The sequence below is a fragment of the Lactiplantibacillus mudanjiangensis genome, assembly GCF_005405385.1.
GTDB classification, from domain to species: domain Bacteria; phylum Bacillota; class Bacilli; order Lactobacillales; family Lactobacillaceae; genus Lactiplantibacillus; species Lactiplantibacillus mudanjiangensis.
The window spans coordinates 1-56,742 of record NZ_BJDY01000007.1 but is presented as its reverse complement, the minus strand read 5'-3'; the positions used below and the strand labels follow the sequence as shown (position 1 = coordinate 56,742).

58 protein-coding genes, 2 riboswitches and 1 other annotated feature (1 of these 61 only partly in view) are annotated in these 56,742 nt (G+C 43.8%); of the genes, 40 read left to right on the top strand and 18 right to left on the bottom strand.

The annotated features are described in order from the left end of the window. Positions 1 to 175, top strand: partial view of a carboxymuconolactone decarboxylase family protein gene (locus FFM84_RS13675; RefSeq protein ID WP_130845838.1) — the 3' portion only. It extends 152 nt beyond the left edge of the window; only the last 175 of its 327 coding nucleotides appear in the window; its start codon lies beyond the left edge, outside the window; it ends in the stop codon at positions 173 to 175. Positions 176 to 190: 15 nt separating this feature from the next. Next, positions 191 to 934, top strand: a complete 744-nt coding sequence (locus tag FFM84_RS13670) for an SDR family oxidoreductase (protein ID WP_130845837.1) — start codon at positions 191 to 193, stop codon at positions 932 to 934. A gap of 412 nt (positions 935 to 1,346) precedes the next feature. Here the strand turns inward: FFM84_RS13670 and FFM84_RS13665 are convergent, their stop codons facing one another. From FFM84_RS13665 to FFM84_RS13655, 3 genes are all read right to left on the bottom strand, one after another. Continuing rightward, positions 1,347 to 2,567, bottom strand: a complete 1,221-nt coding sequence (locus FFM84_RS13665) for an ABC transporter permease (RefSeq protein ID WP_130845836.1) — start codon at positions 2,565 to 2,567, stop codon at positions 1,347 to 1,349. Then, positions 2,560 to 3,459, bottom strand: a complete 900-nt coding sequence (locus FFM84_RS13660) for an ABC transporter ATP-binding protein (protein ID WP_130845835.1) — start codon at positions 3,457 to 3,459, stop codon at positions 2,560 to 2,562. Before FFM84_RS13660 ends, FFM84_RS13665 begins: the two co-directional genes overlap by 8 nt. 64 nt (positions 3,460 to 3,523) lie before the next feature. Then, positions 3,524 to 4,015, bottom strand: coding sequence for a methylated-DNA--[protein]-cysteine S-methyltransferase (locus FFM84_RS13655; RefSeq protein ID WP_130845834.1), 492 nt, complete (start codon positions 4,013 to 4,015; stop codon positions 3,524 to 3,526). Positions 4,016 to 4,162: 147 nt separating this feature from the next. Between FFM84_RS13655 and FFM84_RS13650 the strand changes: the two genes are divergently transcribed. The 3 genes from FFM84_RS13650 (at position 4,163) to FFM84_RS16185 (ending at position 6,266) form a co-directional block, all read left to right on the top strand. Next, positions 4,163 to 4,708 (top strand): Ada metal-binding domain-containing protein, encoded by a 546-nt coding sequence (locus tag FFM84_RS13650; protein WP_130845972.1) that lies wholly within the window; start codon positions 4,163 to 4,165, stop codon positions 4,706 to 4,708. 88 nt (positions 4,709 to 4,796) lie between these two features. Beyond that, a complete protein-coding gene (locus tag FFM84_RS13645) occupies positions 4,797 to 6,089 on the top strand; it encodes a hypothetical protein (RefSeq protein ID WP_130845833.1) in 1,293 nt (430 codons plus the stop codon). Positions 6,090 to 6,107: 18 nt separating this feature from the next. Further along, the gene (locus FFM84_RS16185) at positions 6,108 to 6,266 is read left to right on the top strand and encodes a hypothetical protein (protein ID WP_165444399.1); all 159 of its coding nucleotides are present in this window, start codon (positions 6,108 to 6,110) and stop codon (positions 6,264 to 6,266) included. Positions 6,267 to 6,329: 63 nt separating this feature from the next. Here FFM84_RS16185 and apf read toward each other — a convergent pair whose 3' ends face one another. After that, positions 6,330 to 6,965 (bottom strand): aggregation-promoting factor, encoded by a 636-nt coding sequence (gene apf, locus FFM84_RS13640; RefSeq protein WP_130845832.1) that lies wholly within the window; start codon positions 6,963 to 6,965, stop codon positions 6,330 to 6,332. 391 nt (positions 6,966 to 7,356) lie between these two features. Here apf and FFM84_RS13635 point away from each other — a divergent pair, with 391 nt between their 5' ends. The 3 genes from FFM84_RS13635 (at position 7,357) to FFM84_RS13625 (ending at position 11,222) form a co-directional block, all read left to right on the top strand. Continuing rightward, positions 7,357 to 8,886 (top strand): glycosyltransferase, encoded by a 1,530-nt coding sequence (locus FFM84_RS13635; protein WP_130845831.1) that lies wholly within the window; start codon positions 7,357 to 7,359, stop codon positions 8,884 to 8,886. Positions 8,887 to 8,890: 4 nt separating this feature from the next. Then, positions 8,891 to 10,396 carry an accessory Sec system glycosyltransferase Asp1 gene (gene asp1, locus FFM84_RS13630; RefSeq protein WP_130845830.1) on the top strand — a complete coding sequence of 502 codons (1,506 nt, stop codon included), beginning with the start codon at positions 8,891 to 8,893 and terminating at the stop codon, positions 10,394 to 10,396. A gap of 268 nt (positions 10,397 to 10,664) precedes the next feature. Beyond that, complete coding sequence (locus FFM84_RS13625) at positions 10,665 to 11,222, top strand: aggregation-promoting factor C-terminal-like domain-containing protein (RefSeq protein ID WP_130845829.1); 558 nt, start codon at positions 10,665 to 10,667, stop codon at positions 11,220 to 11,222. 128 nt (positions 11,223 to 11,350) lie between these two features. On the opposite strand, the gene FFM84_RS13620 is transcribed toward FFM84_RS13625, so the two are convergent. Then, positions 11,351 to 12,175 (bottom strand): LysR family transcriptional regulator, encoded by an 825-nt coding sequence (locus FFM84_RS13620; protein ID WP_130845828.1) that lies wholly within the window; start codon positions 12,173 to 12,175, stop codon positions 11,351 to 11,353. A 114-nt stretch (positions 12,176 to 12,289) separates the two neighbouring features. Here FFM84_RS13620 and FFM84_RS13615 point away from each other — a divergent pair, with 114 nt between their 5' ends. Beyond that, on the top strand, positions 12,290 to 13,306 hold the full coding sequence (locus FFM84_RS13615) for a YeiH family protein (protein WP_165444397.1): 1,017 nt from the start codon (positions 12,290 to 12,292) through the stop codon (positions 13,304 to 13,306). Between the two features lie 376 nt (positions 13,307 to 13,682). Next, positions 13,683 to 15,029 carry a hypothetical protein gene (locus tag FFM84_RS13610; RefSeq protein WP_130845827.1) on the top strand — a complete coding sequence of 449 codons (1,347 nt, stop codon included), beginning with the start codon at positions 13,683 to 13,685 and terminating at the stop codon, positions 15,027 to 15,029. 277 nt (positions 15,030 to 15,306) lie between these two features. Here the strand turns inward: FFM84_RS13610 and FFM84_RS13605 are convergent, their stop codons facing one another. Together FFM84_RS13605 and FFM84_RS13600 are read right to left on the bottom strand one after the other, a co-directional pair. Continuing rightward, positions 15,307 to 15,816 carry a DUF4811 domain-containing protein gene (locus FFM84_RS13605; RefSeq protein ID WP_130845826.1) on the bottom strand — a complete coding sequence of 170 codons (510 nt, stop codon included), beginning with the start codon at positions 15,814 to 15,816 and terminating at the stop codon, positions 15,307 to 15,309. After that, a complete protein-coding gene (locus FFM84_RS13600; protein ID WP_130845825.1) occupies positions 15,813 to 17,294 on the bottom strand; it encodes an MDR family MFS transporter in 1,482 nt (493 codons plus the stop codon). The genes FFM84_RS13605 and FFM84_RS13600 overlap by 4 nt, the downstream gene beginning before the upstream one ends. 155 nt (positions 17,295 to 17,449) lie before the next feature. Between FFM84_RS13600 and FFM84_RS13595 the strand changes: the two genes are divergently transcribed. From FFM84_RS13595 to FFM84_RS13580, 4 genes are all read left to right on the top strand, one after another. Continuing rightward, positions 17,450 to 18,109 (top strand): HAD family hydrolase, encoded by a 660-nt coding sequence (locus tag FFM84_RS13595; protein ID WP_130845824.1) that lies wholly within the window; start codon positions 17,450 to 17,452, stop codon positions 18,107 to 18,109. 94 nt (positions 18,110 to 18,203) lie between these two features. Then, a complete protein-coding gene (locus FFM84_RS13590) occupies positions 18,204 to 19,400 on the top strand; it encodes an MFS transporter (RefSeq protein WP_130845970.1) in 1,197 nt (398 codons plus the stop codon). An 80-nt stretch (positions 19,401 to 19,480) separates the two neighbouring features. Next, positions 19,481 to 19,717: a hypothetical protein gene (locus FFM84_RS13585; protein ID WP_130845823.1), complete on the top strand. Its 237-nt coding sequence runs from the start codon at positions 19,481 to 19,483 to the stop codon at positions 19,715 to 19,717. Between the two features lie 86 nt (positions 19,718 to 19,803). Next, positions 19,804 to 20,010 (top strand): hypothetical protein, encoded by a 207-nt coding sequence (locus tag FFM84_RS13580; RefSeq protein ID WP_130845822.1) that lies wholly within the window; start codon positions 19,804 to 19,806, stop codon positions 20,008 to 20,010. Between the two features lie 64 nt (positions 20,011 to 20,074). Here FFM84_RS13580 and FFM84_RS13575 read toward each other — a convergent pair whose 3' ends face one another. Together FFM84_RS13575 and FFM84_RS13570 are read right to left on the bottom strand one after the other, a co-directional pair. Then, positions 20,075 to 21,001 carry an AEC family transporter gene (locus FFM84_RS13575; protein WP_130845821.1) on the bottom strand — a complete coding sequence of 309 codons (927 nt, stop codon included), beginning with the start codon at positions 20,999 to 21,001 and terminating at the stop codon, positions 20,075 to 20,077. A gap of 29 nt (positions 21,002 to 21,030) precedes the next feature. Next, a complete protein-coding gene (locus tag FFM84_RS13570) occupies positions 21,031 to 21,708 on the bottom strand; it encodes a YczE/YyaS/YitT family protein (RefSeq protein ID WP_130845820.1) in 678 nt (225 codons plus the stop codon). 199 nt (positions 21,709 to 21,907) lie between these two features. On the opposite strand from FFM84_RS13570, the gene FFM84_RS13565 reads away from it, so the two are divergent. Next, positions 21,908 to 23,080: a cation:proton antiporter gene (locus tag FFM84_RS13565; protein ID WP_130845819.1), complete on the top strand. Its 1,173-nt coding sequence runs from the start codon at positions 21,908 to 21,910 to the stop codon at positions 23,078 to 23,080. Positions 23,081 to 23,140: 60 nt separating this feature from the next. Here FFM84_RS13565 and FFM84_RS13560 read toward each other — a convergent pair whose 3' ends face one another. The 4 genes from FFM84_RS13560 to FFM84_RS13545 all read right to left on the bottom strand — a co-directional run bounded on the left by FFM84_RS13560 (position 23,141) and on the right by FFM84_RS13545 (position 29,646). Continuing rightward, complete coding sequence (locus FFM84_RS13560; RefSeq protein ID WP_130845818.1) at positions 23,141 to 23,668, bottom strand: dihydrofolate reductase family protein; 528 nt, start codon at positions 23,666 to 23,668, stop codon at positions 23,141 to 23,143. A gap of 226 nt (positions 23,669 to 23,894) precedes the next feature. After that, a complete protein-coding gene (locus FFM84_RS13555; protein ID WP_225425320.1) occupies positions 23,895 to 26,663 on the bottom strand; it encodes a cation-translocating P-type ATPase in 2,769 nt (922 codons plus the stop codon). Between the two features lie 512 nt (positions 26,664 to 27,175). Then, positions 27,176 to 28,975: an oleate hydratase gene (locus FFM84_RS13550; RefSeq protein ID WP_130845816.1), complete on the bottom strand. Its 1,800-nt coding sequence runs from the start codon at positions 28,973 to 28,975 to the stop codon at positions 27,176 to 27,178. 122 nt (positions 28,976 to 29,097) lie between these two features. Beyond that, positions 29,098 to 29,646 (bottom strand): TetR/AcrR family transcriptional regulator, encoded by a 549-nt coding sequence (locus FFM84_RS13545; protein WP_130845815.1) that lies wholly within the window; start codon positions 29,644 to 29,646, stop codon positions 29,098 to 29,100. A 145-nt stretch (positions 29,647 to 29,791) separates the two neighbouring features. Next, positions 29,792 to 29,836, top strand: a riboswitch (PreQ1 riboswitch). A gap of 23 nt (positions 29,837 to 29,859) precedes the next feature. Here FFM84_RS13545 and FFM84_RS13540 point away from each other — a divergent pair. The 11 genes from FFM84_RS13540 (at position 29,860) to FFM84_RS13495 (ending at position 39,061) form a co-directional block, all read left to right on the top strand. Continuing rightward, entirely contained in the window at positions 29,860 to 30,849 is a 990-nt protein-coding gene (locus tag FFM84_RS13540; RefSeq protein WP_130845814.1) for a nucleoside hydrolase, read from the top strand. Next, positions 30,846 to 31,397, top strand: coding sequence for an ECF transporter S component (locus FFM84_RS13535; protein WP_130845813.1), 552 nt, complete (start codon positions 30,846 to 30,848; stop codon positions 31,395 to 31,397). Before FFM84_RS13540 ends, FFM84_RS13535 begins: the two co-directional genes overlap by 4 nt. Before the next feature lie 107 nt (positions 31,398 to 31,504). After that, the gene (locus FFM84_RS13530; RefSeq protein WP_130845812.1) at positions 31,505 to 32,266 is read left to right on the top strand and encodes a MerR family transcriptional regulator; all 762 of its coding nucleotides are present in this window, start codon (positions 31,505 to 31,507) and stop codon (positions 32,264 to 32,266) included. A gap of 128 nt (positions 32,267 to 32,394) precedes the next feature. After that, positions 32,395 to 32,532, top strand: a riboswitch (FMN riboswitch). 144 nt (positions 32,533 to 32,676) lie between these two features. Next, entirely contained in the window at positions 32,677 to 33,363 is a 687-nt protein-coding gene (gene ribD, locus FFM84_RS13525; protein WP_225425319.1) for a bifunctional diaminohydroxyphosphoribosylaminopyrimidine deaminase/5-amino-6-(5-phosphoribosylamino)uracil reductase RibD, read from the top strand. A 20-nt stretch (positions 33,364 to 33,383) separates the two neighbouring features. Beyond that, positions 33,384 to 33,668: a RibD family protein gene (locus FFM84_RS16345; protein WP_225425318.1), complete on the top strand. Its 285-nt coding sequence runs from the start codon at positions 33,384 to 33,386 to the stop codon at positions 33,666 to 33,668. Continuing rightward, positions 33,669 to 34,271 carry a riboflavin synthase gene (locus FFM84_RS13520; protein WP_130845811.1) on the top strand — a complete coding sequence of 201 codons (603 nt, stop codon included), beginning with the start codon at positions 33,669 to 33,671 and terminating at the stop codon, positions 34,269 to 34,271. Between the two features lies 1 nt (position 34,272). Further along, on the top strand, positions 34,273 to 35,481 hold the full coding sequence (ribA, locus tag FFM84_RS13515) for a GTP cyclohydrolase II (protein ID WP_130845810.1): 1,209 nt from the start codon (positions 34,273 to 34,275) through the stop codon (positions 35,479 to 35,481). 14 nt (positions 35,482 to 35,495) lie between these two features. Continuing rightward, positions 35,496 to 35,963 (top strand): 6,7-dimethyl-8-ribityllumazine synthase, encoded by a 468-nt coding sequence (ribH, locus tag FFM84_RS13510; RefSeq protein ID WP_130845809.1) that lies wholly within the window; start codon positions 35,496 to 35,498, stop codon positions 35,961 to 35,963. A gap of 690 nt (positions 35,964 to 36,653) precedes the next feature. Then, a complete protein-coding gene (locus tag FFM84_RS13505; RefSeq protein ID WP_165444396.1) occupies positions 36,654 to 37,187 on the top strand; it encodes a MerR family transcriptional regulator in 534 nt (177 codons plus the stop codon). 65 nt (positions 37,188 to 37,252) lie between these two features. Continuing rightward, complete coding sequence (locus FFM84_RS13500) at positions 37,253 to 37,933, top strand: type 1 glutamine amidotransferase domain-containing protein (protein WP_130845807.1); 681 nt, start codon at positions 37,253 to 37,255, stop codon at positions 37,931 to 37,933. Between the two features lie 15 nt (positions 37,934 to 37,948). Then, positions 37,949 to 39,061: an NADH-dependent flavin oxidoreductase gene (locus FFM84_RS13495; RefSeq protein ID WP_130845806.1), complete on the top strand. Its 1,113-nt coding sequence runs from the start codon at positions 37,949 to 37,951 to the stop codon at positions 39,059 to 39,061. 129 nt (positions 39,062 to 39,190) lie between these two features. Here FFM84_RS13495 and FFM84_RS13490 read toward each other — a convergent pair whose 3' ends face one another. Both FFM84_RS13490 and FFM84_RS13485 read right to left on the bottom strand, forming a co-directional pair. Then, positions 39,191 to 39,868, bottom strand: coding sequence for an ABC transporter ATP-binding protein (locus FFM84_RS13490; RefSeq protein ID WP_130845805.1), 678 nt, complete (start codon positions 39,866 to 39,868; stop codon positions 39,191 to 39,193). Positions 39,869 to 39,880: 12 nt separating this feature from the next. Beyond that, complete coding sequence (locus FFM84_RS13485) at positions 39,881 to 40,948, bottom strand: ABC transporter permease (protein WP_130845804.1); 1,068 nt, start codon at positions 40,946 to 40,948, stop codon at positions 39,881 to 39,883. A 177-nt stretch (positions 40,949 to 41,125) separates the two neighbouring features. On the opposite strand from FFM84_RS13485, the gene FFM84_RS13480 reads away from it, so the two are divergent. The 4 genes from FFM84_RS13480 (at position 41,126) to FFM84_RS13465 (ending at position 44,708) form a co-directional block, all read left to right on the top strand. Beyond that, the gene (locus tag FFM84_RS13480; protein ID WP_130845803.1) at positions 41,126 to 41,623 is read left to right on the top strand and encodes a YagU family protein; all 498 of its coding nucleotides are present in this window, start codon (positions 41,126 to 41,128) and stop codon (positions 41,621 to 41,623) included. A 118-nt stretch (positions 41,624 to 41,741) separates the two neighbouring features. Further along, the gene (locus tag FFM84_RS13475) at positions 41,742 to 43,067 is read left to right on the top strand and encodes a dicarboxylate/amino acid:cation symporter (RefSeq protein ID WP_130845802.1); all 1,326 of its coding nucleotides are present in this window, start codon (positions 41,742 to 41,744) and stop codon (positions 43,065 to 43,067) included. A 79-nt stretch (positions 43,068 to 43,146) separates the two neighbouring features. Next, entirely contained in the window at positions 43,147 to 43,965 is an 819-nt protein-coding gene (locus tag FFM84_RS13470) for a MerR family transcriptional regulator (RefSeq protein WP_130845801.1), read from the top strand. Between the two features lie 65 nt (positions 43,966 to 44,030). Then, positions 44,031 to 44,708 (top strand): DUF554 domain-containing protein, encoded by a 678-nt coding sequence (locus tag FFM84_RS13465; RefSeq protein ID WP_130845800.1) that lies wholly within the window; start codon positions 44,031 to 44,033, stop codon positions 44,706 to 44,708. A 43-nt stretch (positions 44,709 to 44,751) separates the two neighbouring features. Here FFM84_RS13465 and FFM84_RS13460 read toward each other — a convergent pair whose 3' ends face one another. Beyond that, on the bottom strand, positions 44,752 to 45,246 hold the full coding sequence (locus tag FFM84_RS13460; protein ID WP_130845799.1) for a YueI family protein: 495 nt from the start codon (positions 45,244 to 45,246) through the stop codon (positions 44,752 to 44,754). A gap of 187 nt (positions 45,247 to 45,433) precedes the next feature. Here FFM84_RS13460 and FFM84_RS13455 point away from each other — a divergent pair, with 187 nt between their 5' ends. Both FFM84_RS13455 and FFM84_RS13450 read left to right on the top strand, forming a co-directional pair. Next, positions 45,434 to 46,000 (top strand): NAD(P)H-binding protein, encoded by a 567-nt coding sequence (locus FFM84_RS13455; protein ID WP_130845798.1) that lies wholly within the window; start codon positions 45,434 to 45,436, stop codon positions 45,998 to 46,000. Between the two features lie 136 nt (positions 46,001 to 46,136). Continuing rightward, entirely contained in the window at positions 46,137 to 46,892 is a 756-nt protein-coding gene (locus FFM84_RS13450) for a C39 family peptidase (protein WP_130845797.1), read from the top strand. Between the two features lie 554 nt (positions 46,893 to 47,446). Here FFM84_RS13450 and FFM84_RS13445 read toward each other — a convergent pair. Further along, positions 47,447 to 47,686: a helix-turn-helix domain-containing protein gene (locus FFM84_RS13445; RefSeq protein ID WP_130845796.1), complete on the bottom strand. Its 240-nt coding sequence runs from the start codon at positions 47,684 to 47,686 to the stop codon at positions 47,447 to 47,449. Positions 47,687 to 47,806: 120 nt separating this feature from the next. On the opposite strand from FFM84_RS13445, the gene FFM84_RS13440 reads away from it, so the two are divergent. The 5 genes from FFM84_RS13440 (at position 47,807) to FFM84_RS13420 (ending at position 51,837) form a co-directional block, all read left to right on the top strand. Then, entirely contained in the window at positions 47,807 to 48,007 is a 201-nt protein-coding gene (locus tag FFM84_RS13440; protein ID WP_130845795.1) for a helix-turn-helix domain-containing protein, read from the top strand. A gap of 480 nt (positions 48,008 to 48,487) precedes the next feature. Beyond that, positions 48,488 to 49,846, top strand: coding sequence for a GH25 family lysozyme (locus FFM84_RS13435; protein ID WP_443093507.1), 1,359 nt, complete (start codon positions 48,488 to 48,490; stop codon positions 49,844 to 49,846). 14 nt (positions 49,847 to 49,860) lie between these two features. Beyond that, the gene (locus FFM84_RS13430; RefSeq protein WP_130845793.1) at positions 49,861 to 50,529 is read left to right on the top strand and encodes a hypothetical protein; all 669 of its coding nucleotides are present in this window, start codon (positions 49,861 to 49,863) and stop codon (positions 50,527 to 50,529) included. Then, positions 50,513 to 50,926, top strand: a complete 414-nt coding sequence (locus FFM84_RS13425; protein ID WP_130845792.1) for a hypothetical protein — start codon at positions 50,513 to 50,515, stop codon at positions 50,924 to 50,926. Before FFM84_RS13430 ends, FFM84_RS13425 begins: the two co-directional genes overlap by 17 nt. A 128-nt stretch (positions 50,927 to 51,054) precedes the next feature. Continuing rightward, complete coding sequence (locus FFM84_RS13420) at positions 51,055 to 51,837, top strand: PhzF family phenazine biosynthesis protein (RefSeq protein ID WP_130845791.1); 783 nt, start codon at positions 51,055 to 51,057, stop codon at positions 51,835 to 51,837. A 34-nt stretch (positions 51,838 to 51,871) separates the two neighbouring features. Here FFM84_RS13420 and FFM84_RS13415 read toward each other — a convergent pair whose 3' ends face one another. Continuing rightward, entirely contained in the window at positions 51,872 to 52,324 is a 453-nt protein-coding gene (locus FFM84_RS13415; protein ID WP_130845790.1) for a MarR family winged helix-turn-helix transcriptional regulator, read from the bottom strand. Between the two features lie 157 nt (positions 52,325 to 52,481). Between FFM84_RS13415 and FFM84_RS13410 the strand changes: the two genes are divergently transcribed. The 3 genes from FFM84_RS13410 (at position 52,482) to FFM84_RS13400 (ending at position 56,161) form a co-directional block, all read left to right on the top strand. Beyond that, positions 52,482 to 53,870, top strand: coding sequence for a DHA2 family efflux MFS transporter permease subunit (locus FFM84_RS13410; protein WP_130845789.1), 1,389 nt, complete (start codon positions 52,482 to 52,484; stop codon positions 53,868 to 53,870). A 37-nt stretch (positions 53,871 to 53,907) separates the two neighbouring features. Next, positions 53,908 to 54,104: a binding site (T-box leader), on the top strand. Positions 54,105 to 54,159: 55 nt separating this feature from the next. Then, complete coding sequence (tyrS, locus tag FFM84_RS13405; RefSeq protein ID WP_130845788.1) at positions 54,160 to 55,416, top strand: tyrosine--tRNA ligase; 1,257 nt, start codon at positions 54,160 to 54,162, stop codon at positions 55,414 to 55,416. Positions 55,417 to 55,651: 235 nt separating this feature from the next. Continuing rightward, the gene (locus FFM84_RS13400; RefSeq protein WP_130845787.1) at positions 55,652 to 56,161 is read left to right on the top strand and encodes an ECF transporter S component; all 510 of its coding nucleotides are present in this window, start codon (positions 55,652 to 55,654) and stop codon (positions 56,159 to 56,161) included. Positions 56,162 to 56,742 lie beyond the last annotated feature (581 nt).

Below are 56,742 nucleotides of genomic sequence, written 5' to 3'. Positions count from 1 at the left end.
GATGACGAGCGGTAGTTTTCCACAACTCAAGGCTCACTTACAAATGGGTAAACAAAATGGCTTAACCAAAGACGAAGTCGTGGAAATTATCACTCATTTGGCATTCTATGCTGGTTGGGCCAAGGCTTGGTCAGCGATGGGTTTAGCCAAAGAAGTTTTTGGCGACGAAGATTAAACTGGAGGATTATAAATGACAGTTAAAAATAAAGTAATTGTGATTACTGGTGCTTCATCTGGAATTGGTGAAGCGTCTGCAAAATTGTTAGCTAAGAATGGTGCTAAGGTTGTTTTAGGCGCACGCCGGACGGAACGTTTGGCAGCGATCGTTAAAGATATTGAAGCTGCTGGTGGTGAGGCCGCATATCAAGTGACCGATGTGACAAAACAAGCCGATGTGGATAACTTGGTGAAATTCGCGCAAACGACATTCGGTGGTTTAGATGTGATCTTTAATAATGCTGGGATCATGCCATCGTCACCAATCAGCGCATTGCACACTGATGAGTGGGATGCGATGATCGACATTAACTTGAAAGGTGTCTTGCATGGGGTAGCGGCGGTTATGCCAATCTTCACGGCTCAAAAACATGGTCAGATCATTACCACATCTTCAGTTGCTGGGATTAAGAGCTTCGCTGGTGCCGGGGTCTATGGTGCCACCAAGTTTGCGGTTCGTAACTTAATGGAAGTTATTCGGATGGAAAGTGCCCAAGAAGGGACTAACATTCGGACGGCTAGCTTGTATCCAGCAGCGATCAACACGGAATTGTTACACACAATTACCGATGAGCTGACCAAACAAGGGATGGATGCTTTCTATCAACAGGTCGGGATTAGTCCAGCGGCCGTAGCCAATGTAGTTAACTTTGCCGTTGATCAACCCGAAGACGTCAACGTTAATGAATTTACGATTTATCCGACGAAACAAGCTTAAGGATGAGGATGTAATTGCCGTCTCCGTCAGCCAGTGATTCTGCCGGCTGTGGGACCGGCTCCAGCCAAAGAGCGGGCTTCCACCTCGCTTTTAAGCCTAGCCCAAATCGTTAGTCTTAAAAGTCGTCCACATCGTAAACCCGGGAAAAACACCCGGATTAACGATGTTTTCACGGCCGATGCCATCACTGGTTGACTCCGGTTAGTTTGTGAACACAATTTGATTTAGTAATCGTTATCATAGCCGAGAGTGAGTCCGCCCACAGCGTTCCGGCTCAATGTGGGCGAACGGCAGGTGGTGAATCAACGATTATTGCTAAAAAATAATTTTCAATCTTTAGAAATAATAAAAATTCCCTGTGATATAGCTAGTTGTTAGCTAGGTATATCACAGGAAATTTTTTGTTAGATGGTTATTTCAAACTGAGTCCACGTTTCAAGTTGCCCCAGAAACCGAGTTCGTCGGTTTGTAGCATGAGGCCACCGTAGATTTTGCCGATATACCACATACTGCCAATGACTGTTGCTAACAAGATCGCTAGCGAAATCAAAGCAGCGGAGGTGGTCGCGGTATTGTTGATTAACCGAAACGGCATCAAGTAAGACGAGAAAAATGGAATATATGAGAAGACTTTGACAATGCCACTTGTCGGACTACCTTGAAAGGCCATTGCCATGACAAAGGTGAGGAGGTTCATGTAGATAACTGGCTGTGACGCTTTGCCAGCATCTTCCACCCGGGTCACTAAGGCGCCACAAAAAGCTGAAACGACTGTGTACAATAAAACCGCGGCTAGGGCAAAAATCAAGTTGATCGACAACAAATTGTGCAACACTTTGCCGATGACGCTAGCATTTTGTTGCCATAGTTGTTGGGTCGCACGGCTATGTTGCGCCAGTTGCACGACTAAGGCACCACCTAAGAGGTAAACGAGAAGTTGGGTGACAATCATCAATAAGACGCCGTAGACCTTGCCGTTAAAGTATTTCCGCGGTGTTGTACTGGAGAAGATAACTTCCATAATTTTGGTGCCTTTTTCGGCTGCGATTTCTTGAGCTGTGATTGATGAATATGTTGTTAAAATCAAATAGACGAAGAATACCAAAATATAGAACGAAATCCGTTTAGCCGCTTTGTTTGAAGCGGTCTTTTGTTGCAATTGCTGTTTGAATTGCGGTTGCCGCGCTAGGGCCTTGGTTTGCGATGTAGTTAACTTGGCATCGTGCACATTCATTTGGGTTTGCACGGTACTCAAGAAGCGTTGAATCTTGGCTTGATCGCCACTACTAATTTCATTGGGACCGTGAAAAACAGCCTGTACTTGTTGATGATTCACGACTTTTAGAACGAGATAACCATTGATATCACTTTTAGTCGTGGCTTGCTGAGCTGCCTTGACGCTTTTATATTTGGTCGTCGTTGCCACATCGCTGTTGTCCAAGAAACTTTGCCGAAGACTATGATCGGTACTAATGACCGCAATATCACTCTTGTCTTGGCTTGGTGTGGCGACGTAAGAAATCCCGAAGGTTAAACCAATGAACAGAAACGGCATTAAAATGAGCATTAAAAAGCTCCAAGACTTCGTTTGCCGTAAGTACGTTTCACTGGTCACAATCCAGGTTTTATTCATGAGTGACACCCTCCACTTCTGTTCGGAAAATTTCATCTAAGGTTGGAGGCTGTTGACTGAATTCTTGAATGTAGTGGCCTTGTGTAACAGCATCGAAAATCGCTGGTCCCGCTTCAGCGTCGGTTAGTTGTAACCGATAATGGTTGGGACCAATCGCTGTCACGTCTTTAACACCAGCCAAAGCAGCCAATTGTTCAGCTGACCAATCAGTGGTTAAAAATAACCGCGTCCGGCCGAACTGATTACGAACGTCATCAACCGTGCCGTGCAACACCACTTGACCATTACGTAACATCACCAGGGTGTCACAAATTTCTTCAACGTTAGTCATGTCGTGACTTGAAAAAATAATGGCAGCACCACGGTTTTTGGCCGCGACAATGGCTTGCTTTAATAAATCAGCGTTGACAGGATCAAGGCCACTAAAAGGCTCGTCCAAAATAATTAGTTGTGGTTCGTGGATCAGTGTACAGATGAGCTGCACTTTTTGTTGGTTCCCTTTAGATAACTTATTAATTTTATCTGTTGGTTGACCTTTAACTGCGAACCGGGTCATCCAGTCGGCAATTTTTGGTTTGATTACTTTTGCCGATTGATTTTTTAGTCGTGCTAAGTAAACGATTTGTTGTGTAATGGTTAACTTTGGCATTAAGCTACGTTCTTCAGGTAAATAACCGATTTGATTGTAGTCATCAGCACCTAATGGTTGGCCGTTCCACGTGATTTGACCGTCAAAGGTTAAAAAATTCAAGATACTGTGAAAGGTCGTTGATTTACCAGCACCATTTTGGCCGATTAAGCCCATAATTTCCCCGTCGTGCACATCGAATGAGACGTCTTGCAATGCTTGGACTGTCCCAAAAGTTTTGGTAATGTGTGCTACCGTAAGCATGATGTCGCCCCCTAATGAAATAATAGAATAGGTTAATCATGGCAGAGTTATCTAGGGATTGCAATTATTTTTGGGACGTTTGTTCGAGACTTAATAAAGCTTGCTTCATGGCAAGCCCGCCACGATACCCACCTAAACCGCCATCTTTACGGATAATGCGATGGCAAGGAACGATAATTAGCAGTGGATTGCGGCCAATAGCAGTGGCTACCGCACGAACCGCAGTGGGACGATTTAATTGGTTGGCAATATCGGCGTATGTGCGCGTTTGTCCATAAGGAATGGTTGTGAGCACATGCCAGACCGTTTGTTGAAACGGGGTGCCGTAAGTTTGATCGAGCGGCAGTGAGAAGGTTGTTGATCGGCCAGCCAAGTAGTCAGTTAAAGCCGCTTTGGCAGTCTGGTTAGCCGTTGGATCAATAATGGCCGTTTTAAACCAGCGTTGCCATTCGTCAGCTGGGGCGTCTTGACCACCGATAAACGCTAACCCTTGTGGCGTTGAACCGAGCCAGTAAGTGTGATATTGAAACGTCATCTTGGTTAAAGTGAGTTGCATGAATGTGAGCCTCCGTTAATAAAGTACGGCCAGTATAGCAGATTTTGTTAGGAAAAAGTTTCAAAATCTGGCTTTTTAATTCTTTAACTGCGCGTTTGTGACTGTAATTTGGTATGCTAGAGCTACTTAAAGAGGTGAAAGCGAATGATGACGACTGAGCAATGGCGCGCTATTCAAACAAACGATGCCACCGCAGATGGTCAATTTTTTTATGGGGTCACCAGTACCGGGATTTTTTGTCGCCCAAGTTGTCATTCGCGTGTGCCACGGCACGAGCACGTGCAGCTTTTTCCAACGGCTACAGCAGCGATGGCAGCTGGTTTTCGTCCATGCAAACGATGCCGGCCCGCTGGTTTAGCGGTAACATCGGCTAGTTGGGTGGCGACAATCGATGACTTGATTAAGACCCATTACGCTGAACCATTGCCATTAGCCAAGTTAGCGCAACTCGCCCATGGGGCCCCTAGTTATTTACAACATGTGTATCGTGCTGAAACTGGACAAACGCCATTAACCACGTTGAAGCAAGTGCGGTTGCAACAAGCGCAACTGTTATTATTGACCACGACACTTTCAAGTAAAGTGATTGCCCAAAAATGTGGGTTTCAAAGCAGTGCCTATTTTAGCACGTGTTTTAAACAACAATTCGGCCAAACACCACGTCAATATCGGTTAACATTACAATCGAACTAATGTTCCCTAAAATTATGATGAAGTCGGTTTTGTAAGTCAAAGGCATGTTATGATCAAACCCTAACCGAGTGTTAAGGGGGAACGCAAAATGGACAAGGTGTTATTGGGGAAACATTTTCAAATTTTTGAAACATTTGTGGTTAGCATGATGGTGATGCAAGATACAGATTTGTTTGCCTTGAAGCGAGGCTTAACAGAAAGTATTTATGAACAAAATGATGGCGAGTTAAAACCGTTGAGACAGGCTATCGCATTAAAGAAAACAACGTTGCAAGATCCCGTAGTGATGGATGAAGAAACTCAGTTTATTTATGATCATCTAATGCAAGGTGATAGTGGTGAGTGGCTAGATACCAATAATGATTATGTCCGATTGCTTTTATTGCGTATTAAGCAGGCGCGCCAACAGGCCAATGAGGAACTACAAAAGCAATTCACTTTATTAGTGATTAATGCTTGCAGTATTTTTGAGATCTTTATTGGGGATCTATTACGGTTTGAATTAAGTCATGTTTATCAAAAGCAAGCCTACGTCGCTAAACGGACTTTAACCTTTGAACAATTATTAGCGGCTGGGAGTATTGATAATATGCACGCTGAATTGGTTGAAAGTTTAATTCGTGATCGTCAATATGCTTCAGTAACGGCTTGGTTAGAGACTTATTTAGAAATATGTACGCAGACAAAAGTGCGGCATTTTAAGCAAATTCCGGTATTACAGTCTTATCAGGAAAAGATTGCACAGATTTTTGAATTACGGAATATTTATGTGCATAATAATGGGGTTGCAACTAAAAAAATGGTCCGGTTGGATTCAGAGGCCATGGTTGGGGAAGCTGTGATCATTAGTGAAGACAAAGTGCTATGGGTGATTGATACGATTTTTAATCTGGGGATTGATTTGTACTTACTGAATGTCAAAAAAGATAAGCAGTGTCAAGCGGCAATTTATCGGGATAAACTTAATCGTTTATTGATAAATTATCTACGTGTACAGCCACAGTCCGTTAGACAGATATATGACTATCTAGTGATCTGCGCAATTAAGGCCGGAGATTATGATGAATGTTTGATTGATATGTTTAATATTTGGCTTTCATATTATTTTGCAAATGTAATTTTTGAAATTGAAGATTATCAAGAAATGATTGATGTTATAGATCGGAATTTTCCGACTGATGATGCTAAATTTTGTTTGTGGCAGGCTTTAATTAGTCAAAGTGAGTCTCAAATAGTTGTGGGTGCCATTAACTTTTTGTCGGCATTTCGTAGTGATGCTGAAAGGCTAAATAATATTAATCTGCCAGTATTTGATATAATAAAGACGAATCCAGTTTTTAGTAACTATATAAGAAAATTGAAATATGGTGTTAATGAATAATAATGGAGGTCACTGATAATGCTACGAAGTGATGATTATACGTTAAGAATGAGCTCACGGCTTTACATGGGGCCTGATTGGTATGAAAAAGAAATGGCTGAACTCAGAGCATTGGAAGCACAAGTTGACGCCGAACGAAAAGCAAAGGCGGCTATACAGACTGATGAGCTAGTTTAACAACGAAACGCGCCGCATCCTAATTAAAGGATGCGGCGCGTTTCGTTGTTAGTCGGCTAAATCTTAATACCAACCATTAGCAAGCCAGTGTGCCTTAGCTGCGGCCCATGAGCCGTAACGTGAGGAAACATAGCTGTTTGCTACTTTTTCTTGGTTAGCGGCAGAGTAGTCGCCATTTAAGTATGATTTACTTAATTGATATTTACCATAGTAGTTACCATTTGAAGCGGTATATGAGCCACCAGATTCCTTGCTAGCGATCCAAGCTTTTGCTGATGAATCAGAGCTAGACGTTGAACTCGTGGTACTAGTGCTTGATGAACTAGTTCCAGTTGAGCTCGTTGTGGCACTCGTGTTACTTGCAGTGCTACTTTGACTAGTTGTATTGTTATTAGTAGTAGTTGCGCTAGTGTTAGCACTGTTCGTCGTGTTAGCGGTCGTTGAATAGTTAGTGGTAGACGTTGAACTGGTTGTGCTCGTCCCATTAACTTCCAATTGGTCGCCTACGTAGATTAAGTTAACGTTGCTTAAGTTATTGGCTTTTTCAATTGCAGAAACAGTTGTGTTGTACGTGGTGGCGATTGAAGCCACCGTGTCACCAGATTTAACGGTCACTGTATCAGCGTTAGCGGCAGTTGTACCGATTGCGAACAAACCAGCTGCGGCAACGGTCGATAATAGTAAACTTTTAATCTTCATATAAATTAATTCACTCCTGTATTTTGTCTTGGATAACTTCCATTTACGATAAATTGCTTGGCGCATCATTTGGGTGCGTCAACCAAACAACAAAACCTAGTATAACGGGTGAATGTTTCAGGACAATCAACAGGATATTACGTTTTAAGTGACAATTTGTAATAAAAGGCGATTATTGTAACGTACTGTAACATATGAATGAACTTATTAAACTTATTTGCGCAGTTAATTTTGATGATTTAACTAGCGCTATAATATAGAAGAAAAACACTAATATCATAAAAATAATTGCTAGGAAAGCATTAAACTCATGGGTTAATCACGTAGTTAAAGAATGAAGTTTGCTATAATGCAAAGTATTCAGATGGAATTTTGAAAAGGGGCGGCTAGCATGTACTACTTTGTCAATACAAGCATCAACCCGAAAAAATCAGGCATTGAACATGCCGAAATGAAACGGCTGGCATTGTTTAATCAACATCAAGTACCGGCTAAAATTGTCACACGCTTTTTTGCGTTGGCTTTGCATCGAACCTTGAAAACGGCGGGCATTGCAGAAGAAAACCAGATTAATTTATTTGATTTCATTCAACAGTCAACGGATTTTCACCCGGTTAAGCTCACGATTGCCGACTTGCATTTGCCAGCGAGTTTAACGGTGCAAGCGGAAGGCGATCATTATTTAGTGCATCAACAAGATCATTTATTGATGCGCGTCAATACGTTTGCACCAGACCATCAGCAGCTTAATAATGTGCAATTATTTGATCAAGCTGGTCATCTTGTCAAAACGGATTGGTATGATACGCGTGGTTTTAAAGGCCTTGAACAGTTCTACACGGCTGACGGTCAAGTGGCGAGTGAACAGGTTTTTAATCCGCAAGGCGACGTGGTTTATCAAACCTTCCATATGCCGGATCGACAAAATGTGACGCAAAACTCACTGTATCGTTTCATCAATTATCATGGCCAAGATTGGTCGTTTACTGGTGAACAGGCCATGACGCGGTTCTTCTTAGATGAACTCAATCGGCAAACGCCACAGTCGGTCTTTATTGTCGATCGGACCTATGAGTTGGCGTATTCGACATTGCGTATGCGGACGAAAGCGTTCAAAGTGATGTACTTACATAGTAATCACGTCAATGATCCGGCCCATCCACAAACGGCGACGCTGAATTATAATTATGCTTATGCCTTAAATAACTTGTCCGCTTGGCAAGGGGTAGCGGCGGCCACACCACAGCAAACGGCTGACTTTAGTGAGCGTTACGGGAAAAAAGTCCCCGTTTATACGATTCCGGTCGGTGTGGTGCCTGATGACACCTTGCAGGCACCGGCTGTACCATGGTCAGAACGAACGCCCGGTAAACTTATTTTTGTTGCGCGTTTATCAGAAGAAAAACAACAGGATCAAGCTATTCGGGCCTTTCAACAAGTTCATCAAAAACTGCCCTATACGACGCTTGAGTTCTGGGGTTATGCCAATGGAGATACAGGTAAAAAGTTACGGCAACTAGTCCAAGACTTACATTTAACGGCGGCAGTCACTTTCAACGATTACACGCAAGATATTGCGACGGTTTACGATCATGCCCAACTGGCTTTGTTAACGTCACGAGCAGAAGGGTTTGCCTTGGCTTTATTGGAAGGTCAATCACATGGCGTGCCTCAAATTGCGTATGACGTCAAATATGGCCCGCAAGCGATTATTCAACCGGGACGCGATGGTGAGTTAGTGCCGGTAAACGATGTCAAGGCGTTGGCCGAAGCGATGATAGCTTTATTGAGTGATGACGAAAAGGGACAAACGTACAGTGCTAATGCTTATGCCGATGCTAATCGATATTCTAGTGAGGCGGTTTGGCAACAATGGCAACCGTTAATGGCCGCAGCCAAGCAATTCTATCAGGAGGATTAGGCGCATGTTTTATTTTGTGAATCAATATTTAATGGCGTTAAATTCGGGTGTTGAACATGCTGAGTTTAAACGACTTCAATTATTCGCTGACCAACAGACCCCCGCTAAATTAGTCATTCGGCATTTTGATGGGCTCTTACACCAAAATATGCGGCGGTTTAAGTTAGCCGATGACCAAGTTGTGAATTTGTTTGATTTCTTCCGCGGTTCAGAGACGATTCCGAGTCGTGTGATGAAGATAGAAGATCTCAATTGGCCGGCTGATTATACGATTAAACCAAATCCTAATGTGAGTGAAGTTCATGATGGTGATCGATTAGTGGCTAAAGTTCATTTTGTCCCGAGTACAGTTGGTCATGTGTACTTTGTCGAAATCTTTGATACGTTTGGTAATTTGGTGCAACGAACGGATTATGACGAACGCGGCTTTAAAGCTCGTGATGAATTCTTTTCACCAGCCCAAGAACCCATCAGTGATGTATTCTATCATCTTGACGGTCGCCGCTTAGCCGAACAATACTATACGCATAATGATGCGGGCGCTAATGTGGTGTCATTGTGCAAATTGATTAATTATCAAGGGCAAGATTATTATTTCAATAATGAAGATGAGTGGTTCCGTTTCTTCTTAGATGAGTTGAATCTCGCTAATGGTAATCGCAATACGTTTATCGCGGATCGGCCACTAGCCACGCAATGGCCGGTGATTAATATGCAGACACCAGCTAAAAAATACTTGTGGTTGCCAACGACACATGCGATTGATCCGGCTGATCAAGTTTATTCGAATTTGAATAATGCTTACGTTTATGGGATTCATGAGCATTTAGAACAGTTGGACGGACTGATTACGAGCACTGATCAACAACGCCAAGACTTAACACAATGGCTGGGTGGTCGACCAGCTCGACCGATCTACCATATTTCTGCGGCAGTAGTGCCAACGAGTCAGGCACAACGACCACAAATTCGGTTGCGTGAACGGCAAGCCCATCAGATTATTTATACCGGTCGGCTTGATCAAGAACGGCAAGTTGATCAGCTGATCACTGCGTTTCAACAAGTCCGCCACCATATTGCCGATGCGACTTTGAGGATTTATGGATATGGTGGGGCGTTAAATGATTTAAAAGCACAGGTTAAGCAATTGCAATTAACCGATGTGGTTACCTTTGCGGGTTATCAGCCGGACTTGGCGGCTGTTTATGATCAAGCTGGGGCTTATGTCTATACCGGGGTGAGTGATGCGCAACCACTATCGCTGGTTGAAGCGTTAAGTCACGGGGTGCCGGTGATTGCTTATGATATTAATTACGGGCCACAAGAAGTGATTAAATCAGGGACTAATGGTTATTTGGTTAAAGCCGGTGCAATTGACCAATTGGTGACGGCTTTAGTGAGAACGTTAGAGAATCCCCGGCGGCAACAAAAGCTGATTGATGGGGCTTATCGGAGTAGTACACAATTCAGCGAAGCGACTGTCTGGCAACAATGGCAACAACTGATGTAATTTAAGTTCGACGTTTGGATTAATTTCCAAACGCCTTTTTTATTTTTTTTAGATTAAAGTTTTGTGTTTTGATGACAAAAATTTACACACAGATTACAGCTCGTTTAACATCTCACGTCATCGCCCCATTATTAATATTTTTATATTAGGATATTTATATCAAAAGTCATTCATACAATAGACAATTTACCAAAAAACATAGATATAGGTGATTAAATTGAAGTTAGCTCACAAAATCATGAAACAATTGGCGTTGGGGGCGCTAGGAATGACCATGTTAAGTGCAGTGCCAGTGCTGGCACAAGCTAGTTCTTATTCGGCTAGCCGCAGTAACAGTGTAAAATTAATTTGGCGTAAGTCGATGGGAAAGCATACATACTATACGTTCAGTGGGGCACGGTATTCACATCATTTGGGTTACCGCTGGAACTATATGAAGCGTAATCCAAATACAACGTGGACCACCGATATGCATGAAAAGGTGCAAGTTAAAAGTACCGGGAAGTATCGCATTTATTATCATGTGGTCTCTGGTAATGGCAAACACGGTGGTTGGATCTGGCGGGGCTATTTAAAATCCGGCCATAATCCATATTCGACGGCCAGTGAAAATGCCGCTAAAAAATATATTGCGTTGAAAGAGTCTGGCAATTCTTATACCGCAGTTAATGGCTTATATTATGGCAAGTATCAGCTGACTAAGTCATACCTTGGTGGTGATCTATCAGCCGCTAACCAGGAATATGTGGCGAATATGTACGTCGCCTCACGCTATGGGACGTGGGTGAAGGCGAAGACTTTTTGGCAAGGGCATGGGTACTTTTAGCCAAAATCAGAAAGCTAAACAATAAAAAATTGGCTAATGCCCGCATCAAAGCATTAGCCAAAATATTAAAGTACCAAGATAACTCCCTCAAGAAAACGGTCGGGCCTAAGTGGCGCGACCGTTTTCGATTACGCTAACTTTTGTAAACTTTGAGTGATCTGTGTTTGAATCGGTTGCAAGCTGGGATCAGTGTCTGCTTGGGTTAATAAGTAAAATTGACGATGATAATTGGCACTTAGGCTAGCAGTCGGCACGTCGGGTGCGACCACATGCTTAGAAATAATCGATTGACCAACACCTTGGCTGAGCAAGTCCGCAATAATCTGATTACTGTGAATGACCATTGCTTGGGCTGGCTTAATATTGTGCGCTTTTAAGTAAGCGTCGGTGTAATGACGGACGCCAGAGTTCGGTTCACGGATGAGCCAGAGTGGACTGGCAAAGTCACCAGCATGCACCAAGTCATCTTGCCCAAAAGCTAACCGATGAATACGGTCTGTGACGATCGGTTTTTCAACGAGACCGAAATCAAGTTTGTGTTGGGTCATTTGGGTGAGAATCTTGGTCGAATTGGCTAAGGTAACCTGAAAATTGTAATGATCACTAATCGGTGCCAATTGTTGTAACAATGTTGGTAAGACGACACTGGCTGTCGTATGCGAAGCCGCAATTCGGCACGTGATGCGATTAGTTGCTGGCGTCGTTTGAAGCGACTGTTTGGTTGCGGCCCATTCTTCAAGCAGTTTTTGAGCCTGATGATAGAGTTGAGTGCCACTAGCAGTTGGTAGAATCTCTTGGCGACCATTACGCGTGAAAAGCGTTGTATTGAGTTCACTTTCTAATTGCTTGATTTGGGTGGAGACTGTGGGCTGTGAGATGAAGAGTTGCTCAGCCGCGTGTGAGAAGTTACGTGTTTCGTAAACCGTTTTGAATGTTTGTAAGTGTTTAAACATTTTTTTATTTCCTTCTATTAATATTCTGAATAGTTACTATTCTAAAGATTTATTTCTCAAATGTAAATCAACCCGATATACTAATAACTATCGAAGGCAAGAGGAGTGGAGAAAATGATTCAAACGATGCAACGAAATTTATCCGGACTAATTGCGAGCTTAGTGATTGCCGTTATTAGTCAAGTGGTGGCGATATTTATTCCCACATTAGGAGCGGCGACGATTGCAATTTTAATTGGGATTGTGTTAGGGAATACGATTTTAAAACAACCGGGATTGGCTTACGGGACCAAGTTCGCCGAAAGCAAGCTGTTGGAATATTCGGTTATGTTGTTAGGGGCAACGATGACCTTTCAAACGATTGGCAAAATCGGCGGTGGTGGGATTGTCTTGATTTTGTGTCAGATGACCATCACGATTGTCGGAGCCTTGTGGTTAGGGAAAAAACTTGGTTTTGGGGAATCAAAACGGCTATTAATGGCCGGAGGAAATGCCGTCTGTGGGTCATCGGCCATTGCCTCGATTGCACCGGTGATTGAAGCCGATGAAGATGATAAAGGGATGATCATCACACTGGTTAACTTGATGGGAACGGTCTTGATGTTGACGTTACCTTGGTTAGGCATGGGCTTATTTGGTGGCAACTCAATTTTGAAGGGGGCCCTAATTGGAGGCACCTTGCAATCTGTTGGGCAAGTTGTCGCTGCTGCTAGTATGGTGAACCAAGCCACTGTGCAATATGCCACGATCTTTAAAATAATGCGGATTATGATGTTGGTCGTCGTCGTGTTGATCTTTGGTCGGTTGCATCAACGGCACTTAGCAACCGAAGTCGCTCAAGATGCGCAAATTAGTGGTAACGGTAGCGGTCGCTGGTTACCTTGGTATGTTGCTGGCTTCTTAATTCTATGTGTGATTAATAGTTTGGTGAACTTACCACCAATCGTGGGGACGGTTGCACATGTGATTAGTAGTTGGTTTGAAATTATTGCGTTAGCTGCGATTGGACTACGGTTGAACCTGGCTGGTTTCTTAAAAGCGGGGAAGAAGTTAGTCTTATATGGTTTAGGTGTGGGGACATTACAAGTGGTGAGTGTTTTAATTCTAATTGTTTTATTATTAAACCGTTAGTTAAATTTGACCCATATCAAAACTAGTACAGCTATTTAACTAAAATGCAATCACCTAAATTGTGGGGCATTCAGCTGATAAGTGATGGATTAAAAGCGATATTAAAACGGGGTTAAACCCCTGATGAAAGCGATTCATAAAGAACTTTCAATCATCGCCGGTTTATACATGAAAGATTGAGTACCTGATGTGGTTCGTGGAACGAAATTCAAGCGGGACAAGCGTTTCATTAATTACCGAATCTTAAATTTTTTGGGCGTTAAAGGTTTACACTCCCGGGAATATGCTATATACTGAAAGCACGTTGAGGTTATATCGTCAAACGAAATAGTCTGGCGTTAGTGTCACACATATATTTTATGGAGGGGTTTAGATTATGCAATCTACTTTAGCTAAATCAGTTTTTGTTGGTGTAGCCGCATTGTCATTTGCTTCAGTTGCTCAATTGAACGCAAACGCTGCTACTAAAACAACTACTAAATCAAATGTTACGTTAACTACTGACGCAACAACTCGTAACGTGGTTCCAACTGGCTCAAATGCCATTTATTCTTATCCTAAGACTGTTAAGAAGTCTGCTCGCACAATTGCTTCAAAAGCAACTGTTGCTAAGTTAGCTTCTTCAAAGAGTTCAAAGGATTACTTCCGTGCATACCGTGTCTTGACTACAAGCAAAGGCTCAGTATACTACAAGGTTGTTTCATTTGATGGTTCCGTTCGCGGTTACATCTACGGTGGTAAGAGCACTTCAGCATTTGCTGGTGGTTTAAAAGCAGCTACTACTACTACTGAAAAAGCTTTAACTGTTGATGAAACTACAAACAACTACTACTTCAAGAGTGTTGGTACTGCCAATGTTACTTGGAATGCTCCTAAGAACACTCAATATAAAGCATCTAAGATGGTTGTTAATACTACACCATTCAAGGGCGATATCTTGAAGGTTACTAAGGCTGAAACCAAGACTCGTGAAGGATCATTATACTACTACGTTGAAGATGCTACACATCCAACAATCAACGGCTGGGTATATGCTGGTGCTTTGACTACTACTACTCCATTAGATGCAGCAACTCAAGTTACTGTAAACTATGTTGATGCAAGTGGTAAGACTGTTAAGACTGCTAACGTTAAAGCTGCTGACAAGAACGGCAAGTTTGACGTAAACACGTTATACAGCGAAATCTCATCATCATTAGTTGGCTCAGGCTACGGCTTCGATCAAACTGACAACAACAACAATTTGAACAAAGCTAAGTTTGGCGACACTGTTACTGTTCATGTATATACCACTGCAACTTCTAAGTTAGCATTCTGGGCTAAGAGCTCAACTGCTTCTGATGCTGTAAGTAGCGCTGACGCACCTACTACTACTGGTTATACTCAATTAAGCAAGGACAATGTCACTTTACCATCATTGACTAACACTCAATATGCTGCCTTGACTGGCCGTACTGGTGAAGCTTTGACTACTACTGCTGTTAAGTCAGTTCTTGCAGAAAACAATGGCGCCCTTAAGACTCTTATCGGTAACAAGTTAACTACTGCTAAGAACGATAAAGGTGTTTCTGTTAAGGGTTACTACAAGTATACTTTAGCTAGTGAACCAGCTAAGGATGCTAAGTTTGGTGATACTTACAACTTGCTTTACACGAGTCAATTCGTGCAAGCTGACAAGTTGCCAGGTACTACTGACCAAGGTAACACTAACTACGCTAAATAATTATTATTTAAACTAGTTATTAAAAGTGTCAGACTTCGGTCTGGCGCTTTTTTTATACATATTTTTGACTTGATTCCGTTTTATTTAATAGACTAACTATACCGAGCAAAAATGGTCTAATTCAGTTCAAAGTATGACAAACCAGATCATTAAATATGAAAATAAATTGAATCCATTTTCAATTAACATCAATTTTTCGTCACAAAATAACCGGCGCTAACCCTGAACTCCTTACGATTCAGTGGTTAGCGCCGGTTTAAGTTTTGTTAAAGGCAACTTATTTAGTGTTAGTAATCACTATAGTTCGCCAAGTCTTTGGCATGGTGAACGTATAATGACGTTTAGACAATCGGCCATCCTTTTGCCCAAGTCCGAAGAAGACTTCGGACCAGTGACCTTGATACCGCCAACGAGTAGTGACCGTTTTAACAGTTGCTGGCGTACCAGTTTTCAAGCTAGCCGTTGTTGTTAATGTCGCGGACGTATGTTGGATCTTTTTAGGTTCCACGCTAGTCCGATAAACGACCACCTTTTCAGAACCAGTTCCCAGCTTTTTAACGCCTAAAGCAGTTTGTTGATTTTTTAATGGTAACAACGTTTCCGTCTTAGTGGTGGTGACTTGGTGCATGCCCCAATGATAATTATCATTTAAGACAATCGCAATCAAGCACCCCGCAATCACGATAAAGCTGATCGTATTACCAATACTACGATTGAGACCTTGTGGGACAAAGATCATCAACCAAGAGAAGATAAAGACGAATAAGATCAATAAAATTAAAATCATTTTGTCGCCTCCTTGGACACCTTACCAGAGTGGTGAGATTTCAAGAAGAATGTGAGACCAAAGCCGATCGCACAAAAGATCAACGAAACGATAAACGCCATATGGTAACCAGTTAAGGTTGCGGTCGTGGCGGCATCTTTATAGGCTAATGGAGATTTTGTTAATAAGTGATGCTCAGGCATTTGCCATTTCGCAACACTCGAGTAAACACTGATTAACACGGCGGTCCCCATGGATGCAGCAACTTGACGCAACGTATTGTTAGCGGCAGTTCCGTGGGAGATTAAGGTAAATGGTAATGAATTAATCCCCGTGGTTGTTACCGGCATCGTGACCATCGTTAAGCCAAACATCCGAATCGCATAAACGACAATAATCCACAAGATTGGGGTGGTCGCACTAATCGATAAGAAGAACGCGGTCCCCATAGTTAAGAGTAACATCCCGGTCATTGCTAAGCGGCGTGCGCCGATATGATCGAAGATTCGACCGGTAATCGGGCTCATAATCCCCATCATAATGGCGCCAGGTAATAAGATTAACCCGGAATCCATGGCGGAGTGACCTAAAACCGTTTGAATATACATTGGCAAAATCATTTCAATCCCCATCATCGACATGTAGGCTAGGGCAGTCAAAATTGACGACAACGTGAATGCTGGAATCGCGAAGACGCGTAATTCCAATAATGGCTGATCCATATGCAATTGTCGCCAAACGAAGAGTGCAATAAAGATAATCCCAATGATAAGCGTGGCGATGACGACCGGATCGCCCCAACCAGATTCACCAACAGAGGAGAAACCGTATAACATGCTCCCAAATCCAATGGTGGAAATTAAGACGGACCACCAATCAATTGGCTGTTTAGAAGTTGGTAAAACTTTTCGCAACGTAAAGAATGACACGATAATGACCAATAAATTGATGGGCATGATGAAGAGAAATAGTGCCCGCCAATTATAATTGTCAATAATCCAACCAGATAAGGTTGGCCCAATTGCGGGTGCGAGACCAATGACGATCCCCGCGGTTCCCATCGCGGCACCACGCTTTTCAGGTGGATAGACGGACGACATAATCGTCTGAAAGACTGGCGCGGAAATCCCAACGCCCATCGCTTGAATCATTCGTGCGACCAGTAACATTGGGAAACTAACGGAAAGATAGGAAAGAATGGTCCCAATTCCGAAGATTACCATCGCGGCTAGGTACAGGATCTTTGAGTTGATCCGAGTTAACATCCAGGCACTGATTGGAATCATAATGCCCATAATCAGCATGAACCCAGTCGTTAACCATTGGACGGACGTCGCGGAAATATGGAAATAAGACATCAAAGTTGGAAAGGCCGTGGTTAACAGCGTTTGGGTAATGAACGTACTAAACGTCCCAACGAGTAACGTGAGCACTAACCAAGAACGATGGTAAGGTTTGCCATCGGCATCTAGTGGCAACGCCGAATTGTTAGTTGGCATAATTGCATCGAGTCCTTTCAATATTCAGTTTTAATAATGCATGCAACTTACAAGTATAGCACTTTGTGTACAAGTGGCCTATTATTTGGTTTATCGTGATGAGATAAAATCCTGTGTTAGAATTAAGACATCAATTAATATTTGGGGGCATTAAAATGACAAAGTTTTTAACGTTTGATTGTTATGGGACCTTGATTAACACCGATCCGTTGTATCAATGGTTGGAAAACTTGGCGAATGCCGTTGGACTAGATGGAAAAGAAGTTAGTGCCGCGTATGATGCTTATGAAGATGATCCGACCAGTGTGACACCATATCTGGATTATGCGACGTTAATTCGGCAGAACTTAAAACATTTAGACCAACAATTTGATCAAAAACGCTGGTTTGAACGGCATTATGTCGAATGTCTAAATGTGCATGATCATTTATTACCATTTCCGGAAGTCGTGGCAATCTTACAAGCTTGGCATGATCAAGGTTATCAGTTAGTGATTATGTCGAATTCATCATGGGATTTAATGCCAGCTAATTTAGCGGCACTGCAAGTCCCATTTGATGCGGTGATTACGGCCGAAGATGTTCAAGCTTACAAACCTGACTTAGCGTTCTTTAAAACTGTCGAACAACAATTAGGTTTAACGGCCACGAATCATTGGCACATTGCTCGTGGATATGGCAGTGATGTTGTCCCCGCTGAACAATTAGGTTGGCCGATGATTTGGGTCAATCGTGGTCAAATTCAACCAGTTGGGACCGCTCGGCCAACTCACATGGTCACTGATCTTACGGCGGCTGCTAAGTTTGTTGGGTAGTCTTAAGTTAAAACGTTGGTTGATCGTCCGGGTAGAATCGCCTTTCTAAATTTCCAAATTGACAGTTATTTGGGCATTGAGAAAGGAAATTAGTGTGAAGTCAAAATCTTTAAATCAAAGTACCGTGTTATTAATGGCCATTTCAGCGGCAATTGTCGTGGCGAATATTAATTATATCCAACCAATTGAAGCTGAAATTGCACAACAATTTAATTTAGCGAATGCCGTGGTCGGCGCTGTGGCAATGATCACCCAACTCGGCTATGCATTTGGCCTACTACTAATTGTGCCGATGGGGGACATTGTCAATCGGCGAACGCTGATTATGCGATTGTTAATATTGGCGATTATTTCGGCATTACTGGCCTATTTAGCACCTAATATTTGGATTTATGCCATTGCCAGTTTGTTGATTGGGATTACCTCAGTAGCACCACAAGTCATTATTCCTTATGCGGGTTTCTTGGCACCAACGGGGCAACGTGGGCGCGTGCTAGGTAACGTGTTAAGCGGTCTATTGGTCGGGGTCTTGTTATCACGAACAGTTAGTGGCGTATTAGCAAGCTATTTACCTTGGCAAACGGTGTATCTAATTGCGGCGGTAATGATCGGCTTATTGTGGCTCGTTTTGTGGCGAAAATTGCCACGTGATCCACGGCCAACACCCACGGTGAGTTATCGAACGATGATCAAAACCGTCCCAAAGTTAGTTAAACAATATCCAGTATTGCGGGCGTCAGCGGTGAATGGGTTTGTGTTATTTGGTGTTTCAAATATCTTTTGGGCTACGCTAGTCTTTTATCTCCAACATCAGTATGGGTGGGGTAGTCGTGAAGCTGGACTGTTGGCGTTATTAGGGGTAACCGGGGTCTTAGCGGCGCCTTTAATCGGTCGGTTAGCGGATATTTTTAAGCCACGAACCATTATCGGCCTCGGACTCGTGTTGTCGACAATAGCCTATGTGGTTTTCGGTCTATGGGCGACCCATATTTGGGGGCTAGTTTTAGGGATTATTATTCTGGATTTAGGAACGCAATTTGGTCAAGTTGCTAATCAGGCCCGGATTCAAAGTATTGATCCCAAAGCTAGTAGTCGCTTTAACTCGGTCTTCATGTTTGGCTACTTTTTAGGTGGCGCGATGGGGTCATTTTTCGGCAATCTTTTGTGGGGACTTGCTGGTTGGACCGGTGTTTGTGGCTTAGCAGTAGTTGTCTTAGTGTGCGGGTTTTATGCACATTTCGTTCACTATCCGCATGTCCTAAAACGACAAGCAACATCGTTAAATCAATAATTTTACAAGCTGGTAATTTCAAAGCGGAATTACCGGCTTTTTTAGTGGGCACATGCTAAGCTAAAAGTACTTTGGGAGGGATGAAAACGGACGCAGAGATTGTTGAAATTGGTGGGGAATTAGGATTGAAATTGCCAGCAGAAATTATTCGAAATTTAGATTTACAAGTTGGTCAAGTAATTCAAGTGACACATGATATGACGAATACGCTAACGTTACAAGATCATGATATTTCACCAGATTTTATGCGTGGAGTCGAAGCAGCGGTTGCAGAGTACCGAGACGCGCTGACAATGTTGAGGACGCGTCCAGATTAGTTAATTGACCGAAACAAGCCGTTAAACCGGTTTAATCAGACAGTCATGGGTATGATACTAAGGTAGAAGGGGTGTGAGTTGGTGTGATGAACATGGGAATTTTAATGGGAATCAGTTGGTTGGTTTTAATCATTGGTGGCTATCAGCTATATCATGTTGTGCAGTCGCATTTAGACCAACATAATGGTGCACTTTCTATGATTAGTGTATTGATTATGGGTAGCCTAATCGTCTTTAGTCTGATGTTGCTCTTTGGTGGTGGCGCTTATGCTTGTGGGATGCATAGTTGGTGAAAATAATTGAGAAAATTATAAATGGCGTTGCAGAAAAAATCCAGCAACGCCATTTTCAATGATTTTAATGTAAACTCACTAACGCAAATACTAACGGAATGGTCACAATACTAAGGATAGTCGACAGACTCATAATTGCTACGGCTGGACCCGGTTCACCATGTACTTTTAACGTAAACAACACTACGATACCAGCGACCGGGCAAGCCATCATTAAGACGGTGGTAAAAAGTGGAACACCAGTTAACCCAAGTAACTGTAAGATGACGATTGCTAGATAGGGAAACATTAAGTTACGTAATAGCAAGACCCACCATAACCGCTTATCCAGGGTTTCACGATTGAATTTAACGTCGGCAAGACTATTCCCGATGACAATCATGGATAAGGGGGTGTTGATTGAACTAACCGTGGTAATCGCACGATTGGCAAAGGTTGGCACTGGCAAAGCCGTCACAAATAGGATTAACCCGAGGACAATGGCGATAATATTAGGATTCAAGATAATTTGTTTTAAGTTGTCGCGTCGGCGTCCTTGTTGACCGGTAAATAGGGTAATCCCATGTGTCCAACTAAAGATATTAAAAGCAGCTAATGAGGCAACTGCAAAGAAAACCCCAGTTGAGCCAAACAAGGAACTCGTCAGAGGAATCCCCATAAAACCAGCATTGGAATAAACCGATCCGTAGCGCATAATGCGGCGCAAATTCGGATCCTTGACCCGCTTAAAGGCCAGTTGCGTGATCACGATCATCAAGACATAGATGATGATAATTCCGAGCATCACGCGACCTAAAGTTTGCAGGCGTGTGGTGGAGAATGTCTGTTCAAAAGCCTTAATAATCAGGCACGGTGAAACAACGTACAATAAAATATTGGTCAAATCAGTTGAGGTTTGCGCATGCATGAAGCCAAGCTTGTTAATCATTAAGCCAACTAGCATTAACACAAACATCAAAATAATTTGACTTGTTAATTGGGTTAAATTCATTTAATCATCAATCCTCTAAAATTAATCTGTTAAGCCGGATGGTGGGCTTGGCTGACATCTACATGATGTTTTAAGCTGGGAAAAACGTGCGTATCGGACCAGCCCATGATGGCGCCTTGTGCAACTAGCGCAAATACAGTGCCAATACCAATCGCCCGCAGCTGTCCGGTTACTAATAAGGCTACCACGGTAATCGTTAATGGTGGCAAGTAGCTGACCCATTGCGCAATAATGGCAGAACCATGTAAGAACCGAAATCGTAAAATGTAAGATAAATCATCATTAGGATGTTGAATCAAGTTACAACGCTGATAAATGGACACCGCGGCCGCCACCGCTAACAAGCCAATTAGATTAATCACTAACCGAATCCCTAGTGGCAAGGTCCCGACGCCGAGCCATTGCCAGAAGTAACCAATGAATTCGACTAAGTAACTGAACGGTAGGATATAGAGTAAATTAGAAATAAAGCGTCGGCGGTCAAAATGACCGAGCATTAATTGGTTCAAGATGGTAACCACGATGCCATATAGCAGCAAGGTTGTCCCGAGTGGCACATGAATCCAATTAGCGAGATTAACACTAGACCCTGTCCAAACGGCGCTACCGAGATTTGTCGCAATAGTGAGGGCGTTACCGGCAGAATTTAATAAAATGGAAAAAACGAGAAACCAAAAACGTTGGCGAAAATCAACTAAGTGCGTCACGGGTGAACTTCCTTTCAGTGATCGTTAATAAGTTTACTATAAGCGTTGGTTGGCACCGCCGTCAATGACAGGACTAATGAAAATGTGCTATACTGAGTTTCACAGTTAAAACATTCGGTTGAAGGACACTTCAAGAATTCGGACTACTTTTGGGTTGGGTAGTCGAATTTTTGAAGTGTCCTTTTTTAGGAGGCAAAATTTGGATTATATTGGAACCTTGAGCTTGATTTTGATTGTGACCGCGGTGGCTGGGCATATTAGTGTGCGTTTGGGGTTACCGGCGGTCATTGGTCAACTGTTGAGTGGCATTGTGTTGGGGCCAGCGTTGTTGGGGTGGGTGACAGCCACCAGTTTTATTAGCAACTTTGCTGAATTAGGCGTAATTATTTTGATGTTCATGGCCGGTCTTGAAAGTGACCTGCAATTATTGAAAAAGTATTGGCGGCCGAGTTTATTAGTGGCTGTTCTGGGTGTGATTTTACCAGTTGTAGTGATTGATTGGTGTAGTCAGCTTTTTCATCTAGGTAGCATTGAGAGTTTATTTTTAGGCGTGACGTTTGCGGCCACATCGGTTTCGATTTCTGTCGCCGTTTTAAAGGAACTCCATGCCCTTGATGGCAAGGAAGGCACAACTATTCTAGGCGCCGCAGTTGTCGACGATGTGTTAGCCGTGCTGATTTTAAGCTTGATGATTAGTTTATTTGGTGGCGAAGTTGGTGAAAGTTCGTCAACTAATCTAGGTGTTTCATTGGCGATCCAAGCAGCTTTCTTCATTGGCTTATTTGCGGTGGTGAAGTGGATCGTGCCGCGCTTAATGAAGATTGGTGATGCTCTGTTAGTGCCAACTTCGGTGACCTTGATGTCGTTAGTCATTTGTTTTGGCCTAGCTTATTTTGCTGACTTTATCGGATTGAGTGCCGTGATCGGGGCGTTCTTTGCCGGCATCGCGGTTGGACAAACGGATTATCGACAAGTGATTGATGCCCATATTCAACCGATTGGGAATGCGGTGTTTATTCCAGTCTTCTTTGTCAGCATCGGTCTGAATATGTCCTTTAAGGGATTTTTGGCCGACTTCTGGTTCATCGTGGTCATTACGGTGGCAGCGATTGTGACGAAGTTATTGGGCGCTGGTATTGGTGCTAAATTAGCTGGATTTAGTTGGACGAGTGGCTATGAAATCGGTGCGGGGATGGTGTCACGTGGTGAGATGGCGTTAATTATTGCGCAGATTGGGTATCAAGGGAAGTTGTTATCCGCGGATCGCTATTCAGCGGTGATCGCGGCGATTATTTTAACTACTTTAATTGCACCGATCTTGTTACGACAATCGATTCAGCATCAGGCGAAACCAGCGCAGAAAAAGGCCTAATTTAGACGTAAAAACCGGTATGGTCGTGACTTAAAAGTCAAAACCATACCGGCTTTTTAGTTAACGTTGAAAATGTAATTCAGTTAATTGTCCGTAATGATTGGTTTCAACAAGTTCAAACCGATGCGTGTAATCGACTTTAGTAAATAATGGAATCCCATCACCAAGTAGTACGGGTGCGACTTGAATGAAGAGTTCATCGACCAAGTCGGCGGTTAGTAGTGGCATTAAAACGCCTGAACCGCCAACAATCCAAATGTTTTGCCCTGGCTCAGTTAAGAGTTGCTTAACCACGTTGGTGATGTCAGCGTTCGTAAATGTGGTGTGCGCGGTACTTGGTTGGGGATCGGATGTCATCACAATATTTTTAGTTAATGGATTATAGGGATTAATGAGTTGGTCCGTCGTTTGTTCCATCGTATATTCGTACGTGCGACGTCCCATGATTGCCGTATCGACTGCCTGCATAAACTCAGCCGTGGGCGCTTGATCGGCCCCGCCGGTTTTGAAAAGCCAATCAAGGCGGTCGTCGGTGGTCGCTAAGTAGCCATCAATGGAAACCGCACCATAGAATTGAACTTTGCGCATAAATTGGCACCTACTTTTTAGTTTTTGTAACCGTATTGTAACATTTTTAGCCAAAAGTTGGGTGAGAATGTTCTGAGGAAGTTTGACCAAAAATGGAACTATACTTCCATTTTTACTGAATTTCATCTTTTTTGGAAGTATAGTGCCATTTTTTTAAAGTTTTTGTTAAAAATCGCTCCCCGAACAGTTTCTCATCAGACTGTTCGGGGAGCGATTAAGTTCAATATTAAGCTTGCCAATGACGAACCAACGCTTTGCGACCTTCCTCAATTAACACTAACGGAATTGGTAAACAAAGGAGGAATGCCCAGTCACGACTAGCGATTGCGGTGGTGTTGAACAAACCTTGTAATACTGGCACATACATCAAAGCCGCCAGTAAAACGACTTCAAATAAGATACCCCACCAGATGCGCCGGTTACTAAACAGGCCGACTGTGAAGACTGAATTATAAGTGGTTCGACAGTTAATGGCAGCAGCAATTTGACAAAAGACAATCGCAGCTAAAGTCATGGTGGTAGCTAAAACATACGTATTCCCACTAGCGGATAAAGCAACTTGCGGCCAGCCATTGGTCCAGTTGACGAAGAAGTAAGCGAAGGTTGACAGTGCTGAGGCAAACAAGCCGTACCAGCCGAAAGCTTTCCAGATAATAGCCTTATTTAATAGATGCGCATCGCGAGCTCGCGGTGGTTGATCCATCACACCTGGTTCACCGGCTTCTGCGCCTAGTCCTAAGGCGGGCAACATGTCAGTCCCCAGATCAACGGTCAAAATTTGCATGACGGTTAAAGGTAATGGAATTAAACCACGTGAGAACAGAAACAAGACTGACGGAATGGCTTCTGGGACGTTGCTGTTTAAAATGTAGAGTAAGAATTTCTGTAAGTTACTGTAAACGGTTCGACCTTCTTCAATCGCAGCCACGATCGAAGCGAAGTTATCGTCAGTCAAAATCATATCGGCAGCATCTTTAGCCACATCGGTACCGGTGACGCCCATGGCAATCCCGATATCGGCTTGCTTCAAAGCGGGGGCGTCATTGACACCGTCACCAGTTGACGCAACAATTTCGCCGTTATGCTGGTTGGCTTGAACGATGCGGTATTTTTGTTCAGGCGCAACACGAGCGAAGATGACTTCACCTTTAACGGCCGTTTGTAACGCGTCATCACTCATGGCACTGAGTTCATCGCCAGTGACAACGCGCGCCTGATCGCTGGTAATGCCAATCTTAGTGGCCACACTTTTAGCAGTTAGGGGACTATCACCGGTGACCATAATGATCCGAATCTGAGCACGGCGACATTTTTCAACGGCCGCGTAGATTTCAGGGCGTGGCGGATCAGCCATGACAGTCAAGCCAATGAACGTTAAGTGTTGTTCGGTGTTAGCAATCGTACAGTTAGCCGGATCATCTGGGAGGTCATGTGAGCCATCAAATGGTCGATAAGCAAAGGCCAGTGACCGTAACCCCTGTGCTGCATAATGTTGATTGGCTTGATTGATGCGTTCAGTGTCGGCGGTGGTTAATGGTCGTACAGTCCCGTGATCTAAAATCGTGTCACACAATGCTAACGTACTATCCAAAGCCCCTTTGACATAAATCACGGTGGTGCCATCGGGCTGCGTATGCAAGGTTGTCATGCGTTTTCGGTCAGAATCAAATGGCAATTCTTGTATTCGTGGATACGTTTGTCGTAGCTGATCTAAGTCTAAGCCGGCTTTTTGCGCCAAAATTAAGTGCGCCGCTTCAGTCGGCGTGCCCATAATTTTAGGCTTAGCAGTGGTTTGACCAGGTTTAATATCAGTATCGTTATCTAATGCGGCGATCCGCAAAAGTAAGGTGAAATCGTTGTCTGATGTTAGATCGACCGGCTGATCAGTTAAGGTTAGGTGTCCATTGTTGACGTAACCTTCGCCGCTAACTTTGTAGGTTTGTTGCGGTAGCCAAACGTGATTAATCGTCATTTGATTTTGGGTCAATGTCCCCGTTTTATCAGAACAAATGACAGTAGTTTCACCAAGTGTTTCAACACTACTGAGTTCTTTAACTAAGGCGTGACGTTTCGACATTCGGGTAACACCTTGCGCCAAAGATAGCGTGACGGTTGGCAATAAGCCTTCTGGAATGAAAGCCACGATCATCCCTAAAGCAAAAATAAACGATTTGGCAATGGGGTAGTGAACGAAAAAGATTGCGGCCACAAAGAAAACCAGACCGATTAAGATCGCAATTAACGAAATTTGACGGGTCAATCGATTGAGCTCGGTTGTGAGTGGTGAAACCGTTGTTTTTTGATGCTGTGTTAACGCTGCAATTTGGCCGAACTCGGTTTGCATGCCTGTTTGAACAGCGACTGCCGTGGCAGTGCCACTAACCGCAACAGTGCCGGCATAAACAATATTACGTTCCGCAAAGTGGCCTTCACCTTTGGCATAAGCGGCTTGTTTATCAACGGCTAGGGATTCACCGGTCAACGCTGATTCGTCGACTTGTAGGCTAGTCGCTTGCATGATACGAGCGTCAGCGGAGATACTGTTACCAGCTTGAATTAGAAAAACATCTCCCGGAACTAATTCGGTGGCATTAATTTGTTGCGTTTGACCGTCACGTAAAACTTGCGTGTAAGTCGGCAACATCGCTTTTAAGGAATCGGTGGCCTTTTGAGCGGCATGTTCTTGCCAAAAGCTAAAACAACCGTTAATTAAGTTGACTGCCCAGATGGCAATGCCAAGTTCAAGCATTCCGGTAAACATGGCAATAAGGCCGCTGACCCACAGCAGTAAGGCCATCAGGCTGGTAAAGTTTTTCAAGAAGGCCTTTAACTGGGAACGCGATTGGGTTTGTTGAATCGTGTTTGGCCCAACTTGTTGTAGTCGCTGGGCCGCTTGCGCCGCGGTCAAACCGGTTTGTTTAGTTTGTAAGTCATCGTAAAATTTAGTAGCGGTTAATTGCGCGTAATCGTCAGTGATTAATTTTGATTGAGCCATGCTCATCACCCCTAAACTAAGTGATTCCTACCGATAGTGAGTAGGTACTCAGTATTTTTTGTACAGTGCTAGAATAGTCTTTTTTGTCGGAAAATACTATCTTAAAATGAAAAAATTGCTAAAAATAAACGAGACACTCCTGAATAGGACTGCCTCGTTTATGGGAAATGATAAAACTAATTAAAGGTTACGTTTAATAATCACTGATTTAAAATTTGGTAATCTTGCCACCTGCTGTTCGCCCACATTGAGTCGGAACGCTGTGGGCGAACCGGTTCAGCCAAAAAACGGTCTGAACCGTCGTTTTGAACCATAAAATCCGTGTTTCAAAAGCGCCAGCCTCTTAGCAATTTATTGCTTAGAGGCTCTCACGGCTGGGCTCAATGTGAAGGCACTCTCGGTTATAAAGCTGATTACAAGATTTGATTAAACAATCTAACCGGAGTCAGCCAGTGATGGCGCCGGCTGACGTAGGTGACTAATTTAGCATAACTCAAGAAACCTAAAGAGAACTATTTACTGCGTGGTGCTTTAGGATGTAAGACGGCGGCTTTTTGTGGAATCGTTTGGTCGCGACCGAGGTACATCTGATAGAACGGTGGCACGTCGTTGATGAGTTTCAGCAAACTGGCTTGTAATGCTGGTAACTGAGCGGGATCAAGTTTGGGCAAGTCGTCGGTGGTAATTTCACCATGGACGCCGGCAAAGCGCTTAACCCGTTCGAGTAAGTAACGAACGTCGTAGCGTGATGGGTTAACTTCGATGACGGCTTTGTCAAAGTGAAGTAAGTCATAAACGGCTTCTAAACCAGTCCGAACAGAAGTTTCAACCGTGAAGACCACATCGTCATCAATTTCAACGAATTGACCAAGTAACGCTAAGTTGGTGCAGCCATCAGGAATGACCTTTGGCCGATCGCCGAGCTCACGTGGCATGAATTGTGCGGTACAGTATGGCATCATTGCGGTCGACATGTAAGTGTGGGCGAGGACGTCATCTTTGATATCCAACATGCCCAAGTGATAGAGCAATTCGGTCATGATTTCGTCACCGGTACAATCCCACATCCGTTTCTTGATGTAGTTCCCGATATTTTCACCATACAGCCCATAGCCCCAACCAACTTCTTCGTCATCAGCTTGATAGGGGAAGAATGGTTTGTGATGAATTTCAAACGAGAGATCCCAGTTAGAATCTTTGAACGTCATCAAGCCACCAGTCCCGGCTGGACTACCGGATAAGTCTTCAATGCGTTTGAAGAATTCAGGATAATCTTTAACGGTTGGGAAGAACGAAATCCATTTAGTCTTGTCAATTTGACCTAAGAACTTTTCAGGATGACCGAATTTAGTGTCTTTTTTTGCAAGGTTCTGCCAAATAGTGAAGGTCCCCATGTCGGTCGTATCACGATTAGTTTCTGCAACGGTGTGGTTATCACCGAAAGTACTGTTTTCACTAATAGAGCCAGTGGTAACGAAAACCAAATCTTGTGGTGCGACAGTCACATTAGCGGCTTGCCCATGTTGGGTCGCGATAATTTGGTTAACGGTATTTTGTTGATCACTAAAAGTTAAGTCGGTGACATTAAAGTCATTTTCAAAAGTCACGCCTTGGTCAATTAACCAGCGTTCGATTGGTAAAATAATGGCATCGTATTCGTTGTACTTCGTATGAATGAACCCTTCCAAATATTCATGACGAGTGATGAAAGTGAACCGTTGCCAGTAGCGACGGCATTCAGTCACACTGTGATAATGTTTGAAAGCCAATTGGCTGTGGAAACAAGTCCAGAAGTTGGTTTTGAAGAACCCTTCATCGAAGAATTCATCAAGACGCTTATTGGCAAGTTCTTCTTCTGACGAGCTGATGATTTTCCGCATCGCTTCGGCATATTGTGGTGCTAATTTGTAGTCATGGTAGTGGCTGTCAATTTCACCTTGGTTGATAATGACCCGGGCTTCGCTATGAATGGGTTCATCACGGTTAAAGTCGACCACATCATCCAAAACGGAACGGCCGGGATTTTCTAATGATGGAATTTTACTACATAGATACCAGAGACATTCCATATAAGGTTCGAGTTCGCGTTCCGCGCGGCATAAGTAACCCGCGGTTTGTTTGGTGCCATCCATGGAACCACCCATGACGGGTTTCTTTTCCAAAATGGTGATATTTTTGGCGGGCATTTGGGCGTCGTCAATTAAGAAAACGGCAGTGGCTAAACCGGCAATCCCGCCGCCAACGATCTTAGCGCGGCGATCATCAATACCAGCGGGTTTTAAAGGACGATACATGGTTTGATAAATGTTCATAATCAATGGCCTTCTTTGATTGGATTTATAACTTGTCTTAACGATAAGTCGTCCCAACCGTCGGTACAATTGACAAAAAAAGCGAACTGTCTAGTTTTTGACAGTTCGCGGGAATTGTAAAGTTAATGGGTATACTGTTGAAGGGCCTTGCGAAAATCACCTTGGATTAGGACCGCGGTTTGGTCAACTAGTTCTTGTGGATCAGTTTTCAGTCCGTCTTTGACCCAATCAAAGATTAAGGCAATGAAGGCGAGACTATAAAAGTGGGCAATGAAATCCTTGTGTTTTTGTGCAACGGTTAACCCTTGGGCCTGGCGATCGACGACTACCAAAATATATTGATAAAGAACGGTATAGATGTATTTTTCTAGTAAGTCGCGATAGGCGGACTGATACGTATTTTCAATCAAGTATTGATTGGCCTGAATCGTTTGCATGACATTGAGAAAGCCGTGTTGCCAATGATCATAGTCAGCACTGTGCGCCAACGACTTAGCTGTGGCTTGAGCAGCGGTCCATTCGACGAGTTCATAGATATCTGCAAAATGATTGTAGAATGTTTGACGAGTAAGATCACAGTCATCGACTAAGGTTTGGATGGTGATTTTATCAACAGGTGTTTGTTGTAATTCTTGGATTAACGCGGCTGACAGGCGTTCTTTGGTGGTCATAAATTTAAACACGCTCCTACGAAATTAGCTGGTTCTAATTATACAATGATTGCCAATGAAATTGACATATTTTTCATAGATGATGTTAATTTGTCGCGGTTTCCCTTATACTTAGAGGTGCATTTATCACATTAGTCGGCAGTCCGACTGCCTGGTTCGTAAACTTCCCAGGATAAAAAACCAAGAACTTCATGATAATCGGAGGTAGGAGACATGAATGCAGCTCGTAACGTCATCATTGATTGTGATCCCGGGATCGATGATAGCTTAGCCATTTTATTGGCCTTAAACTCACCGGAATTAAATGTGGTGGGCATTACCACCGTGTGTGGCAATGTGCCCACCCATATTGGTGCCGAAAATGCGCTCAAAATTTTAGCGTTAGCCGATCGTTTAGATATCCCTGTTTTTATGGGAGAAAATCGCCCACTTGAGGTGGCTTATACTAGTGCCCAAGATACGCATGGCGACGATGGCCTAGGTAATAGTCAGATCCCCGCGGTCACGAAAGTCCATGCGGCGCAAGATGGGGTTGCCTTTATCGAACGCACACTAACTGAAGAGCCAACCACGTCGATCTTAGCGTTAGGACCATTAACCAATATTGCGCAAGTTTTACAGCGTGACGCTCATTTATTTGATCAAGTTGATCGCTTTGTCCTAATGGGCGGTAATTATCGTAGTCATGGGAACTGTTCACCAGTCGCAGAATATAACTTCTGGTGTGATCCCGATGCCGCTAAATTAACGTTTGACCTCATGCCAGTTCCGATTGAAATGGTTGGCCTAGATGTCACTCGTAAGATCGTTTTAACACCTAGCATTTTAGAATATATGCGGGCCATTAATCCAGAAATGGGTCAGTTCATTGCTAAAATCACACGTTTCTACTTTGATTTTCATTGGGAGTATGAACGGGTGATTGGTTGTGTGATTAATGATCCATTGGCCGTGGCTGCAATGATTGATCCCGAAATCTTAGGCGGCTTTGATGCCTATACCACGGTCGTTGCGACCGATGATGTGGCCCGCGGACAATCGATTGTAGATGATCATGATTTCTGGCATCGTGCCAACAATAGTCATATCATGACGGATGTCGACGTTAACACGTTCTGGCGCCTGTTCTTATCGCGGGTCGTTGGTGCGACTGATCCTGACTTGAGCACGACCTTGCATCAATTACTAGGAGGTCACGCATGAAACTAAAAGTGCGTACGTTGACCTTACTCGCGTTGTGTATTGCCCTAAACATTGTCGGCAGTAATATCGCGCTCATGTTGAAGTTACCCATTTATTTGGATTCAATCGGTACGGTTTTAGCCGCGGCGGTATTTGGACCGCTCGGTGGGATGGTTGCTGGTGGCGCGACTGGCTTAATTGTCGGGGCGACCACTGACCTCTATTCGTTGTTCTTTATGCCGGTCCAATTAGTAACAGGGCTCGTGGCTGGGTTCGTTTATCGGCGGGTGAAGCCAGCGAGTTTTCGACAAAACTGGTGGTTAGCGTTAGTCGTGTCGTTGCCTGGCACGTTACTCAGTACGTTAATTACAGTGATGTTGTTTCATGGGATAACGTCATCTGGATCAAGCATGTTAGTACAGGTTCTGTTGGGAACGGGTCTCAGCAAACCATTGGCGGTTTTTGTGATCCAAATTGGTACGGATTACCTAGACCGATTCTTAACGGTTTACGTCGTGGCCTTGGTTTATCGCGCGTTGCGGTACAAATTACCTCAACAACTTAATTAGCTATGAAGCTAGAGTTTAGGTGAAAATCTAAGCTCTTTTATTTTTGACTTGACCCTAACGTAACGTGACGGTTTAAACTGAATTTATTGAGAAAGGAGGCTGACTGAATGGCATATCAAATTACGGCCCTGGCGCGGCTGGCAGGCGTCAGTGTGCGGACATTACGATATTATGATGAAATTGGCTTATTGCCGCCTGCCTATGTGGGTGAGAATGGTTATCGTTATTATGAAACGGTACAAGTGGATCAGTTGCAGCAGATTCGCTTGTATCAAGTGTTAGGTGTGCCGTTAAAAGCGATCAAGGAGTTGTTAACCGCTGATGCTGCAACGCGCATCGACGCTTTAAAACAGCAAGCGCAACAGTTGCAAGATCGACGCCAGCAGCTCGATCGATTACTAGCTTTAGTCCAAGCAACATTGGCAAGTCAACAAGGAGGCACAACCATGACAGATACTGAAAAATTTGCCGCGTTTAAACAAGCAAAGTTAGCCGAAAATAACGCAACTTACGGGGATGAACTGACAGCCACTTACGATGAAACGACGCTTAAAGCGGCTGAACAACAATTCGCTAAATTAAGTGCGGGTGATTATCAGGCAAGCCAAACGGTGGAGGCACGATTAATCACTAACTTGAAAGCCGTATTAGTGAGTGGTGAGGTGACTGGCGAGACAGCGCAACAAGTTTTCCAGGATCATCGGCAATGGTTACATTATTTTTGGCCGACATATTCGGTTGAAAAGCATCGGGGCTTAGCGGCGCTGTATCGAGCAGATGCGCGGTTTCAAGCTTATTATGATGTGCGAGCTGGTCAAGGTGCAGGCCAGTTATTAGCGACAATTATTGAAAAACAAACAGCTGGTTAGCTTTCTGAATTTATTTTCAGAAAACGCTTGCAATAAGCGTCTTAATAATCGTTCACAAAACCGAATTATCAAAAGCGTGTTGACAAATTCATCACGTTATCGTTAAACTATGCTTTGAAAACTAAATACGATTTCTTCGGGGCAGGGTGTAATTCCCGACCGACGGTGACAATGCCAATGGCGTTGAAGTCCGTGACCCACGTGCGCGTGGCTGATCCAGTGAGAGTCTGGAACCGACTGTAAAGTCAGGATGGGAGAAGAAAATAATTGCTGTTTGATCGAACTAGCAGTCTTTTTGGTAAACCGTTAATGGTTTATTTAGACATGCCACGGATGAAATCGATTTAGCAACTCATGAAACACCCCGTTATTTAAAAATAGCGGGGTGTTTTTTTATGGAGGTGCGACAAATGATAGCAACAGAAGCGATGCGTTTAGCAATCGCTCAGGCTAGGTTAGGTGGGGTGGCAACGTACACGAATCCGCAAGTCGGGGCCGTGTTAGTCAAAGACGACCGAGTCATTGCCGTTGGGTATCATCATCACTTTGGCGGTGACCATGCCGAAGTTGATGTGCTCAAGCAAGTGTCGGCAGCGGTCGCTAAAGGGGCGACTTTGATTGTGACGTTAGAACCTTGCAGTCATTTTGGCAAAACGCCACCGTGTTGTCGACGGGTCGTGGCGGCCGGCATTGCCAAAGTCGTCATTGGCCAACTTGATCCACATCCAGTAGTAGCTGGTCGTGGTCGCGATTATTTAGTCGCGCATGGCGTCATTGTGGAAACCGGCTGTTTAACGGCGCAGGTCAAAGCGTTAAATCCGCATTATAACTGGTTTTATACGCATCAACGGCCGTGGATCACGTTAAAAGCGGCGCTTACTTTAGACGGCAAGGTGAATGCGCAGGCTGGTCAGCGGAGCTTAATTTCGAATCAAGCCGCTTACGTGGATAGTCAAGGATTGCGTAGTCAGAGCCAAGCCATTTTGATTGGTGAACGGACGCTAACGACGGATGATCCCGCGTTGACAGTCCGGTTGCAGGCGTTATCCCAACGTATTTACTGTGTCGACAGGGCTCAACGAGTGATGGCCTTTTAGCTAGGCGAGCCAATGTGCACGTGCTAGTTGATGATTGGACGCCAACCAAAATTAGCAACTGGTGTGCGCAACAAGGCTGGCAATCACTACTAGTTGAAGGCGGTAGTCACGTGCAAGCTAGTTTTGCGGCGGCCGGATTAGTCGATGAAGTGATCTGGTATTTAGCGCCGACCTTATTTGGCGGAACCGCGTTACCGGCGATTCAAGGACCAACCAAGCCACAAGCGTTGGCCTTTCAAGCACCAGTGGTGACGCCATTGGGAGATAACTTGAAGGTTCAGTGGCAACGAAAGGTGGTTGACTGAATGTTTACAGGAATTGTGCAAACTAAAGGACACGTCAAACAGGTTCAACGGCAAGGCCAAACCTTGCGATTAACGATTACGGCGGCCGATATTGTAACACCTGATTTGAAACTCGGCGATAGCATTGCGGTTAACGGGGTTTGTTTAACCGCCACCCAATTGGCGACGCCAGATTTTACTGTTGAGGTCATGCCAGAGAGTGTGCGGCGAACCAATCTTGGTCAGTTACGACCGGGACAATTAGTAAATTTGGAACGTGCATTAGCGGCGAATGGACGGTTAGATGGTCACTTTGTCTTAGGTCATGTTGATTATCTGAGTCAATTAATCCGCCGGCAAGTTGATCAAAATGCGATTAAGTTATTTTTTAAGTTACCGGCAGCGTATCAACCATATGTGGTTGAAAAAGGCTCGGTGGCGATTGATGGCGTGAGTTTAACCATTGTGACGGTGACTGCGACCAGCTTTGAAATTGATCTGATTCCTCATTCGCAACAGGCAATGACGCTAGGGTCACTCAAACTAGGCTGTGCGGTCAATATTGAAACCGATGTACTAGGAAAATATTTGGTGAAGCAAACGCAATTGAAGGGAACGTATTAAGATGTCAATTGAAAGCAAAGTGGAAGCGGCTTTGGCCGTATTAAAACAAGGTGGCTTAATTATTGTCGCCGATGATGAATCGCGTGAAGCGGAAGGCGATATGGTTGGATTAGCAGAATTTGCGACCACCGAAACCGTTAATCGGATGATTACTTCGGCTCGTGGGCTGTTATGTTTACCAGTTGCACCGACGATTGCGGAACGTTTGGACTTAGACTTGATGACAACCAAAAGTCATGATGCGTTTGGCACGGCCTTTACGGTATCGCTGGACCATCACACCACTACTACGGGCATTTCAGCGGCCGATCGGGCGACAACGATTCGCCATGTCGCTGATCCAACTAGCCAACCCGATGATTTTTATCATCCGGGGCACATGTTCCCATTAATTGCCCGTGCGGGTGGTGTCCTAGAACGACGCGGTCATACCGAAGCGGCGGTAGATTTAGCGAAATTAGCCGGCGTCACCCCCGCTGCTTATATTTGTGAGATTGTGAAAAAGAATGGGTTAATGGCACGACGCAAAGAATTAAAAGCACTCGCGGAAGGCTTAAAGATTCCGATGATTACCGTGGCAGATATTGCGGCTTATCGGGTTCGGCAAACGCAACCAACGTTAACGCAATTAGATCCGGTGAAATTGCCCACGGTTCACGGTCAATTTAACTTGACCGGTATGCAATTACCAGGCGAGAATCAACTGCAATTAGCCTTACAGCTAGGCAACTTAAACACAGATGAACCGGTATTGGTACGGCTGCATTCAGAATGTTTAACGGGTGATGTTTTTGGGTCACAACGTTGTGATTGCGGGCAGCAACTTCAAACTGCCTTACAGACGATTGGCGATCAAGGCCGCGGGTTGTTACTATACTTGCGACAAGAAGGTCGTGGGATTGGCTTAGCCAATAAGCTACGTGCTTATCATTTACAAGAACAAGGCGTTGATACGTATGACGCGAATGTTCAGTTAGGGTTACCGGCAGATGCAAGGCGTTATGATCAAGCGGCTGTGATGCTACATGCGCTGGGGATCACGAAGATTCGTTTAATGACTAATAATTTGGATAAAGTCGATCAATTAACGGCTTACGGCATTGACGTGGTTGAACGGGTGCCGTTAGAAATTCCTGCTAATGAGCACGATGCGGCTTATCTAAAGACGAAGCGTGACAAATTTCATCATCAATTATCAGCAACTTTATAATGGAGGCAAAAACAATGACAACTTTTAGTGGTGACTATCAAGGTAACGGGTTAAAAATCGGAATTGTGGTGGCACGGTTTAATAATTTTGTGACTGAAAAATTATTGGCTGGTGCACAGGATAGTTTGATTCGGCATGGGGTCGCAGCAATCGATATCGATGTGGCTTGGGTGCCTGGGGCTTTTGAGATTCCGTTAGCCACACAGCAGTTAGCGGCAACTAAGCACTATGACGGTTTAATCACGTTAGGCGCAGTGATTCGTGGTGAAACGTCACATTATGATTACGTCTGCAGTGAAGTGTCTAAAGGTATCGCCCAAGTCGGATTACAGACAGGATTACCAACAATGTTTGGCGTGTTAACGACGGACACGGTCAAACAAGCCGTTAATCGTGCCGGCGTTAAAGGAGGCAATAAGGGTGCCGACTGTGCGTTAAGTGTCTTGGAAATGGTGAATTTAAAGCAACAGATTTTACAGTAATCATTAAAGGATGAAAGTTAAATATGACGATAGCAGTCATATCAGTACTAATTAGTGCTCTGAATTAGTCACCTACGTCAGCCAGTGATTCTGCCGGCTGTGGGGACCGGTTCCAGCCAAAGTTCGGGCTGCCACCTCGCTTTTAAGCCTAGCCTAAACCGCTAGTCTCAAAAGTCGTCCGCATCGTAAAGTCCGGCAAAATCTTCCGGACTAACGATGCTTTCACGACCGGCGCCATCACTGGCTGACTCCGGTTAGTTTGGGGATATTAATTGATCTAGTGGTCACGGTCATAACCGAGAGTGAGTCCACATTGAGCCCAGCCGTGGGAACTCTTAGCGATTTATTGCTTAGAGATCGGCGCTTTTGAAACGCGGGTTTGGCGATTCAAAACGATGGGCCAGACCGCTTTTTGGCTGGACCGGTCCGCCCACAGCGTTCCGGCTTGAGGTGGGCGAACGGTAGGTGGCAAGTCAACCTATTCTTGATGGTAGCATGCTTACCATATCGGTAATTGCTGCTAAAAGTAACTTTCAATCTTCAGCATAATATATAGTCAGTTTTAGTTGTGAGTTTGGGATCAGTCCCAAACTCCTTTTTTGATGTGATTCAATCAGACCCCAAACGGCAAAAAGTCATGAAAATGCGTTAAACTAACGTTACTTAATGACAAACAAAGGACGTGTGCTGATGAGTTATGCAATCGGTGAAGTGGCCGCTAAGTGTGGCATAACCGTACCGACATTACGGTTTTATGAAAAAGAAGGATTATTGCCAACCATTGAACGTGATGCGGCGGGGCGTCGCCAATTTAGTGATCATGATGTGGAATTGGTGCAACAAATCATTAATCTGAAACGAGCGGATGCCTCGTTGGACGAAATTGCTGATTTTTTGAAACTCTATGAGGCTGGTTCGACGACATTAACGGCGCGAGCTGATTTTTTTGCTCAGCGAGCGGCCCAATTGCAAGCAAAAGTCGATTGTTTACGGATGACCCAAGTTTATGTGCAATACAAACAGTGGTACTACGATCAAGCTGAAGCCGTTGGTGGGATAGATCGGTTAACGATTAGTGAGCATCAACTTGCTTGTGAGTTTTCGGATTACTTAGCAGCTAGTGGTCAAACTGAGGCCCAAGACACGTTAGGTAAATTATTAGAACGCTATCCAGGCGGACTTTGTGCCGTTGATTTAGAAACTTTGCTAGTTGCAGCGAACTAATTCGTTGACCTCAACCCGACTTTAGGTGCTATCTTGAGATTATCAAGACAGAGGAGCGATTCAAGATGACAAAAGTTTTAGTTGTGGTGACTAATAACCATCGATTTGGTGATTTAAAACGTGCTACTGGATTATGGCTCAGTGAAAGTGTGCATTTTCATGCAGTCATGGCGGAAAATAAAATTGACGTAGACTATGTTAGTCCCAAGGGTGGTTATGTCCCGTTAGATCCTGGTAGTTTAGCGGATATGGATGACCTGACTTGGAAATTTTATGATAATGCGGATTTCCGCAATCAATATCTGGCTCAAAGCTTGGCGCCTAAAGATGTTAATCCGACAGTTTATGACGCGATCTTTTTTGCCGGTGGTCATGGTGTTTTGTGGGACTTTCCGAACAATCCAGATTTGGCAAAATTGGCCGATGCGATTCATCAAAATGGTGGCGTGACGGCTGCCGTTTGTCATGGTGTTGTCGGATTATTAGGCTTGCATGGAACTGATGGTCAAGCATTAATTGCTGGCAAGCAAGTCGCTGGTTTCTCTAATGAAGAAGAAACGATCAATCAGTTGACCGATGCGGTGCCATTCTTAACAGAAGATGCGCTCATCAAAGCCGGTGGTCAGTATACCAGTTCACCAGCCTACACTGAACACGTTGTGGTCGATGGCAACTTGGTGACTGGACAAAACCCACAATCCGCTAAAGGCGTTGCCGAAGCGGTCGTAAAGTTATTGGCTAAATAAGAAAGGATCTTTAAAATGGTTGAATTTACAGATGAACTAACATTGAAATCAGGTGTTACCTTAAAGAATCGGTTGATGATGTCGCCAATGACAACACGGCAGAGTTTCTTTGATGGGCAAGTCACCACCGATGAAATTCACTATTATGAACAACGGGCCCATGGCGTGGGTGCCATTATTACTGGTGCGGCCAATGTGCAAGCTGGCGGTAAAGGGTGGCCGGGTGAATTGAGTATCGCCGATGATGCGATGATCCCACGGTTGCATGATTTGGCGACAGCCATTCAAAATGCTGGGGCAAAAGCGATTGTTCAGATTGTCCATGCTGGTCGGATGACTGAAAAGGCCACGCTTGGTGGCGTTCAAACGGTATCGGCAAGTGCGATTCCAGCGGCGCGGCCCAATGCTGAAACACCACGTGCAATGACTGACGATGAAGTTCAAGCAACTATCGCAGCCTTTGGCGATGCTACTCGCCGCGCGATTCAAGCCGGATTTGATGGGATTGAATTACACGGTGCGAATACGTATTTGATTCAGCAGTTCTTTTCGCCACATTCTAATCGGCGGACCGATCAATGGGGTGGTGACCGTGAAAAACGGACGCACTTTATCAAGGCGATGTTAGATGTGGTTTTTGCGGCGGTTAAACAATATGCTGATCGGCCATTTATCGTGGGCTATCGGGTGTCACCCGAAGAATTTGAAACGCCAGGGATTCGATTTGCTGACACGCTATATTTAATTGATGAACTGGCTAAATATGATTTAGATTATTTGCATCTTTCATTAAATACGTATGATCGTGTCACCCGGGCCAAAGAATATCAGGCGAAGACAGCGTTGGCATATGTTTATGAGCATGTAGCCGGTCGTTTGCCAGTTGTCGGCGTTGGGGCCGTTCGTAATCGTGATGATGTGACGAATGTCTTGGCGCATGCGGATTTAGTTGCAGTCGGCGAACAACTATTATTTGATCCAACGTGGGCGGAAAAATTAATTGACCACCATGACGATGAGATCTTGACTGGCACGTTTGCGGACTTGTTTGCCAAGCAACGTGATCAATTTAATTTACCGTTAGCAGATTTCTTAGCTGAACGTTATCAATCGACACCTAATATGTAGTAAGAAAAAGTCAACTCAGGCCAGTACTGGTAAGGCCTCTATTGCTACAATTATTTTCCGACCTTTAGCAAATTAATAAAATTAGCACAAAAAAAGCTAGCAATCAAAATGACTGCTAGCTTTTTTATACTATTTTTGACGGGTCATGATCCCGTCTTCGATTTGATAAACAACATCACAATCACCAATGAGCCGTTGATCATGGGTTACCATAACAATGGCCTTTTGATGTTGGTGGGCTTCGTCTGCGAGACGTTTAACGACATCGATGGAGCGGGGCGTATCTAAACTAGCGGTGGGTTCATCGGCTAGAATCACGCTCGGATCATTATACAACGCCCGAACAATCGCCACACGTTGTCGTTCACCACCAGAGAGTTCGTTGGGATATGACGTTGCGACTTCCGTTAAGGCGAGTTGCGACAATAGCGTTGTCGCGCGTTCTTTTTGAAATGATCGATGTGCCAATTTATCAACAAGTTTAAGTTGTTCCGTTACCGTTAAGAATGGAATCAAGTTTGAGCTTTGTAAAATAAAGCCGATTTCGTTAAATCGAAATGCCAAGCGACTTTTTTCAGACTGACTGTCAAGTTCGGTCCCGTTCAATAAGACCTGTCCGCTCGTTGGCGTTTGCAAGCCAGCGGCAATCGTCAGAAAGGTACTTTTACCGGAGCCACTAGGGCCGATGATGGCGACAAATTGGCCGGGATAGATTTCAAAGTCAGCTTGTTTTAACGCTTGAACGGCGGTATGACCTTGACCGAATTGTTTGGTGATTTGTTTTAATGCTAAGACTGGTGTTGTCATAAAGAATCCCTCCTATCCGAGTGCCACAACGGGGTCAATTTTAGCGACGGTGCGCCATGAAAGCAATGCGCCAATGACCGATGCTAGCAACAAGGCTAAACCGTAAAGGCCAAATTGTGGCCAGTTAATCGCAAAGGGTAACCCGGCTGGCATAATTTGCGCGAGGCCAACGGTAATACCCAACCCCAAGATAATGCCGATCAGGGCCATGGCAATACTTTGAGTCAGCAAAGCAGCCAAGATATGGTTAGTGCCAATACCTTGTACTTTCAATACCCCGAAAAGTGGTTTCTTTTGAAGGGTTAAAACGAACATGAAGATCCCAATAATCGCTAAAGCGATGACAAACAGGAAGTAAATCATCGTGTTTAGGGTCAGCTGTTCGGCGCTGTAACCGGGAATCTTGTTAATGAACGTGGCGATACTGAGCTTTTCAAGCCCACCATGGTGCTTGTTTTTAAACGTGGCTTGCTTGGTGACAAAACCATTGACTGACTGCCGTTTCCCCGTTGTTATCGGTAATGATTTTAACCAGTTCAGCGTACTCGTATCGGTATAGGCGGTTGGCGCAATCATGTACGTGTTGGCCGCATAAGTGCCGACAATTTTGACAGTGCGGTTGGTGGTTCCTACCCGGACTTTTTGACCAATATGGAAGCCTTTTTCTTTGAGTGCCGCTGAAATTAAAAGTTGATGCTTGCCGTTAATGGCATGCCCACTCACAACTTTTGGCATGAGGAAGCTGTTTCGACTAGTAGCTAACGCACTGATTGATGTTTTTAAGCCATTTTTATTAGTCCGTAAGGTTCCTGACAACACAGAAATCGGGGCCACTGGCTGGTTGGATAATTTATCGCGATCAGTGAGCTTGAGTTGAGAGGCAGTTAGGGTCTGATTGGCATCTTTATTCAAGTAAACACTACGGGCTTGCCAAACATCAACGGCTTGTCGATTCCCGGCGGATAAGCCGTTGGCGAGGCCCGCTAGCATGAAGACGACTAACGCAATCAAGAGTAAAACGCCACTTAGTAATGTGTAGCGCAACTTTTCATGCCACATTTCTTTTAGTCCTAAATACATCACAAAATCTCCTTTTTTATTTATCGATCGATAAACGAATAACCAAATCATAACAATTGATTGCCAGTCATGCAAGTCGTTTGCTCATTTAAAGTAACAACTTAACGATTCAAATATTTCGATTGTACGTGACAGACTGGTATCATAAACATAATGAAGTGAAAGGTAGGTCATATTATGACAAAACAAACGATTAATCATCGGGCCGCGTTGATTGCTGGCGTGACTGGTGGTGTGATTTCTGGACTCGTTAAACTCGGTTGGGAGAACATCTTGCCGCCACGAACACCTGAACGGGATCAAACGAATCCGCCACAACAATTATTGCAACAAATGGGCGTACCGGCGCGCTTAACCCATGCGACTTATACGTATTCTGGACAACAACTTCCTGGGGTCAGTTATGTGATGCATTTTGGCTTTTCGACCACCTTTGCTGTTGCTTATAGCTTATGGGCGCGCAAACACCCCAAGGCCAAAGCTGGTAGCAGTGCTGCCTTTGGTTTAGGCATCTGGGGCTTGTATCATCATGCCATCTTACCAGCCTTAGGAACGATTCCTCGGGCTAAAGATCAACCGATTGAAGAACATGTCTCAGAAGGGATTGGGCATGTCCTTTGGATGTGGACAGCTGACTGGGTTAGTGATGCGGTTTATCGGCGATTGACGAAATAAAACGGTTTCGTTCACCATGATTTCTAATTTATTTCTCATTTACTGGAATTTTATGCTAAAATGTTAATATTATCTAGCAATTTTAGTTAAAACATCCATATATGGGGAGCGAGAGCGCTTGAAAAAGGAAGTTAAGCTTAAAAATTATCGCCATTTCCGATTAAGTTTGGGTTGGCAAATTCTAATTGGATTGGCCTTAGGGATTATTTTGGGAGTCGTCTTTTACGGAAATAATACCGCAATTACGGCGATGCAAAATATTGGGACGATGTTCATTAGTTTGATTCAAATGATTGTGTTACCAATTGTCGTGGCCTGTTTAATTACGGGGATCGCCAACATGGGCGATTTGAAGAAATTGGGTCGAATTGGTGGTAAAACCATCATTTACTTCGAAATCATGACGACCATTGCGATTGGACTGGGATTATTGGTTGGTAACGTCTTCCATCCTGGGGATTATATCAATATTCACCAATTGCACAGTAGTAACATCAGCCAGTATGTCGCTACAGCTAAGACCGTGTCTCACAGTGGTATTTGGTCTACGATTATGGGGATTATTCCAACTAACGTCTTCAAGTCGTTATCGGCTGGGGATATGATTCCCGTTATCTTTTTTGCCGTCTTCTTTGGTTTAGGGACGGCCGCAATTGGCGAGCAAGGCAAAATCATTTTAGACTTTATGAATGCCGTCGCCGAAGCGATGTTTAAAGTTACTAACTGGGTGATGCATACTGCACCGATTGGGGTTTGTGCGTTAATCGGGGTTACCGTGGCTCAAATGGGACTTAAAGCTTTAGCACCACTTGGCTACTTTATCTTCTTGGCCTATGTGACGATGGCGATTTTTATTGTCGTTGTCATGGGCCTAGTTGCGCGGTTATTCGGCTTAAATATTTGGCATTTGTTACGGGTCATCCGTGATGAAATGGTACTTGGGTTCTCGACAGCCAGTTCTGAAGCCGCCTTACCTAAGATTATTGATAAAATGGGTAAATACGGCGTTAGTCAAGGGATTGTGTCCTTTGTGGTGCCGACTGGCTACACGTTTAATTTGGATGGTTCAGCGATCTATCAATCATTAGCTGCCTTATTCTTGGCACAAGCTTATGGGATTCACTTGTCACTAAGCCAACAAGTGACATTGTTAATTGTGTTGATGATTACCTCCAAAGGGATTGCCGGGGTTCCGGGCGCGTCGTTTGTGGTTTTACTTGCCACGATTTCGTCAATTGGGGTGCCGGTACAAGGCTTAGCCTTTATCGCTGGGATTGATCGACTAGTTGATATGGGACGGACAGTCGTCAATGTGGCCGGTAACTCATTGGCAGCGGTCATTATCGGAAAATCTGAACATGAATTTGATGCTGAAATGAGTGATCGCTATCTTGCTGAAATCCGCGCTGGTAAAACTACAGTGGCAGGAACTAAGGAAGGTTAAGTGACGCTTAGTATCAAACGCGAGACGTGCGGTTAATCTTAACCGGCGGCTCGCGTTTTTAGTGAAAGGACTGAACGTAATGCCTCCATATTTTACGATTGGGCAGCTGGCTGACTTGTTTGATATGAAAGTCCCAACCTTGCGATATTACGATGAGTTGGGGTTACTTAAACCGGCTAAAGTTGATCCCCATAGCCATTATCGTTATTACTCAACGGCTCAATTTGAACGATTGAGTACCATTCGCTATTTTCGCGCGCTGGGCGTGGGTTTACCGGCGATTGCGGACTTTTTTGCCGCACGGGAAATCCCCAAGTTAAAGCAACTGTTGAAAACGCAACAAGCGCAAGTTCAGCAACAATTGACGACGCTACAAGCCATCGATCAACGACTAACGAATCGCTTAGCACAATTAGATCAAGCCGAGCACTTGCCGTTAAACGTCGTTCAAACGGTGACCTTGCCACCGCGACCAAGTGTGTATTTGCGTCAAAATTATACGCCACAAGCGGATATTGAATTGGTCATTGCCAAGTTAAGAGAACGCTATGCGTTAAGTCAGCAAGTGTTTCTAGGGAAGATTGCGTTAACCTTGAGTGCTACAGCGCTGAAAAACGCGCAATTTGATCATTATGATGGTATTTTATTGCTGTTCGAGCCAGGAGATCAATTGCTGACCAATCAACAGGTGGCAGGTGGCACATACTTGCAGTTGGCTTTCGCCGGTACGCATCAAAATGCAGCACCAGCTTATCAACAGTTATTGGCGAGCGTGGTGCAAAACGATTGGCAACTCAATGGCGCTGCGATCGAAACGGCGTTAATTGATTATGGCATTACCGATGATGTGAGTCAGTCGGTGACACTAATTCAATTGCCAGTTCGAAAATCAGCTTGACTCTCAAGTAACTAGAGACTTTATAATGGCACTTAACAGTTATTTTAGGCAAACGGGGTGAAGTGATGATTGGCACGATTTTTAATGTCACGATGATTTTGGTAGGTTGTACGGTTGGTAGTGTCTTTAAAAAAGGAATCAAGCCAGCGTACCATGATATTTTGATGCAGGCCCTTGGGTTAGCAGCGACCGTGATTGGGATTAACGCAGTTGTCCAACGAATGCCGCAGAGTAAATATCCGGTTTTGTTTATTGTGAGTTTGGCACTCGGTGGCATTATCGGACAAGCACTAGACTTACAAGGTCGATTTGATAAGTTGGTTGGTCGTTTTTCGGGTGGTAATTTAGCTGAAGGCTTAGCCACGGCGATTTTACTGTATTGTATTGGATCATTATCAATTCTCGGGCCGATTGAAGCGGCCTTAAAGCACGACTATACTTTTTTATTTACTAACGGGATGCTCGATGGTATTACATCGATTGTCTTAGCGTCAACATTTGGGTTTGGCATTGCGATTGCGGCCGGGGTGCTGTTTGTCTGGCAAGGGTCGATCTATGTGTTAGCGCTAGTTTTGAAGTCAGCATTGAGTACGGTATTAATTAACGAAATCACGATTGTCGGTGGTATTTTAATTTTGGCTTCCGGGTTAGGGTTACTCAAAATTAAGCAGATTAATACGTTGAATCTATTACCAGCGTTAATTGTGCCACCAATTGCGATTGCCATTTTACAATTGTTTTAAGCCGAAAAAATCCGCTCGCCGTCATCGTGACGGGGGGCGGATTTTAGTTTAAGTGATGATGGAAGTCACGACGATTATGTTCTAATCGTTGATGAAGGCGTTGAATGAGCAATTGCCGAGGCATCGTCGGTGTTGGTGGTGTCAGCGCTTCTGGAAAGCGTTGATCGATGTCAATGGTTGCCGGTGTAATCGCACTCGGCGCGGCCAAGGCAATCGCTAAGCTGTCTGGTTCATGGAGATATTTGAGATCAGTACGAATGGCGAACCGTAAGTTGTTTTTGGTGGCTAAGCAAACATATTGCTCCAAAATATCAGGATCCAGTAATCCGTGTATTAAAAGTTGGTAATCTGGGTGGGCGGTGATTTCAGTTTGTAAAGGCATGGTATAGTCATGCCGATAAGCCTGGGTGAAGGTAATGCCGAGGTCCAAACGTTCGTGAAAGGTGCCTAAGTTACGATGTTGCTCATCAGGATGTAAGACTGGGGTGCCGAAAATAGCAGATTGTAAATGTTTATCGAGTTCATCTTCAGTCGACATAAGCACAGGTCCTTTCTATGTTGTAATCGTTATCATCTTTAATTGTAAATAAGACCGAGTATTTATCAAATTAAGATTTTCTAAAGGTCGATGAGAAAAATTGGAAAAAAGTTGTTTCAGGGACTTGCCTTCGACTAACTCGAACCTGTTAGACTAAACTTACTGAAATAATAGAGGGGTGCTTGAAATGCAAAACATCTTACTAGCCGGTGATTTCACGGCTAACCAAATCGAAACGTTACTAACCACAATTAAACAAATGCTAGCAGTCACTTTAACCGTCTATACGAAAACACCAACTACTTGGCCGAAAGAAATCAATGTTATTTCTGGTGAACTCACGGATCTTAGTGGGTTAACTGCGGCAATGGTTGATCAAGATCTAGTTTTAACTCAATTTGACGCAGGCCAATTAGTTTCACAAACGGAAACCGTTCTGGCGGCGTTACCAGTCAGCAATCAAGCGCGATTAGTCGTAGCGAGTCCTGATAGTATTTTGTCGCTCACTAACCGGCCGGTAAAATGGTATCAACAACATCATCAGCGTCAACGATTGGCACAGCTGCGAACTAGTGAGCAGTTACTAGGTGCGAGTGGGGTTAACTTTACGATGTTACAAGGTCAAACCGCGGCGGACATGGCGATTTATACTCGGGCGATGCAACCAGAATGGTTAACAGCGGTGCCGGCACGCCGGCCACTACAACTGTGGGACTATTTAACGGTTACCACACCATGGTCACTCGTGGCATAGTTTGGACTCGGCTGATAAATTGTTTATACTAAGTTGCTTTTGAGTGTTTTTACAAATTATTTAATGTTATGATTACCTCTGCGGGGAAATAACATGATTTATTTGGGGAATCAATTAAAAACAAGGTGGAAGTAACATGCCAAGACATATGCAACAACGGCGGCGTTGGCCGCTTGTGCTGGGCGTGGTTTTATGTATCGGGGTTGGTGGCGTTGCCGTAGTTCAAGGAACTGATTGGATTGATGCGGCGTTTACAACTAAGAATACGACGACAACCAAACCCAAAGCTAAATCAATTAATCAGGTGAAATTAGCCGTCCCGTTAGTCAATCAAATGACCGCTCCTCGGTTATATAACGGCTGTGAAGTCACCTCACTGACGATGCTATTTAATTACGCCCATATCAATGTGACTAAAAATGAATTAGCTAGTCGGATAACGACCGTGCCATTAACTTACAGCAATGGTCAGCATGGCAATCCCAATACCGGATTTGTCGGTGACATTACTGGTAGTCAACCGGGATTGGGCGTTTATCACGGCCCCATTTACAAGTTGGCTAAAACTGAAACGAAACACGTTCGTGATTTAACCGGTCATTCATTTAGTGATGTGATCAAGCAGCTCGAAAAAGGGCGGCCGGTATGGACAATTACAACGGCTAGTTTTGCGCCAGTGTCGACGATGCAAACCTGGTCAACTCCGACAGGAAATGTGAAAGTAACCTATGACATGCATAGTGTCGTGATCGTCGGGTTTAATCGTGCTAAAAAAGTGATTTATATTAATAATCCGTATGGCAAACGACAACAAGCCGTATCGTGGAAAAACTTTGCGGCAGCGTATCGCCAAATGGGCAGTCAAGCCATTGTTTTAACTTTAAAACATTAAAGGCTGTTTTTGGACAAGCGTCGCTGATGTGACGAGTATTCATTTAAAAGTAGAGTGACTTGCCACCTTGCCGTTCGCCCACCTTGAGCCGGAACGCTGTGGGCGGACCGGTCCAGCCAAAAGGCGGTCTGGCCCGTCGTTTTGAACCACTAAACCCGTGTTTCAAAAGCGCCAAGCTCTAAGCGATAAATCGCTAAGAGCTTCCCACGGCTGGGCTCAATGTGGACTCACTCTCGGTTATATTAGTGATTACTAGATTAGTGTCCGCGATATAGCCGGAGTCAGCCAGTGATGGCGCCGGCCGTGAAGACATCGTTAGTCCGGATGGTTTTGCCGGACTTTACGATGTGGACGACTTTTGAGACTAGCGGATTTGGCTAGGCTCAAAAGCGAGGTGGAAGCCCGCACTTTGGCTGGAGCCGGTCCCCACAGCCGGCAGAATCACTGGCTGACGTAGGTGGTTAATTTAGCATGAGTTATATAGATCCTATGTAAAAATACAAATAAACTAAAAACGTCTCCTGAGCTGATCACAGCTAAGGGGACGTTTTTGTTTACCTCGTTAGATAACGCTGACCGGTTTTGGCAAATTCTTGAACGAGCGGATCGAGCCTGAGTTGATAAAACGCGGCTAATGCAAATAAATGATTGATTGAAATCGAATAGCCATGTTCATAGCGCGAAAGCATTGAAGGCGCCATGCGAACATGGTAGCGCGCGTCGACTTGTTGCGAAACCGCAGTCAACGTTAATTCTTTTTGCTGGCGAGCACGTTTTAAATCATCTGCTAACATTGTTTGCCACCTCAATAACTATTTTACCCATAAATTTTGGAAAATCCACAGTTAAATGTTGCCGAAAGTTAAAAAATGCGGTAGAATTCCCATAAGGGGATATCGGAAGGAGGTGTGTTCATGAAACCTGATAATGATGTGCTTTTGCTCGCTTATTTTAAACAAAATCATATTACACAACAAGACTTGGCTAATGCCATTAATCGAAGTGTTAATACGGTTTGGAATAAGTTGCATGGCCGTTCACAGTGGAATACGACTGAAGTGCAACAATTGCATGATGAATTTGGAGTACCAACCCAATACTTCTTCCGTGATTAACCACCAGCTAGGATGATCAAGCTCTTGACAACTGCTTGGTTAGGTTGCGTTTGATTCGGAAGCTTAAAAGGAGAGTTCGCGAGACAATCGTGAGCTTTTTTATTTGGTCAAATTATCGGGTACGCTATAAACAGTTGCAAATATTACATTTTCTTCAAACTTTTGTAAGGTTGTGTAACGAAAATGCAACCTGACTGTTTTCTAATTTCAAGAAATTAAGCTTATGATAAGAGGTAATTGGGAAATATTGAATTTTTTATACATAAAGCGTTTGGCACTGGCCGAAAGTTTGAAGATTTGAGGATTTTCCAGACTAACGATATGGGAGATGGCAAGTACCCGTGGGATGGCGGGACCGTAAGCAATAAATCAGGGGTCTGGTTCAAGGAGTTCATACATTAATTTGGTAGAGTGAGGTAACTAATTTTGAAAGCACATCAATTAAAGCCCATTGTTCGTGGGCTCGCCATCGCCGCATTAGTGACGATTGGTTTCGGGGTGGCCGCAACCAAGTCGGCTAGTGCCGATACGACTAAGGCAATCCCAGATATTTCTGAATGGCAAGGTCAATTAACGGCAACACAAGTACAGAGCATGAAGAACAATGTTTCTTTTGTGATTAACCGGCGGCAATATGGCTCTGACTATGTGGATAAATATGCGGCTAATAACACCAGCCTATATGTAAAGTATGGCGTCCCATTTGGTGAATATGCCTATGCCCAATTTGTGAGTGCCAGCGATGCTAAGCAAGAAGCCAAAGATTTTTATAATCGATCGAATAAAAACGCGGCCTTTTATGTTCTAGATTTTGAAGTGAACACAGTCACTTCAGGCACGACCAATGCGGCAGTTAAAGCCTGGTATGAAGAGATGCGGTCGTTAACGAATAAGAAATTAATCTTCTATTCTTATCAATCCTTTGCCACCACGTATGCGAATACTGCGCGGCAAAGTTTCGATGCGCAATGGATTGCGAATTATTCATATACGCCAACGATCTCATATTCACTGTGGCAATATACAGATGCCTACTATATGTCAGCATTGAATCAATATATTGATAATAGTAAAGCGGTTGTGAGTGTGCATCCAATCAGTTGGTGGACAGCGGCAAGCAGTGCCACGACAGATACGAGCACGTCGACGAATATGTCAACTAATACTAGTACGAATACCAATACGTCAACCACAACGACCACGACACCAACGGCTTACAGCAAGTATAAGGTTGGTCAACATGGTTATTTGCATAAAGCGGCGACAACGTATTATGGGACGAATACCACGATTCCAAGCAGTGCAAAACAGAAATTTTATAAGATTACGGCTGTTAAGTCGGTAACTAGTGGTAATTCTTCCCAAGCGGTTTACTTAAGTGGGTTGAACCAATGGGTCTTAGCTCAAGACATTACGGGTTATTGGTACGGCCAACATGGGTCCTTTAACCTCACGAGTAATTTAAATATCTACTCGGATGCTGGTTTGAAGACTAAAACTGGTTCGAAGTATACCAAGGGTAGTCAGATTAAAGGTAAAGTTGTCAAGAATGGCAGTGTTTATCGGATTAAGACGAGCAAGGGTTATGTGAGTGGCAATGTGAAGTATGCAACTCCAGCTTATATTGAATCATTGCCAAGTAGCAAGACTGTGACGACTACCAAGAAGATCTATAGTTACAGCAAGTCTTCTTTAAGCAAGACTTACCGTCGTAGTGCGATCGCCAAAGGAACCAAGGTATCAGTGACTAAAGTTGGCAAACGATCAACTGGTTCACGTTACTTGGTGACGGCAAATGGGCAATACATTACCGCCAATAAGTCATACGTAACGAATTAAGGAGGAACTTTTTAATGCAATTTAAACGTAAAGTTAAAGTTGGAATTTTTGCGACCACCAGTGCACTAGTTTTAGGATTAGTGGCGGCCCCATCAGTTAATCATGTGCTTCATGCGGCTTCTGATAATGTTACGACTGTCAGTCAAACCGCAGCCCCAACCACAGTTAAAGCGGCCGATCAAACGGTTAAAGCAACGAGTGCCAGTGGGACTAAGTCGAATTATAGTGTGAGCTATGTGAAGTCTGGAACGAGTTCAAAGACGGCCACATATAAAAAGACGGCCTATAACAGCAAGAGTGATGCCAAAGACGAAGTTGATTATATTGGTGCGGCTAAAGGGAGTACGGTTTCTCTAGGTAATGGCACCACGGCCAAGTTACAAGGGACGATGGGTCGTGTTTATATTCATTGGAATACGAATAACTGGTCAGTCACCGCGATTGCTAATACGGCGGATGTTCAAGCTAATCCAGCGAAGTTCGCCAAACAAGTCAACAATCAATTAACGAGTCAAAAGTTAACGGATACTAATGTTACCCATGGTTCGGTGACCGTTTATGATCAGACACAATCTGGCCAAGCGAATACGGTTAAGTGGCAACAATCTGATAAAGTCACTCAAGTAAAAGGTCAACAAGCCAGCACCGTGATGAAGTTAGCTGCCGATGCCCAAAGCAACTAAAATCTGGTGGCGACACTGCTTATTTGCGGGGTTGATGGTCATCCTTTTGTGGGTGACGACGGCCAGTGCTAAGCAATTTGGCACGACAACGCCTGTGACTGAGACCTCGACTGACACGACTCATGTGGTCCAAAAGCTAACGCCAGGACAGGCACAAAAGGTGTCTGCTAAGGCCATTATTGGGACCTGGCATCGGCCACAGTCAGCTCGAACTTTGACGTTACGGGCCGATGGCAGTTACCGGCTGATGATCGGTGATATCGTTACAACGGGTTATTGGCGATTATCAGCGGCGCGAACCTTGACGTTGACCGATGCGTTAGGTCGTACATCAGTTGCACAAGCGTCTGCTCACGAACTAAAATTCAGTCAAGCTGATCAATGGCTTAAAAACTAAGTGAAGATCACCAACTCGATTATCGGGTTGGTGATCTTTTGTTATAAAAAGATTGTAAAATGATGTGATTAAGATTAGAATGGACGCATGTCAATTTTGACAATACATAAGAAAGTGGTGACGAAACGATGAAGTTTTATTTGGTAGATGCGTTCAATGATGAGGTTTTTAAAGGCAATCCGGCGGCGGTCTACGTGTTAACAAAATGGCCTAGTGCAACAACGATGCAAAAAATCGCGTTAGAACACCACTTATCAGAAACGGCCTTTACGGTTAAAAACGGTGATCATTATGACTTGCGCTGGTTTACGCCAGAACAAGAGATCGATTTGTGTGGACATGCGTCACTGGCAACGGCTTACGTCCTGTTTAATTATTATGAACCGGATGCGACTGAGTTACATTTTCAAACGCAAAAAGGACCACTTGCTGCGACTCGTCAAGGTGATCAATATGGATTGGACTTTCCTAGCTTAATGCCAGAACCGATTGAAAATGAGCCGACCTTTGCGGCTGCAATGGGAGCTAAACCCACGGCGGCTTATTTAGCACGTGACTTGTTTTTAGTCTATGACGATGCAGAAACAGTTCGTCATATGCAACCGGATTTGGCCAAAGTTAAGGCTTTACAAACTGGTTTGGGTGTTATCGTCACGGCACCTGATACGACGTTTGATTTTGTGTCACGAGCCTTTTATCCTAAACTACAGGTTGATGAAGATCCGGTCACTGGATCAGCACACTCGAATCTAATTCCTTATTGGGCTCAACGTCTTCACAAACGGCAATTACATGCGCAACAAGCCTCAGCACGAGTTGGGGTATTGGATTGTGAATGGCATGATGATCGGGTAACGATGAGTGGTCGAGCCGTTTTGTTTGCAACGGGAGAAAATACATTGGATGTTTAATGAATTAAAGCGACAAAAAAGCTTGGGCTGCGGCTCAAGCTTTTTTCTGTGGTGCAGAGGTATTTTCAGCGGTGAAGGTTTGACTGATCTGTGTTAACTGGGTGTGAATCGTGTCAAAATCGGGTCCCAGTAGTTGCCTCATTCGACGTTCGCTATTAGCGAAAAACGCCTCGATAGTTTGTGCTAATTGCCGTGCATGTGGGGTTAATAATAGTCGTTTATAGCGCGCGTCATTGGTCGCCGGCACGCGTAGGAGTAAGTCTTTGGCAACCATCGTGGTGACGAGGCTTGAGGCAGTAGCTTTACGAATATTAAATTCGTGTTCTAAATCACGTTGGAAAATATCTTGGGTCGCTTCGTGATCGGCGATAAAGTTAATTGTACTGATTTGTGTCCCGGTGAGTCCAAGTTGTTTTGCAAAGTGGTCCGAGTCGCGGGCGAGGGCGTTATTGGCTTTTTTGATGGCGATGCCAAGTGATGTTTGCATGATAGCCTCCTATAATGGTTCGTTAACTAACTATTTGGCATTATATGAAAGCTGATCGTAAAAGTCAATTGAATTATTAGTTGGTATTACTGAGAATTTGTGTTAGCATATGTAAATAGTTCGTGTTAGAACTAATTTTTAAAATGGAGTGGCAAACATGACCAAAAAAGTAGACGCCAAATTAATTTTAGCCGTGGTGGCGACCGGTTTATTATCTTTTTGTGGGGTGATTGTGGAAACTGCGATGAATATCACGTTTCCAGCCCTGATGCGTGAGTTTCAAGTCAATACGGCAACTGTGCAGTGGATGACGACCGCTTATTTGGTGGTTGTGTCGATTATCGTACCAATTTCGTCATTTTTAAAGCAACGTTTCCGGACGAAAACCCTGTTTATTACCGCTAACTTGTTATTTATGGCGGGTTTAGTGATTGATGCGCTAGCTGGAAGCTTTGATATGCTAGTCCTCGGTCGGGTAGTGCAAGGACTGGGAACCGGGATTGCGTTACCATTAATGTTTAATATTATTTTAGATTGGGTACCGATCCAACAACGAGGTACACTGATGGGCATTGGGACGTTAATTACGGCAATTGCGCCAGCACTGGGCCCAACTTTTGGTGGGATTGTCGTCAGCAGCCTTGGCTGGCATTGGATCTTTATTTTATTGTTACCGTTATTGCTTGTATCGTTGATCTTAGGACTATATGCGATTCGACAAGCCCAACCGACGAAACGCGTCGGCTTTGATGCTTTCGGTTGGATGCTAATCTGGTTAATCTTTATCGGATTTACCTTAGCTTTTAGCAATTTATCCAAAGTGACGACGCAACCATTAGCCTTTTTCGGTATGCTAGTAGTTGGCTTAATCGGTCTAGGCGCATTTGTCTGGCGGACTAGTCGTGCTAAGCAACCGCTGATTCATTTAACTATCTTTAAGAACCACTCGTTCGATTGGCATTTAGTCGGGTTTTTCTTATTGCAATTGAATGCGTTAGGCATGGCGTTTATTTTGCCAAACTATTTACAGTTGGTTAATGGCAAGTCTGCGATGGTTGCTGGATTATTTGTGTTACCTGGTGCCGCGGTAGGCGCAATCTTTGCGCCGCTTGGTGGTCGCATCTTAGATCAATTTGGTGCGGCGAAACCTTTACTTACCGGTGCAAGTTTGTTGATGGTCGCTGTGGCGTTATTTGCTGGCTTTGCGATGCAGCTGAATGGTTGGCTAATCTTAGGTTTTTATATCATCTTTATGATTGGTCTTGGATTAATCATGGGAAATGCGATGACTAGTGGCCTGAGTCAATTGGATATGGCACAGCAAGCCGATGGAAATGCGGTTTTTAATACGTTGCAGCAATTTGCTGGAGCAACTGGGACGTCGATTGTGTCGGCGGTGATTACGTTAGTACAAACACAAGCCACAGGGAGTACGGCTCATAAAACAGCGTTAGGGTCGACGGCCGCCTTAGGATTATTGTTGGTGCTGGCGGTGATTGATGGGGTGGCTTTAACTTTAGCGATGAAGACGCGCCAGCACGATTGACATTTTGTTGCTGAGTGATTATGATGTTAATTAACAATTAAAAGTGGTGACCTTTAATGAGTAGTGATTGATCCAACCGTTAAGCGACTCGGTGGTTGGTGTGAACCGAGCGGCGATCAATGACGAATTACATAAAGCGAGCTGCCATTCGGCCGGATTATTTCGTTATCAATAAATGAGCGATCACATTATAGTGATAACTTGGGTGGTAACGCGGAAAAACTCGTCCCTGTTGTAATAACAGGGACGAGTTTTTCGTTTTTTCGGACCAAACTTAGGAGGATTTAGCATGAACATTATTGAAGATTTAAAGTGGCGCGGTGCTATCAATCAACAAACTGATGAAGCCGGCTTGAAGGCATTGTCAGAAAAGCAGTCGATTGCCTTATACTGTGGGATTGATCCAACTGGTGACAGTATGCATATCGGGCATTTAATTCCCTTTATGATTTTAAAACGATTCCAATTAGCGGGTCATCATCCTTACGTTTTAGTTGGTGGTGGGACTGGTGCTATTGGTGATCCTTCTGGTAAAAATTCCGAACGGGTTTTACAAACCATGGATCAAGTTAAACACAACCAAGATGCTTTGAGTGGTCAAATGCATAAGTTGTTCGGGTCAGATGATAACTTTTCAATCGTGAACAACTACGATTGGCTATCTAAATTATCATTATTAGACTTCTTACGTGATTATGGGAAGTTATTCAGTGTGAATACGATGTTGAATAAAGAAGTTGTGGCTAGTCGTCTTGAAGTCGGAATCTCATATACCGAATTCACGTACCAAATTTTGCAATCAGTTGACTTCTTGCACTTATACCGTGCCGAACATGTTCAACTCCAAATCGGTGGTGCCGATCAATGGGGAAATATTACTGCAGGGACCGATTTGATCCATCGCTTGGAAGGTAGTGAAACCGAAGCTTATGGGTTGACGATTCCGCTATTATTGAAAGCTGATGGGACTAAGTTTGGTAAGACGGCTGGTGGGGCCGTTTGGCTTGATCCTGAAAAGACATCACCTTATGAATTCTACCAATTTTGGATTAACCAAGATGACCGTGACGTCGTCAAATACTTGAAATACTTCACATTCTTGAGTCATGAAGAAATCGATCGTTTGGCTGAAACCGTCAAGACCGCTCCAGAAAAACGGGAAGCGCAACGTCGTCTAGCTGAAGAAGTGACTGCCTTTGTGCATGGTAAAGATGCAGTCGTTGAAGCTGAAAATATTACTAAGGCACTCTTTACAGGTGATGTGCAAGCTTTGACTGCCGATGAAATCGAACAAGGTTTCAAAGGTGTACCATCAGCCGATGTGACGAGTGAAAAACAAAACATCGTTTTATGGTTAGTCGATGCAACGAAGTTCGAAGGTTCACGGCGTCAAGCCCGTGAAGATATTAAGAATGGTGCGATCCGGATTAATGGCGAAAAAGTCACCGATGTCGATGCTGAGATCGATCCAGCAGCTGCATTTGATGGTAAATTTGTCATTGTGCGTCGTGGGAAGAAAAAATATTTCTTAGCACGAGTAAAGTAAATAAGCTTTTTGAAGAAATCGATTGTAGTTAACGCAATCGATTTCTTTTTTTATGCGCATTATGAGAATAAGTGTAGTAAAATTAAAAATACATTAAAGACAGTTGGTTAGGTTACTGACGAAGACAAATGAACCGGAGACTATCCTCGCCAGCGATGATTGCGCTATGCTATAGTTAAATCGATTTTTGATAATTGTTAGTTGTTAATGGGGGATAAAGAAAGGACAGTTGTTTATGCAAACGAAGCCCGAACATCGTTCCACACGAACGATTGCAGTGTTAGGTTTACTGATTGCCGTAACCGTAGTGATTTCAAGATTGTTGATCATACCAGTGCCCATGACTCATGGAAATATTAATCTATGTGATGCAGGGATCATGATTGCGGCGTTACTATTTGGTCGCCGTGGTGGTGCCGTGGTAGGTGGCGCTAGCGGATTTATTTTAGATTTGATTTCAGGGTATTCACAATATATGCTATTTTCGTTAGTGGTTCATGGCTTAGAAGGTTGGCTAGTCGGTCAACTTGGTGCGGGTAAGTCCAAACGGTGGCAAGTCATCGCGATGATTGTGGGGAGCATTGTGATGATTGCAGGTTATTTTATAACTGATTCGGTCTTATATGCGTTGCCAACCGGAATTATCGGAGTTCCAACTAATGCTGTGCAAGCGGTCGTTGGTAGTGTGATTGCATTTCCCGTTGTGGTTAGAATGCAATCATATGTTAGAACTCAATTTAATTAAAAGTCACTTATATAGTAGAGATTTATCAAACACAACTTGATAGGTCTCTTTTTTAAAATTAATTTTGAATTTTGCTTGACCAACTAATTTTATCCTGGTATAGTATTACTCGTTGCTGTTATGGCACAACATATTGATTTGAAAAACAAAATTAAAAAGTTGTTGACAACGAAAAATGATTTTGTTATTCTAATTAAGTTGCGTTTGAGGCAACCAATAAAATTCATTTCAAGTGAGTTAAAAAAGTTCTTGACGTTTTAAAATATTAGCGATATGATGATTGAGTTGCTGTTGAAGCAACAAATATGATTCACTTCAAAAAAGATTTAAAAAGTTCTTGACAACTTTTAACCTTGATGATATGATGATTAAGTTGCGTTGAGGTAATCAACCAACAAATTAGACCTTTGAAAACTGAACAAAGTTTCGACAAAACAAATGTGTAGGGTCTGCTAACTTAGGTTAGCACAACAAACATTTGCGAAGTCAATTCGCTAGCAAATGAATTTTAGTACAACATTTAATGAGCTTTAAAACTCATCATTAATTTGAGAGTTTGATCCTGGCTCAGGACGAACGCT

Excerpts from the sequence above, each read along its gene's own strand:
- FFM84_RS13670 (WP_130845837.1), top strand. The coding sequence starts at position 191 with ATGACAGTTAAAAATAAAGTAATTGTGATTACTGGTGCTTCATCTGGA.
- FFM84_RS13665 (WP_130845836.1), bottom strand. The coding sequence starts at position 2,567 with ATGAATAAAACCTGGATTGTGACCAGTGAAACGTACTTACGGCAAACG.
- FFM84_RS13660 (WP_130845835.1), bottom strand. The coding sequence starts at position 3,459 with ATGCTTACGGTAGCACACATTACCAAAACTTTTGGGACAGTCCAAGCA.
- FFM84_RS13655 (WP_130845834.1), bottom strand. The coding sequence starts at position 4,015 with ATGCAACTCACTTTAACCAAGATGACGTTTCAATATCACACTTACTGG.
- FFM84_RS13650 (WP_130845972.1), top strand. The coding sequence starts at position 4,163 with ATGACGACTGAGCAATGGCGCGCTATTCAAACAAACGATGCCACCGCA.
- FFM84_RS13645 (WP_130845833.1), top strand. The coding sequence starts at position 4,797 with ATGGACAAGGTGTTATTGGGGAAACATTTTCAAATTTTTGAAACATTT.
- FFM84_RS16185 (WP_165444399.1), top strand. The coding sequence starts at position 6,108 with ATGCTACGAAGTGATGATTATACGTTAAGAATGAGCTCACGGCTTTAC.
- apf (WP_130845832.1), bottom strand. The coding sequence starts at position 6,965 with ATGAAGATTAAAAGTTTACTATTATCGACCGTTGCCGCAGCTGGTTTG.
- FFM84_RS13635 (WP_130845831.1), top strand. The coding sequence starts at position 7,357 with ATGTACTACTTTGTCAATACAAGCATCAACCCGAAAAAATCAGGCATT.
- asp1 (WP_130845830.1), top strand. The coding sequence starts at position 8,891 with ATGTTTTATTTTGTGAATCAATATTTAATGGCGTTAAATTCGGGTGTT.
- FFM84_RS13625 (WP_130845829.1), top strand. The coding sequence starts at position 10,665 with ATGACCATGTTAAGTGCAGTGCCAGTGCTGGCACAAGCTAGTTCTTAT.
- FFM84_RS13620 (WP_130845828.1), bottom strand. The coding sequence starts at position 12,175 with ATGTTTAAACACTTACAAACATTCAAAACGGTTTACGAAACACGTAAC.
- FFM84_RS13615 (WP_165444397.1), top strand. The coding sequence starts at position 12,290 with ATGATTCAAACGATGCAACGAAATTTATCCGGACTAATTGCGAGCTTA.
- FFM84_RS13610 (WP_130845827.1), top strand. The coding sequence starts at position 13,683 with ATGCAATCTACTTTAGCTAAATCAGTTTTTGTTGGTGTAGCCGCATTG.
- FFM84_RS13605 (WP_130845826.1), bottom strand. The coding sequence starts at position 15,816 with ATGATTTTAATTTTATTGATCTTATTCGTCTTTATCTTCTCTTGGTTG.
- FFM84_RS13600 (WP_130845825.1), bottom strand. The coding sequence starts at position 17,294 with ATGCCAACTAACAATTCGGCGTTGCCACTAGATGCCGATGGCAAACCT.
- FFM84_RS13595 (WP_130845824.1), top strand. The coding sequence starts at position 17,450 with ATGACAAAGTTTTTAACGTTTGATTGTTATGGGACCTTGATTAACACC.
- FFM84_RS13585 (WP_130845823.1), top strand. The coding sequence starts at position 19,481 with ATGAAAACGGACGCAGAGATTGTTGAAATTGGTGGGGAATTAGGATTG.
- FFM84_RS13580 (WP_130845822.1), top strand. The coding sequence starts at position 19,804 with ATGAACATGGGAATTTTAATGGGAATCAGTTGGTTGGTTTTAATCATT.
- FFM84_RS13575 (WP_130845821.1), bottom strand. The coding sequence starts at position 21,001 with ATGAATTTAACCCAATTAACAAGTCAAATTATTTTGATGTTTGTGTTA.
- FFM84_RS13560 (WP_130845818.1), bottom strand. The coding sequence starts at position 23,668 with ATGCGCAAAGTTCAATTCTATGGTGCGGTTTCCATTGATGGCTACTTA.
- FFM84_RS13555 (WP_225425320.1), bottom strand. The coding sequence starts at position 26,663 with ATGGCTCAATCAAAATTAATCACTGACGATTACGCGCAATTAACCGCT.
- FFM84_RS13550 (WP_130845816.1), bottom strand. The coding sequence starts at position 28,975 with ATGAACATTTATCAAACCATGTATCGTCCTTTAAAACCCGCTGGTATT.
- FFM84_RS13545 (WP_130845815.1), bottom strand. The coding sequence starts at position 29,646 with ATGACCACCAAAGAACGCCTGTCAGCCGCGTTAATCCAAGAATTACAA.
- FFM84_RS13540 (WP_130845814.1), top strand. The coding sequence starts at position 29,860 with ATGAATGCAGCTCGTAACGTCATCATTGATTGTGATCCCGGGATCGAT.
- FFM84_RS13535 (WP_130845813.1), top strand. The coding sequence starts at position 30,846 with ATGAAACTAAAAGTGCGTACGTTGACCTTACTCGCGTTGTGTATTGCC.
- FFM84_RS13530 (WP_130845812.1), top strand. The coding sequence starts at position 31,505 with ATGGCATATCAAATTACGGCCCTGGCGCGGCTGGCAGGCGTCAGTGTG.
- ribD (WP_225425319.1), top strand. The coding sequence starts at position 32,677 with ATGATAGCAACAGAAGCGATGCGTTTAGCAATCGCTCAGGCTAGGTTA.
- FFM84_RS13520 (WP_130845811.1), top strand. The coding sequence starts at position 33,669 with ATGTTTACAGGAATTGTGCAAACTAAAGGACACGTCAAACAGGTTCAA.
- ribA (WP_130845810.1), top strand. The coding sequence starts at position 34,273 with ATGTCAATTGAAAGCAAAGTGGAAGCGGCTTTGGCCGTATTAAAACAA.
- ribH (WP_130845809.1), top strand. The coding sequence starts at position 35,496 with ATGACAACTTTTAGTGGTGACTATCAAGGTAACGGGTTAAAAATCGGA.
- FFM84_RS13505 (WP_165444396.1), top strand. The coding sequence starts at position 36,654 with ATGAGTTATGCAATCGGTGAAGTGGCCGCTAAGTGTGGCATAACCGTA.
- FFM84_RS13500 (WP_130845807.1), top strand. The coding sequence starts at position 37,253 with ATGACAAAAGTTTTAGTTGTGGTGACTAATAACCATCGATTTGGTGAT.
- FFM84_RS13495 (WP_130845806.1), top strand. The coding sequence starts at position 37,949 with ATGGTTGAATTTACAGATGAACTAACATTGAAATCAGGTGTTACCTTA.
- FFM84_RS13490 (WP_130845805.1), bottom strand. The coding sequence starts at position 39,868 with ATGACAACACCAGTCTTAGCATTAAAACAAATCACCAAACAATTCGGT.
- FFM84_RS13485 (WP_130845804.1), bottom strand. The coding sequence starts at position 40,948 with ATGTATTTAGGACTAAAAGAAATGTGGCATGAAAAGTTGCGCTACACA.
- FFM84_RS13480 (WP_130845803.1), top strand. The coding sequence starts at position 41,126 with ATGACAAAACAAACGATTAATCATCGGGCCGCGTTGATTGCTGGCGTG.
- FFM84_RS13470 (WP_130845801.1), top strand. The coding sequence starts at position 43,147 with ATGCCTCCATATTTTACGATTGGGCAGCTGGCTGACTTGTTTGATATG.
- FFM84_RS13465 (WP_130845800.1), top strand. The coding sequence starts at position 44,031 with ATGATTGGCACGATTTTTAATGTCACGATGATTTTGGTAGGTTGTACG.
- FFM84_RS13460 (WP_130845799.1), bottom strand. The coding sequence starts at position 45,246 with ATGTCGACTGAAGATGAACTCGATAAACATTTACAATCTGCTATTTTC.
- FFM84_RS13455 (WP_130845798.1), top strand. The coding sequence starts at position 45,434 with ATGCAAAACATCTTACTAGCCGGTGATTTCACGGCTAACCAAATCGAA.
- FFM84_RS13450 (WP_130845797.1), top strand. The coding sequence starts at position 46,137 with ATGCCAAGACATATGCAACAACGGCGGCGTTGGCCGCTTGTGCTGGGC.
- FFM84_RS13445 (WP_130845796.1), bottom strand. The coding sequence starts at position 47,686 with ATGTTAGCAGATGATTTAAAACGTGCTCGCCAGCAAAAAGAATTAACG.
- FFM84_RS13440 (WP_130845795.1), top strand. The coding sequence starts at position 47,807 with ATGAAACCTGATAATGATGTGCTTTTGCTCGCTTATTTTAAACAAAAT.
- FFM84_RS13430 (WP_130845793.1), top strand. The coding sequence starts at position 49,861 with ATGCAATTTAAACGTAAAGTTAAAGTTGGAATTTTTGCGACCACCAGT.
- FFM84_RS13425 (WP_130845792.1), top strand. The coding sequence starts at position 50,513 with ATGCCCAAAGCAACTAAAATCTGGTGGCGACACTGCTTATTTGCGGGG.
- FFM84_RS13420 (WP_130845791.1), top strand. The coding sequence starts at position 51,055 with ATGAAGTTTTATTTGGTAGATGCGTTCAATGATGAGGTTTTTAAAGGC.
- FFM84_RS13415 (WP_130845790.1), bottom strand. The coding sequence starts at position 52,324 with ATGCAAACATCACTTGGCATCGCCATCAAAAAAGCCAATAACGCCCTC.
- FFM84_RS13410 (WP_130845789.1), top strand. The coding sequence starts at position 52,482 with ATGACCAAAAAAGTAGACGCCAAATTAATTTTAGCCGTGGTGGCGACC.
- tyrS (WP_130845788.1), top strand. The coding sequence starts at position 54,160 with ATGAACATTATTGAAGATTTAAAGTGGCGCGGTGCTATCAATCAACAA.
- FFM84_RS13400 (WP_130845787.1), top strand. The coding sequence starts at position 55,652 with ATGCAAACGAAGCCCGAACATCGTTCCACACGAACGATTGCAGTGTTA.